Raw genomic sequence first — 49,140 nt, 5'->3', positions numbered from 1 at the left:
TCAAAACCCGCACTCTGGCATATGTTCAATCTTTCGATTGATTACCTATCATTGTTCAGTTTTCAAAGATCTGTTGCCATTCCGAAGTACTTTTTTAAAAGCGCTTCGTCAACTGGCGACTTGATTATAATATCATATTCACATATTCATGTCAACACTTTTTTATAATCTTTTTTTCGTTTTTTATTTCTCAATCATTAAGAGAAACAAAAAACGAAATCATCCAAGCATAAATAATATCTTAATTCTTGGACATTTCTTACAGCCCCGTTCGTGACTGTATTGTTATTATAGTATACTTCACTCATGTAATGCAAGCACTTTTTACCAAACTTTCAAATTTTCACCATTCTCTCACAAACCCGTCATCACCGCCTTGATTTTTAATTTTAAATTGTGTACAATACATTTAACCAATAAATACTGTTATCTAAGAATTTATAACAGCATTATAACCACGTTCTATTCTATATTTCATTTTCTATTTTCATTTCATTTATATATGTGAGGAGTCTTTTAATGAAATTTTCAAAATCTTTATTAACAAAAACCATAACTATGGCTACATTATGCGTAACTATGGCAACAGCCGCATTAGCAGCCCCAGCAGGCAGTTTTGACACATCGGAAATTCATGTAACTGGTTCCGCCTCCCGCTCTGTAGCACCTACATATGCTATTTTATCCTTAGGTATTAACAGTGAAAATACTAATGTCAGTATTGCAAAATCCAACAATGATGCTATCATGAGTAATTTAATCGCCAAATTATCCAGTCTTGGTATTGAAAAAAAAGATATTTATACCTCTAATATATCTATTAATACTATATCTGACTATCAAGAAGGAAAACGTATCAAAACAGGTTATCGTGTATCCAATAACATTACTGTAAAAATTAACGACCTTAACAATATAAGTAAAGCAGTAGATGCAGCTGTAAGCGTAGGCGCTAACGATATCAACAATCTAAGTTTCCAAAATGATCCATCCCAAAAATTAACTGATACCTTAACTACAGAAGCAATTCAAAACGGTCGACACAAAGCCGAAGTTATCGCAGCTGCTCTCGGCCGTACATTAGGACCTGTAAAAACAGTATCCATTAGCACCGCTCAAACAAACCCTATCGATGGTGGATATTACCGTTTGGCAAAATACGCAGCTTCTGACACAGCCCTATCCACATCTACACCAGTAGAAAATGGTTCTTTGATTGTTAATCAAAACGCAGATATGACATACTATTTACAATAATATATATCCAATATATAAAACAACTAAATCTATACAAATAAGAGTAGCTAACGAGTTATGTACTCCCCTGAATATTCAACCTAAAATTAATCATTAGGGATGGTAGTACAGTTCTCATTAGCTACTTTTTAATTACATATTATATATCTATTGTTTATATATTGTCTGGTACGGTACCTACATGAACAGCCACAATACCACCAGTCAACTCATAGTAGGTTGCCGCCTCATAGCCTAAAGACTTCCAGATTTCTAAAATCTCAGATTGATGAGGATAACGACGCAATGATTCTGGCAACCACGCATACGATGAATTGTCCTTACTCAACTTGCCTATAATAGGTAAAATATAAGTAAAGTAAAAATGATAAATCTGTTTAAAACCAATCATGCTTGGTTTGGCCAATTCTAATACCACAACTTTCCCACCAGGTTTCACCACACGTTGCATTTCACGAAGCACTTGTTCAATATCTGGTACATTACGCATAGCAAACCCACTCATAGCCGAATCAAAGGTATTGTCTTCATAAGGCAATGCCATTGCATCACCTTGCACCAAATTAACTTGATCCAGCAACCCCGCCATCTCCATACGAAGATGACCTTGTTCCAACATTTCACGATTAAAATCGAGAGCCTCAACCATTAAGGTTGGTTCTTGACGCAACGCTTCTTTAGTAAACACACAAGTCCCGCAGGCAACGTCCAATACACGTTGATAAGGTCCAATATCCATTTGCTTCACCGCAAATTTACGCCAAAAGTAATCTTGCCCAAAACTCAACACCGTATTCATCAAATCATAATGTTTTGCAATATTTGAAAAAACACCTTGCACAAATTCTTCTTTATCGGCATGAGTTGTAAATTCTTTTGTATTCATAAACTCCACTTTCATCAACTAAATTACATATGCTGAAAGTATATCACATTCCATAAGGATTTTCACAGCATTTAACCATAAAATAGGTTGTCATTATTTTATGTTCGTTGTATAATGACATATGTCCTTTCTAAAAGGAATTTCTTTTTTATTATATAATATATTTATATATATTCAAGTAGTTTAAGTAATGGAGTCAATTATGAATCGATTTATGAAGTCAATCAATCGAGTGAGTCTCATACAACAAATCATTGTCGGACTCATCATCGGTATTATCACCGCCCTATACTTTCCAAGCTTTGCAAAAGAGCTATCCCTATTAGGGGTTTTATTCGTAGGGGCCCTCAAAGGAATCGCACCAGTACTCGTTTTTTTCTTGGTAATCAATGCTGTTAGCAAACACCGGTCTGGTCAAAAAACTGGTATGGCCTCTGTTATTACTCTATATTTATTAGGCACATTTTTATCAGCTGCCTTGGCAGTATTGGTGAGTTGGGCCTTCCCTACTACACTCCACCTAGTAACGGGCGCCGCAGATGCTAAAGCCCCCGAAGGTATTGCAGAGGTTATGATTACACTTTTAAAAAATGTAGTAGATAATCCTGTACATGCGTTAATGAGTGCTAACTACATTGGTATACTTGGTTGGGCGTTACTCTTTGGTGGTGCTTTACGCAAAGCATCGATGACTACAAAAGAAATAATGGAATCTTTAGCTAAAGCAGTAACAACTGTGGTTACCTGGATTATTCGATTCGCTCCACTTGGTATTATGGGACTTGTTGCAGAATCCATTGCTACCAATGGTATTGAAGCATTAGTAGGCTATTTACAGCTCTTAATATTGTTATTAGGATCCATGCTTTTTGTAGCATTAGTCATCAATCCTCTTCTCGTATTCCTTTACATTCGTCGCAATCCATATCCATTAGTATGTAAATGCTTACGTGAATCTGCTATTTACGCATTCTTTACACGTAGTTCTGCTGCTAATATTCCTGTAAACCTCGATTTAGCAAAACGATTAAAACTCAACCCAGATATGTATTCTGTATCTATCCCTTTAGGTGCTACTATTAACATGGGTGGTGCAGCTATCACGATTACAATTATGACATTGGCAGCAGCTAATACATTAAATATCACTATAGATGTACCTACAGCAATTCTCTTATCTATCATCGCCACAATTGGTGCCTGTGGTGCTTCCGGCGTCGCTGGTGGGTCCTTGCTACTTATCCCATTAGCATGTTCCCTATTCGGTATTTCTAATGATATCGCCATGCAAGTAGTAGGTGTTGGTTTTATCATTGGTGTATTGCAAGACTCCACAGAAACAGCATTAAACTCTAGCACAGATATTTTGTTCACTGCTACTGCAGATTATGCCAAACGAGGATATCACGAAGATTGGAACTAAACAACATAGTGTAACTCTAATGTGTATATAATACACCTAAAAAAACGGCGCTTTCTTGGCGTCGTTTTTTTTTTTTAGGTGAAAGCCCAAAACCTCACCACAGAATCAATCTTAATGTCAGGACTATAAATACAAAAGTGCCTCATAACAATAGAGTCCTATCCATATCCGCCACATTATACATTGATTTTTTTCAATGTAATGTTATAATAAGAAATATGATAATAGCTATTAATAATTTTATATAGAAAGGAATTAGCATGAAACAATACGATCTTATAGTAGTTGGTACCGGTGGCGCCAATATCATTGTAGATGCAGCTCAAAAAAAAGGTCTAAAGATTGCACAAATCGAAAAAGGTAAATTCGGCGGTACATGCTTAACTCGCGGTTGTATTCCTACAAAAGTAATGGTTACAGCGGCCAATGCTATACAAGAAATTGAAGAGTTTAAAAAAATCGGCGTTCATACTAGCACACCTACACTTGATTGGGATTTTATGTCTAAGCGAGTATGGGAAAAAATCGACGAAAGCGACGCTATTTTTGAATATTATAACGCATTCGATAATATAGATGTATATCGTGGTGCTGCTACTTTTATCTCCGACAAAGTAATGAAAGTCCATATGAACGATGGCACAGAATCTGAAGAAATTACTGCCCCTATCATCGTACTAGGTACTGGGGGGCACAGCAAAATTCCAAATGTCCCGGGCTTACAAGAAGCAGGATATCTTTCTAGTGAAAGCCTATTCGGCAATAAGTACCCTAAAAAACCATTCAAATCTTTGGCAGTACTTGGCGCAGGTCCTATCGGTGTAGAATTTGCTCACGTATTCGCCTCTGCAGGTACAGAAGTCACTATTATCCAGCATAATGTACGTTTAGTACCAAAAGAAGATAGCGATATGTCCGAACATCTTCTACAAAACTACAATGCTCGCGGTATCAAATCCATCCTCAACCAAGACACAGTAGAAGTGCGCATTGAAAATGGTGAAAAAATTATTGTTACCAAAGATCGTAATACAGGTGAAATCACAGAAACACGGGTAGAAGAAATTCTCGTTGCCGCTGGTATTCGCCCCTCTGTTGAAGAACTACATTTGGAAAATACAGGTATCGAACAATTGCCAGGAGGCTGGATAAAAACAAATGAATTCCTAGAAACCTCTGTAGAAGGTATCTATGCTATGGGCGACGTTAATGGCGAACCAGCATTCCGCCATCGCGCAAATTACGAAGCAGACATCATCGCGCACAATCTATATGTAGCAGAATCTACAGATGATTATCGTTGGGCTCGTTATGACGTTATTCCTATGGTAACTTTCTCCTACCCCGAAATTGGTCACGTTGGTTTAACTGAAGCGGAAGCTGTGAAAGCAGGTTACAATGTAGGAATCGGCAAAAATTATTACTCCTCTACAGCTAAAGGCTTTGCTATGGGGATTTTGTCTGGTGATGTAAATGATGGATTTATCAAAATTGTAGTAGATAAAGACACTAATACAATTCTTGGTGTACACATTATCGGTCCACAAGCATCAATCTTATTCCAGCCATATGTTAACCTTATGAACAGTGGTGATACAATAATTAAAGCAATTAACGAAGAAATCGCTTCAGAAACAACCAAGGCACTACGTGCTAAAGGTTTAATCCGTCACATGGATCCACACTCAGTTATTACTGTAGGCGAAACAATGAGTCCACACCCCTCCCTTATTGAATTAACTATGTGGACACAAGTATTCTATGAAAATCGTTGGTAATACTACAACACAATATAGATAAGTCATATACACTAACAGCCTCTCGGATACATTCCTAGAGGCTGTTAGTGTATAACACTTGCTATCGCATCAAAAAATACAAGCAAAAGTGCCATACTCGTACATTAAGCGAGCATGGCACTTTTGCGAACAAGATATATTATTTTCTATCCATTTCAATATCGCTACCCCAAACAAGGTTTGTACGACGATTGTCAAAACCTTGGTCTGGTGCTGGCGGTAATTTTTTAGATTTACCTGTCGATACATAGGCACCAGTTTCGGCATCTACGGTAACTACAGTTTTCTTACTATTTTGATGCATAGTGACAAAATAATTAATTTTGCCATTATGAGCTTCAATTTTCCATCCCTTCATAACAGCATCAGCGCCTAATTGTTGTTTAGCAACCGCTTCCGCTTGAGACACATCGACAACTTTGTCTTTGTTAAATATTTCTCCAATGACTTGTTTAGGTTTACCACCTTCTGTCATATCAGATTGGTTCCCTGTGATAATATCAACCTTCATTTTATATTCGTGGTATTTACTATAGCCTACAATTTGATAGGCATAAGACAAATCATCAGAATTAAGTTCTACAGAGTGCAATGCTGCATTCGGATATCTATTTTGGAAAATAGTACCAATTTGGCTCATAGTCATTACAAAAGCTTCGCCTGGAGCACGCTGTATAGTTATATCTGTACTCGTTTCAGGTTTTGTTTTACGAGCCTCTGCATTAGTTGTAATGCTAGCTGTAAAAATTCCTGTTGCAACAATACCCGTCAAACAAAGAGAAACTATTTTTTTATTCATTTATAACCTCCTATATAGCTTTTGCTATATTATACATCTTCATAGAAAGATAATCGTCTTTCCACATCTGTCATTAACAATTTGTATAAAGTTGCTATTAAAGGAACGCCTATAAGCATACCTGTAACACCAGCAAGACTACCACCAATAATAACAGCGGCAAAAACCCAAAGCCCTGGTAGACCAACGGAATCACCAACGATTGCAGGATAAATAAAATTGGTTTCTACTTGATGCAATACTTCTACTATAATAATATAAATCAAAGCTTCCATAGGGCTCACAGTAAGCAATATAATACCGCCCATAATAGCACCAATATAAAATCCTAGCATTGGTATTAATGCAGTAAGACCTAATACACACGCAATGGTTGTAGCATAGCTAATATTGAACAACCACAAAGTAATACCTACCATAAGCCCAAGAATAATGGCATCAATAAATTGGCCTACAAAAAAATTACTAAAAGTTTGTATAGCCACGCGACTCACATATGACGCATGTTCAACTATAGCATCCGATGCGTAAGCTTTCAAAATACGCTTAAACTGTCCTAATAACCGCTCTTTATCAAGCAACATATAGATGGCAAAAATAATCCCTAGCATAATATTGAAAGCCCAAGAGAGGATATTTCCCATCGCATCTACTACATAGGCGCCCCCCTTAGTACCTAATTCACGGGAATAGTTAACCACACTTTCACCATTCAATGTATCCATTATAGTTTGGTTATTAGTAATACCCAAGGTACTCGACAATTGATATAGCCACGTTTGAAAGTCTACGTACAGTTGTGGCATAGCTGCTACAATCAATGATAGGGAGTGAATCAATTGTGGCACCGCCATACGAGCGATAAAATAAATAATCAAACTAATTGTTATAAATGATAAGATAAGGCTCAAAGGCCGCCGCATCTTATATTTCCATCCCTTTTTAATAGAAGGCCATAACCATCGTTCATAACGAACTACAAGAATATCTAGAACAAAGGCAATACAACCACCTAATATTAACGGAATAAAGGCGGTTATAAAAGCCATTACCCCATTTGCAATATCCGAGACTCGTAAGGCCAATAAAACCATTAACCCCGCTAGAACTATAGCACCTATAAGGGGTTTGTAATATTTAAATTTTTCCATACTAGTAACTCACTTTGCTAAATACATGGTAAGATTGTACACAATCTAAATGAATGATATATGACGATATATCTAGTACATAAGTACTTCTATTAATTCATTCTCACTAACATATAATCGATCACATAACCTCATGTGCCATTGCATACAGTAGTTATTCTAATAGGATTAGTATAACACAAAAGTCCATCTTATCGCATTACTAACTAACGATAAGATGGACTTTTTTTATGTGTTAATAACTATATTGTTACACACGAGTAGCTATTAGCGGTGAATGTAAACGTCTACACGACGATTTTCAGCTTTGCCTGTGCTTGTAGAGTTAGAAGCAACTGGTTTAGCATCACCATTAGCGATACCAATCAAACGATCAGCAGATACGCCATTGCTTACTAAGAATTGAGCTACATTTTGAATACGACGCTCGGACAATGCTACATTGTATTCAGCATTAGCATCTGTATCAGCATTACCCATCAATTTAACAGCATCATTTGAATATTGGTTAGCTGCGTTCAATGCTGCTTGCAAATTAGGCGCTTGGTCAGCACGAGGAACAGATTGATCGGAATCAAAGTAGATAGATTGTACATAGTAATCTTTCATTTGTACAGGTTGTGGAGCTACTGGACGTTCATATACAGGAGCTGGAGTCACTACAGGAGCTTCTGGTACAACTACTGGTTCAGCTGCTTTTTGTCCACCAAAACGGTAGGATAAACCAACTACAGGACCTTGGAAGGAAACATTATTGTTTTCATCAGCTTTAGTATTAATATAACGGTAACCAGCTTGAATATCTAAATCATCAGTAGCTTTGTAACCTAAACCAGCTTCCCAAGTTGTAGTTTTTTTAGTGCCAATACCAGCTTTACCATATAATTCCACTTTAGAACCGATAGGCGCTTTACCAATAACACCAGCTTGAGCAATATTATTTGTTGTGTCAGTATCATTATTATGAATACGACCCCAACCACCATATACGGCAAAGTTTTTATTCAAAGATTGTACCAAGTTCACTTCATGCATATCACTGTCTAATGTTTTAGAGTTTAAACCATGGTAACCATATTGCAATGCAGTTTTATCAGCTAACGCATATGTTAAACCACCATCAAAATTCCATTTGTGAGAATCTTTGAAGTTATCAGCTTTAACTTCTGTGCTATTAGCACCTAAATCCAATTGAATTTCACCTTTGTTAAATTGAGTTTGTGGAGTTGCACCAGCTACAGATACACCAATAGCAGCAACCGCCAATAATGCTAATAATTTTTTATTCATTATAATACCCTCCTTCGACTTCAAAAATAAACACGAAATCGAAATCTAAAAATAACATGAAAACATTCTACACGACTTTTTGATAAATTTCAATACAAAAATAAATTTTATGCAACAAAATATGACTGTACCAATTCAGCCTATCTACTATGGCTTAATTTTCTTTTGTAGAAAACCATGCACGGTGAAATACCGCTGCAATAGCACCACCCAATAAAGGCGCTACAATAAAGAGCCATACTTGAGACAATGCTTCACCTCCAGTAAACACCGCTGGTGCCAATGCACGAGCTGGGTTAACGGATGTTCCAGTTAAAGGAATACCAATCAAGTGAACCATCGTCAATGTAGCACCAATTACTAGGCCTGCAATAGCAGATGTTTTTTCGCTCGCAGTTACACCGAGGATTACCAATACAAATACAAAAGTTAAGAATGTTTCTACAATAAATGCACCGCTCATTGATAACCCAACAGCACTTAATGCAGCATAACCATCCGCACCATAGCCATGTAAAATTTCAGAACTATTTACAACTGTACTTAACAATCCAGAGCCAGCAAAAGCACCAATAACTTGTGCTATTACATAACCAATGAAATCTTTTACAGACATGCGTCCAGCTAATAACACACCAAGGGACACAGCAGGATTAACGTGGCAACCAGAAATATGCCCAATAGCATATGCACCTGCTACAATAGTTAAACCAAAGGCTAATGCAATGGCCATAACACCAAGGAAACCTGCACCTATCCCCCCAGTAAAACCGCCTGTTACAACAGCAGTACCTGTACCAAAAAACACTAAAATCATAGTGCCTAAAAATTCAGCAATATATTTGTTCATACTACTCCTCTTCCTCTTTCAAAAATAGTTTAAATTTATATTACTCATCTTGTATTCATAATTATAATACTTTTTCCTGTTTCGTCAACAACTTTTTTCTATATAATTTCATTCAATACAATAGTTTGCAAAGATTCTAATTCCCAAGCTTACTACTTCTTCGTGTATAATCTCAAATTATATAATTCTATGTTGCCATTTACCACTCATATAACGTGCATAGGCGCAAACAAATCGTATTGATTGATCAATACATAGCGATAACCACGCCCCTGTAAGACCTAACTCTAAAGTAATACAAAGCACATAAGTCACAATAGGTCTAATAATCGCTACGCTAAGAAGAGAATATTTCATAATATAATATGTATCCCCTGCACCTTTAAGGACGCCTGCATATACCTGTTGCAAGGCTTGTGGAAATGCGGCTACCCCCATAATCCCCAACAAGGATATAGCCATAAGTACGACTTCATTTTCACGGGTATAAAATTGAATGAGCATATCTCCGAAACCTATGAAAATGATAGCACTACTGATTCCCACAAATAGTCCTATACGAGCACCAATCGATGCATAAGCACGAGCTATATCAGGTCGTTTATGTCCAAGACTCTGCCCTGTATGAGAAGCACCAGCAAACCCAAGCCCCATAGCAAAGTAATAGAAAATATCCATCAAATTCATACACACATAATGCGCAGCCAATGGTACAGCGCCTAAAGAGGCAACAATCATAGTGTATGTATACATACCAAACCGTTCAAAAAATTGTTCTCCCAGCGAACTACCTCCTACATGGTACATTATGTGTAATACGGTGCGTTCAAATCGCCATTTTGACGGATGTAATAAAGTCAATCCATCAGTCATAGATTGGCTAATGGTGCGCAATAGTAATAAGGCAATAACAGCAGAACTAATCATGGTAGATACACCTGCGCCCATAACGCCTAATTCAGGGAAGAAACCTATACCATAAATTAAAAAGAAATTCAGTATAGTATTCAATATATTTCCTACCACATTAGCTTTAAAAATGACCTTTGTATTACCATAACCAATGAGGGCGGCCCCCACGACTTGGCTAAAGGACTGGAATAATAAACTAATAACGATAAAACGACCGTACCACACAGCCGTTTCGATATAACTATCTTCAGCGCCGGTAAAACGGAGTATAGACTCCACATTCAGGAAACTTAAGAACAACAAAGGAATATAAATCAAGAAGTTAAGTAATATAGATTGTTTAAGAACAGCATTCATACCATCTATATCACCTTCGCCATGACGCCTAGCAATGATGGCAGTAATCGCTATGGATAAAGCTCTACAAACGAGAAGAATTACCATTTCCGGCTGTCCCATAATCCCTACCGATGCTAATGCAGAAGCCCCCAAAGCACCTACCATAGCAAGATCAATAGCCGTCATCACTTGTAACATGAGTCCTTGCAATGTAGCAGGCCATGCTATTTTTAAATATTTGCTGTACAACTCTCTAGTCGTGCCCACTGGACCTAACCGATCATTCACAGGCAACATAAAATCGACTGAAAACCATCTTTTAAAACGTTCTATCATACATACCTCAAGAACTGACAAATCTATAAGTGTAATGTCCCCAACTCCTAGATATTATATCATAAAACATTATAATAAAACGAATTTTAGTCGACATATCAATATTTATTCACATTTAATTTAGCAATAAATGTGATTGTATCCATGCCATTACACAGATAATAAACATCAATAATAGATATATATTACCTATACATTAGCAATCTGTATCAAATATATATCGATGTTGTAATCTAGCTAAATCTATACGTTGTTGCCATATAGACATATACTCTTTGTACAGATATTGCCCTTCTTCAATAGATATTAAATGAAATCGAATATCATCTCCTACTGGTAATTGACTAAGCCTCGGCAAATCAGGCGTTATAACAGTGCCAATTTTAGTATAACCACCTGTAGTTTGTCGGTCTGCCATGAGTACAATAGGTTGACCATCTGCAGGTACTTGAATAGATCCAAATACAGCGCCATCAGAAATGATATCAGCACCTATTTTGTGAGTAATCGTAGGTCCTTTTAAACGGAATCCCATACGGTCACATCGCTCCGTCAATGTATAAAGACCTGAGCCAAATGCCTCTATTCCATCTTTGGTAAAAGCTTCGCTTTGAGCACCTAACACAACGCGAAATGGATCATGGCAATAGCGTCCACCCCGATTATAAAGAGCTACATTAAACAATCGATGCAATGTATCATCAAATCTGCAAATAGTTACATCAGTAACAGATACACGATGTAAATATACCGTGTCTCCCACTTGCAACGGGCGTCCATAAAATCCTCCGATTTTAGATTTTGTATGAGTTGCTACACTACCATTTACCAGAGGTACATCAATACCACCAGAAAAAGAAATATACATTCGCATACCGCACTGTGCAAATCCACCAGAAATAACATCACCAGCATGACACAAAAAGGGGATATAGCGAGGAACCTTCACATGATTAATAGTTGGCTGCATATCAGCACCGGTAAAAGCCACTATACAATTTCCCCTCAATGTTAATGTAGGTGCTAATACGGTACATTCTAAAGCGCCTTTAGGTTCAAAATTACCTACTAAGGCTTGGCCTAATGCGTAGCTTTCACCATCCATAGGACCCGCTACAGGCATACCAAATTGTTGATATCCAACGCGACCACTATCCTGTACAGTTGTAAACATACCAGGCGCATCCACATGAAATGAAGTACGTTCAAAATTAATAATTGCCACGGATATCACCTACCTTATGTTGTAATACCTCGACTGTATAATCACGTCTATGATTCTCAATATATCTAAATTCATCAGAGGAAATCGGCACATACCGTACATAATCACCAGCATTTACAGTGCTCGGAATATCACGATTCATATCATACATAACGATAGGAGTGCGGCCGATAATTTGCCACCCTCCCGGCGAGTCAGATGGGTATGTACCAGTTTGATTTCCTGCAATGCCTACGGAACCTGCGGGAATCAAAGTACGAGGGGTCGACAATCGCGGAGTCTCTAGGCGCGAATCTAACCCCCCCAAGTAAGTAAAACCAGGAATAAAACCAAGCATATATACAAGATAATCTACGCCACTATGAATAGAAACAACATCGTCTATAGTAAGATGATTATGTTCTGCCACAAATTCGATGTCCATACCATACTCACCACCATAACAAGTAGGTATATGAACTACTGATACAAACTCAGATGAATCGCTTGTGGTAAAGTTTTCACAGGCACGAGTCAAATAAGCACACATTTCGTCATAAGAGTATACTAATGGATTGTATTGAATCAGCAATGCACAATAAGTCGGTACTAATTCAATAATAGCATCATCCTGTTGATTGACTATGTATTCCATAACTTGCCGAATACGGCGATTAATCTCAGGCGCAATGACATTGCCAAACTGCGCAGATATAGCCGCATCACCAACAGGAGAAAAATTGGGAAAGTTCATAGTACACCTCAAATCCAATACACTGAATTCCGATCCATTATGGAAATAATCCATATAATTAACCTAATAATTTTTTTATCCCTTCTAAAGATGTAACACCAATATAGGATGTTACGAGCACTACTACCCAACCTAGGTAGAACAATACAGGACTATGTTTATAATCACCTACAATAGATGTTTTCTTAGTAGCAATGAGCATTACTGCCAATGTTACAGGCAAAATCAATCCATTAACAGAACCGGCTAAAATCAATAATACCGCTGGTTTTCCAAGAAAAATCAAAATCAATGTAGAAAGGAAAATAAAGACCATAATAGTCAATTTTTCATTTCTTGCTACTACTGGTAATAATGTTTTTAAGAACGATACAGATGTATATGCTGCACCAACTACAGAGGTAATGGCGGCACAGAAAAATACGATTCCAAAAATAAGATGCCCCATTTCACCAGCACCTAACAAGAATGCAGATCCAGCTGGGTTTTTAGAATCTAATGTAAATCCCATAGTAACAACGCCTAGAACGGCAAGGAATAATAAAATACGCACTATTGCATCTACAATCATCCCCATAAATGCAGAACGACGTACATCATCTAAATGTTCCTGCCCTGTAATACCTGCATCGATGAGACGATGGCCTCCAGAAAATGTAATATAACCACCTACAGTTCCACCGATGAGGGTGATAGTCGCAAACCAAGGAATAGTATTTGGTACTACTGCATGCGTAATAGCTTGCCCTACAGGAGGTTCCGTGACAATAGCGATATAACCGATAAGGATTAACATAACGGTGCCAAGAATTTTTGCTGTATTATCGAGCACGCCACCCATTTTTTTAGAGGTAAATAATAAAATACCAATAATACCACTAATAGCAGCGCCCCATGTCGTATCAATTCCAAAAACAATATTTAGGCCCATCGATGCGCCACCAATATTGCCAATATTAAATGCTAGCCCACCAAGAGAAATTAAAAATGCCACAACATACCCGAGTCCCGGTAAGACTTTGTTAGAAATATCTTGTCCTCGCATCTTAGATACGGCGATGATAGTCCACACATTGAGCTGTGCAATAATAGAAAAAATAACAGATACCACAATGGCAAAGGCAAAATCTGCTCGTAACTCGCCTGTAAAAGCGGCAGTTTGCAGCATAAATCCGGGACCGATGGATGATGTAGCCATCAAAAATGCCGCGCCTAAGAGAACGGAAAAACTAGCTTTACCTGAAATCGGTTTCATAAGTAATCTCCTTATATATATGGACTAATCATTGGGAATATTGAAAATGGCCAACTGCAATACCAGCCTTTTCTAATCCTTTTCGAATATGCGATGTAAAAGCAATCGCTTCTGGGTTATCACCATGAACACAAACAGAATCTGCCACGATGGGAATCACCTTGCCAGTATTCGTAACTACGTTTTTTTCTGTCACCATTCGTATAACACGCTGCAATGCTTCTTCTGGATCTTTAATGAAAGCTCCCACCTCATTGCGTGGCACCAGGGTTCCTTGCTCTGTATAACCACGATCTGCAAAAACCTCTTGTATAACAGGGATGCCTCGGTTCACTGCTTCTTGAGCAATATAACTACCGCTTAATACCATAGCGCGAATATTAGAATTAACCGCTACCAATCCATCAAGCACCGCATCAGCCAATGCAGGAGTTACACAAACAGTATTATAAAAAGCGCCATGTAATTTCATATGTTGTACTTCTACACCATGATATGCAGCAAAAGCTTGTAAAGCACCTAATTGATATATCATATATGCCTTCGCTTCTTGTGGTGTAATCGTCATTGCACGACGTCCAAATCCCATCAAATCTGGATACCCTGGATGAGCGCCAACAGCAACGCCTTTTTCTTTACATAATGCAATCGTCTTATCCATAATCAAAGGATCGCCTGCATGCCATCCACAAGCTATATTCGCACTAGTCACATAGTCTAATACAGCTGCGTCCATACCTAGTCTATAGGTACCAAAGCTTTCTCCTAAATCACTATTTAAATCGACTCTGTATGACATGTATTTCATCCTTTCTTAACTCAAACTATATTCTATAGAATTTATTATGTAAAAATTATACCGAACTTGTAACCTATCTGACAAGTTCGGTACACATGTATACAAAATTCTTTTTGTCCTTATAAATATAATAACTATATAACACCTATATATTAACAATTGTGATAATGTCTGATTAGTTCTTGCTTATGTTGATTTAAACTCGATGAATCATTATAACACTAATACGGTTTTACACCACAACTGCTCTATCACATCTGCCATATGCTCTGCTTCTGTTATCTCCGATACAGCACAAATCATAGTTGGTTGTTCCGCCCACACAGCAGAAGCATTATGTATCTTGATACCCCCAATAGCTACCGTAGGTAATACACTGTGTTGTGCTGCATAACGTACATAGGCAAGTCCCACAGGATAAACATTCGGTTTTGTTTGGGTTGCATAAATTGGTCCTACACCGATGTAATCGATAGAATCAGCATACCGATTAGCCGCTTCTATATCTTCTATTTTATGCGTAGACCAGCCGATAATCATTTCATTACCTACAATGCGGCGAACCACAGTAGGTGGTAAATCATCTTGACCAATATGCACACCATCAGCTTCTACAGCTATAGCTAAATCCACATAATCATCGATGATTAATAAAGCTCCATACAAATTGGTCAATTGTCGCAATGCTAAGGCTTCGTGATAGCGAATCATCGGTGTTTTATGTTTTTCCCGATATTGAATGATCCGAATGCCTCCTTCTAGCATAGCTTTCACAAGGGTCACTACATCACGGCTACCACCTGTGATTCCGTAAATAGGGCATTCTTCATAAGCTGTTTTTAATTTGCTACGCCTATAATTTTGTTCTGTCATTCCCAGTCACCACCTATTACAAAACATCTTTCCCTAATAATAAGGCTAAGACAATATCCGCCTGTTTATTAGCGGCAATAGCTACCCGCGGCGCATAAGGGCAGTCATCAGTAATACTACTATGTTTATCGCCCACTATATAAAGGTTATCTCCCATTTTTGTAACCCCTAATTCATCTGATTTACCAATACCGGCGATACCAGAAATCATAATACATGGCACAGTAACATCACTTATAGCAGAAAAAAAATCTACCTTACTCTCAACTTTATCAAAGGCCTCTACTAAAATATGTGCATTGCTAAAATGCTGTAACATCGTATCTTTTGTTAAAAAATCGGTATATTTTTCTACCGTAATCTTGGGATTAATATGAGTCAAAATTTCTGTCAATGCATCTACCTTATAGGTACCTACCTGTTGCGGAAAATAAGATTGACGATTTAAATTACTCAATTCCACTGTATCCATATCATCAATGATAAAATGACGAATACCGCTACGAGCTAAACTAATAGCACAATTAGACCCAATGCCACCTGCCCCTAAAATGCCGATAACCGCATGTTGTAATATATCTAATTCTTCAGGAGTGTAAAATTTTTGTATGGATAGTTCAAATTCATTCTGATTATGTTCCATATATTTCTCCACTAATTACGTCATAATAATTGCCAATCTTTAAAAATCGGTTGATACCCTTGTTCTCGAATCATAGCCGCCATAGCTGCTACACTGCGATTATCACTAATATCAAACTGATTTGAATCCTCGCCCCTTGTATGACCCCCTACGGCAGTTGTAACACCAGCAGACATTTTTGTAACCCCTAATTTAACCAAGTGATTACGCATCATAGGTGATTCCCTAGATGATAATGTAATACCGATGCGAGGAAAGGCAATGCGCAAAGCCAATATATATTGCACTAATTCTATATCTCGCAATGGATGCTGTGGTTGGTATCCTACAGCACAAGGACGAATACGAGGTGTAGATACTGCAATTTCCACATCTGAATACTGCTTCATCAAATACCGTGCATGGAGCCCTGTTTTATACGCTTCCAAGCGCCAATCATCAAGTCCCATTAACGCTCCAATATTGACGGTTCTCACCCCGCCTTGGCAGGCGAACTCTGGCGTATCAATGCGTTTTTGAAAATCTCTCTTCGGTCCAAAAGGATGCAGTTGTTCATATAAAATCGGATTATATGTCTCTTGGAACATAGTCATTCCATCAAGATCTGCTTTCACAAGCTGTTCGTATTCATGTACTGTTAACGAGTATACTTCAATGCTAACAGAGCTAAATAAAGGTGCTACGATACGTATAGCATCTTCGATATAAGATACTGGACTATGTTGATAGGACTCACCAGTTAACAATAAAATGTGTTCTAACCCTGTACTTCGAATATTTTGTGCTTCAGCCTCAATGTCAGAAGCATTCAATTTTAATCGATGAATATCGCTATAATGGCTATACCCACAATAAATACAACCATTTTCACAATAATTCGCCATATACATGGGTGTAAACAACTGCATGGTACGACCAAAATGTTGCACTGTACGGCGGTGTGCGCATTGCGCCATATCCTCAATACATGCTTCGCCAGCTGGTGAAAGCAATGCTAAATAATCCCTCATCGAAAGAGATGACTGTGCCAATATCCGTTGTACGTCCTGTACGCTAGTTTGTTCTAGCTGTTGACATAACTCATCATCTCGTATAGATTCTAATTCACTAATAAAAGACATAATCTACCTCAATCTCGCAAAAAACCAGTCAAAGGCGACGATGCCTGCGCCACATGTTGTACAGCACCACATTTTGCCAAAAATGCCTGACGCCCTGCCAACACAGCATGATGAAAGGCCTGTGCCATGAGTATAGGATTATCACTGCTAGCAATAGCTGTATTTACTAGAACTGCATCTGCACCCATCTCCATTGCTTCTGCCGCCTCTGATGGCTTGCCAATACCTGCGTCTACAATAATGGGGATATCGATCTCTTCTATGAGCATTTGAATCATCCCTTTTGTTTCAAGACCTCGATTGCTTCCTATAGGTGCTGCCAGCGGCATAACAGTAGCCGCTCCAGCATCTACGAGACGTTTCGCATCCATCAAATCAGGACTCATATAAGGAAATACAGAAAATCCTTCCTTCGCTAATATATCAGTAGCTTTAATAGTTTCCATATTATCAGGTAACAAATACCGTTGATCACGGATGACTTCTATTTTTATGAGATTCCCACAGCCTAGAACCCGCGCCATACGTGCGATGCGCACCGCTTCTTCTGCCGTACGAGCGCCCGATGTATTCGGCATTAGATGAATATCCTTTGGAATATAATCTAGTATATTTTCACTATGTTCACTACCACCAGCACGGCGCAATGCTACGGTGACTATATCTGTTCGAGACGCTAAGATGGTTTCTTTCATAATCTGATAAGAACCAAATTTACCAGTTCCCACTAATAACCGACTAGAGAAGCATTGATTCCCTACCTGAAATGTATCATCTGAGCAATCTATGCCTCCTATAACATATTCTGTTTCCTTCATGGTTGTATTACTTTGTTTGTCATCAATACCAATCATTTCACCCATGTTAACCACCTCCTACAAAGCATACAATTTCTAGTCTGTCTGCCGCACTAATTTGCGTTGACTCATAGGTATCCATAGGTAAAATAGTACCGTTTAATTCTACCGCTACTCCTGATAAGGGATAATCTAGTTCAACTAATATATCTCGTAATAAACTATGTGACACAGTTCTCTCTTCTCCGTTAATGATAATGAGCATAGTCACTCTCCTTCTTAACAATCACCTTAGATAATATCAATGTAGTCCTCTTCTAATGCTTTATTGATGCTACGCACAGCACAGAATTTACCACACATACTACACGTATCGCTGTGATCCTCCTCTGGAGCTCTGCTTTCACGAATGGAGCGAGCCTTATCAGGATCAATGGCCAGCGCATATTGTGCTTCCCAATCAAGTCGTTGTCGCGCCTCTGCCATAGCATCATCTCGTTGCCGTGCCCCTTCAAGACCTTTAGCGATATCTGCGGCATGAGCAGCAATTTTGAAAGCCATAATGCCTTCTTTTACATCATCAACATTAGGCAAAGCTAAATGTTCCGCCGGTGTTACATAACAAAGGAACGCTGCCCCATGCATACCTGCCACTGCACCACCGATGGCTGCCGTAATATGGTCATACCCAGGAGCTATATCCGTTACAAGTGGTCCTAAAACATAGAATGGAGCATTATCACAGATAGTCTGTTGTATCTCCATATTCGCCTGCACTTGATTGAGCGGTACATGACCAGGACCTTCTACCATAACCTGTACACCCTTGGCTCGAGCGCGACGTACCAATTCACCTAATCGTACTAATTCTTCTATTTGACATACATCCGTCGCATCCGCTAAACAACCAGGACGACATGCATCACCGAGAGATATGGTCACATCGTATTCTGCACAAATATCAAGAATATCATCGAAATATTCGTAGAAAGGATTTTCCTGTTTCGTCATACTCATCCAAGCAAATACGAGACTGCCTCCGCGGCTAACAATATTTAATTTTCGCCCTACCGTTTTAATTTGCTCTATTGTTTTCCGCGTAATGCCGCAGTGTATAGTAATAAAATCAACGCCATCCTCTGCATGAAGTCGAATGGTATCGAGAAAATCTTGAGCTGTTAGAAATGCTAAATCTTTTTTATGATGAATAACACTATCGTAAATTGGCACAGTGCCAATCATAGTAGTGCACTCCTTACCTAATTTACGTCTAAACACACGAGTATCACCATGAGTGGATAAGTCCATAATAGACTCTGCCCCTAAAGCGATGGCATGATTAACCTTCTCCATTTCCACATCGTAATCCATACAATCCTTCGAAGTACCTAGATTAACATTAATCTTTGTGCGTAGCGCCTTGCCAATCCCCTCAGGCTCTATAGACTGATGATGCTTATTGCACGGAATAACCACCTCACCTGTAGCAATGAGTTGTCGTAATCGTTCAACAGATATATTTTCCTTTTGTGCCACCACTTCCATTTGAGGCGTAACCAATCCTTTGCGCGCCGCTTGTAATTGAGTATAAAACATACAATCTCCTTTCAATATAGAGAACCTCTCAATGAGCTGTAAAAATGACCACCACGTAGAGACATGAATTATACTCATAAGGCAAACAAAAAAGGGTATCGATAAAATGATCGATACCCCTTAGGTGTTCAGCGTGCTTCCTACGCGGGCATAACCCCGATCAGGTCTAAAGGTCAGGTGCTACTAGCCCTTTCTCAGCCTATCACATAGGCTCCCTTGCAAAATATAATATGTATTTGTATATAGCATACCACTTAGTAGAAAAATGTTCAAGGGTATAAAAAACGGATAGCTCATCTCGAACTATCCGCTTATATTTTATGGTGATCCAGGAGGGATACGTAAGCGACTTAGTGTGCTAGGAGCAAAGCGACGACGCAAACTTAGTCGATACGATGTTCACCCCGAAGCGCAGCGAAGGGCCCTCCAAATGATAAAAGCACTCTGCCAAAGCAAAGTGCTAATGATGGTGATCCAGGAGGGATTCGAACCCCCGACCCACGGCTTAGAAGGCCGTTGCTCTATCCAACTGAGCTACTGAACCATGTGGATTACCAAAAGTAGTCATATATAGTATATTGTATCCTCTGTAGGACGTCAATATAATTAATTTTTGTAGGTCACCCTAAAAAAGGCAAAAAAAAATGGAGCGGGTGAAGGGAATCGAACCCTCGCGACCAGCTTGGAAGGCTGGGGCTCTACCATTGAGCTACACCCGCAAAATAGATGGTCGGAGCAGCAGGATTCGAACCTGCGACCCCCTGGTCCCAAGCCAGGTGCGCTACCAAACTGCGCTATGCCCCGATATCATCGACATTTGCTATTATAGCAAATACGGTAGTTGATGTCAACCACTACTCTAAGAGATTTTTTACATCTTGTAATGCATCTCTGTAACGAAGATTATTATATCATTAGGATTATATACTGGCAAGCATTTTTTTGCATTTTCATCTAAATTTTAAGATTTATTTTGTGCTAACTATAAATCCCCAAAGTCGTATGTAAAATTCAACGCTTTATTTTACAGCATTAAATACAAAAAAGAGGCTATCCAAAGATAGCCCCTCATATCATATATAGTATCTTATTCTATTAGTAACTATAAGAACCGTCTTCTAATGCACCTGGGTTTTGAGCAATACCAGTTTTAACAGCCACTTCTGCTACTGCTTTTGCTACAGCAGGAGCTACGCGTGGATCAAATACGGTAGGCATAACATTTTCATCGTTCAATTCACTATCTGGAATCAAATTAGCCAATGCATCAGCAGCAGCCAATTTCATTTCGTCAGTGATTTGAGATGCACGAACATCGATAGCACCGCGGAAAACGCCAGGGAATACAGCAACGTTGTTGATTTGGTTTGGTGCATCGGAACGGCCTGTACCGGCAATGCGAACACCAGCAGCTTTCATATCAGCGTATGTAGCTTCTGGATTTGGGTTCGCCATAGCAAATACGATGGCATCATCAGCTAAACTTTCTAAAATATTTTTTGTAAAAGCACCTGCTGCAGATACACCAAGAAGAATATCAGCACCTTTAGCGTTTTCAGCCAAGTCGCCATGTTTTTCTTCTAAACCAAGCATATCAATCAATTCCGCTTGCAAAGAATCAAGGCGTTTGTAATCTTTGTGCAATACGCCAGAAGACACTAATACAGTGATATTACGAGCACCTGCAAGATATAGCAAACGAGCAATATTAGCACCTGCTGCACCAGCACCATTTACTACGATTTTAGCAGTAGCTAAATCTTTTTTTACCAAACGAAGAGCCCCTTTAACACCAGCTAAACAAGCGATAGCTGTGCCGTGTTGATCATCGTGGAATACAGGAATTTCCAATTCTTCTTTCAATCGATTTTCAATGTCATAGCATTTAGGGCTAGAAATATCTTCAAGATTAATACCAGCAAAGTTCTTTTGCAACAATTTGACAGTGTTAATCAAAGTATCCGCATCTTTAGTGTCTACAACTAAAGGAATACAATCAACATTGCCAAATTTCTTGAATAGTAAGGATTTACCTTCCATAACTGGCAATGCTGCAGCAGCGCCGATATCGCCTAAACCAAGTACGCGTGTACCATCGGATACTACTGCAACCATATTAGAACGGCAAGTCAATTCAAAGGACTCTGCTTCATTCTCTTTAATGCGAAGACAAGGCTCTGCTACACCTGGTGTATATGCAACGGATAAGTCATGAGCATCTTGTAATTCATATTTAGTTCCTACTGTGAGGAAACCTTTTAATTCACGTTTTTTCTGTACTGCTTCTTCACGAATGTCCATAATAATTCTCCTTTTTTGGAATGACATCCCATATTAATTCAGTATTAATTACTATCTTTTACTGATTTTATTATACATGATACTCATATCCATTTCAAGATTTTTCGATGTAATATTTCGAAAATGTTAGAATTGGTTATCCTTTCACAGACGGTAAATTACGACCATAGAAAATTTCCATCATTTCTTGTTTCAACTGCTGCTTAATCTGTTTGATTTCTCGTTCACTGAGTTCACTTTCAGTAATACCGAACAAGTAATTATCCAAATCAAATTCCTTAAGCATCATTTTAGTATGGAAAATATTTTCTTGGTATACGTTCACATCAATCATATTATACCGATTACGGGTCTTTGCATTAATATAGTTTTGAATGGAGTTGATGCGGTGATCGATATAGATTTTTTTGCCCGACACATCCCGCGTAAAACCGCGCACATGGTAATCTAAAGTAAGAATGTCGGAATCAAAGTTATTAATCAGATAATTGAGCGCATTTAATGGAGAAATTTCACCACAGGTAGACACTTCAATATCTGCTCGGAATGTACTTATCCCTTTGTGAGGATGACTTTCAGGATAGGTGTGAACCGTCAAATGAGATTTATCGAGATGCATAACAACGTCTTCTTTTTCCACTTCTTCTTCGGAAATCAAAATCGTTACCGATGCACCTTGTGGGTCATAATCTTGTTTTGCTACATTCAAAATATTGGCCCCTATCATATGAGATACTTCTGTTAAAATAGCGGTCAAACGATCTGCATTATACACTTCGTCAATATATTGAATATATTGATGTTTTTCTTCATCTGTACGGGTATAACAAATATCATAAATATTAAAACTCAACGTTTTAGTGAGATTATTAAACCCATATAATTTCATTTTTGGTTTCACTTTAACCGGTGTTTCCATGTAATAACCCTTTCCTTATATAGACTTACTATTATTGGTGAAAGCCATCCCTCACTGTACCAAACTCAGCTATTCCTATTTCCGAAATAGATGGTAGCTTTCACAAAAGGTTCTATTTTAGTTTATTTATAAAATATCTTGCTTATATACAAATTCAACGAAGAAATTCCCCTCATCATAGGTGACAATAGCAAAGGTGCCACCTGATTTATCACGAGGTAACGCAATGCTACCTGGGTTGACGAACAGCGTATCCCCTTGACGATATTCACCATGATGATGACTATGTCCAGCCACGACGAGACGAGCTTCCATAGCCCTGCCGATGTGAATCAATTCTTGTATTCGATTATAATATGATACCTCATGACCATGAGTCATGTAAATATATGTATCTTCTATAGGGATTAACTGTTCTCTAGGCTCCAAAGGTTGCATTCGATCATTATTACCGCGCACCGCATAAACAGGCACATCAGTGTGTTCCTGCATATACCGCGCATCATCACCTACGTCACCAGCATGCAGCCACATGTCAATGTCTTCATGAGCAGTAGCAGCTAATACTAAATCGATATCCTCCAAATAGCCATGCGTGTCGCTAATGATACCGATACGTTTCATCTACCCACCTGCTTTACCAACTCTTGTAACGCCTTACCACGGTGACTAATGGTCTCCTTCGTATCAATGTCCAGTTCTGCCATAGTTTTACCAAATTGAGGTACATAGAAATACGGATCATAGCCAAAACCATTAGTTCCAATCGGCGTATCTTGTATTTCACCATCACAGGCGGCTTCGGCAGTAACACTGGTTCCATCTGGATATACTAATGCTAATGCGCATACATAGTGAGCCGAACGATTATGTTTGCCTTGTAATTGGGCAATCAATTTGTTATTATTCGCTACATCATCACCATGTTCACCAGCATAACGGGCAGAATAGACCCCTGGTGCCCCATTTAAGGCATCCACAACGAGACCAGAATCATCTGCTAAGCAAGGTAACCCTGTTTGTTCACTATAATAGCGTGCTTTTAATAATGCATTTTCCATAAAGGTAGTACCCGTTTCCTCTGGTTCTGGTACTTGGCAAATCTCTTTTACAGGTACGCAAGAAATATTCATATGGGAAAATGCTTGTTCAAATTCTCGTATCTTTCCTGCATTGCCCGTTGCTAACACGATACGTTCCATTATTGTCCTGCTCCTTCTATTGAGGATTCTACAGGATACACCTTGCCTACCTTATCTGCCACAGTACCTAAGGCTACGCGTTGAATGTTCATTAATTCATCCGTAGCAGATTCAGCTAAATCCAATAATTCATTTAACTCAGCTCGCGTAAATGTACCATGTTCACCAGTGCCTTGTACCTCTACAAGATGACCTGCACCAGTGCGGACAACATTCATATCTACTACAGCAGCGCTATCTTCTTCATAACAAAGATCTGTAATAGGGCCATCTGGACCAATACCTACAGAAATGGCAGCACAGAAATCTGTAATAGGGAATGTACCATGTCCACCAAAAGTGTAATCTATTGCATCGACGAGAGCCACAAAGGCACCTGTAATAGATGCAGTACGTGTGCCACCATCAGCTTGGATAACATCACAATCCAATGTAATGGTTCGTTCTCCAAGAGCCTCTAAATCGATAACGGCACGCAAAGCACGACCGATAAGGCGTTGAATTTCTACTGTACGGCCTGTTTGTTTGCCCTTCGCCGCCTCTCGGCTCACACGAGTTTGCGTAGAACGGGGCAATAAAGAATATTCTGCAGTTACCCAACCTTGACCAGTGCCCTTTAACCAGCGAGGTACTTTATCTTCAATACTAGCAGTACAAATTACCTTTGTGTTACCACATTCAATGAGTACCGATCCTTCTGCATAATCCGTAAAATGTCTAGTTATCTTAATAGGTCTTAATTGACCCTTCGTTCTATTATCGCTACGCATAAGCTCCCTCTTTTCTACATACATAGGAACGCCCCTTATCCATAAGGGGCGTTATTATTTATATTATATCATATTGTAAAAGCTTTCGTTGTATTATCTATAGGACTAAAATGTAAGAATTTCCTTTTACAATTACAACTATGGGAGTCGCCAATATATACACATAGATTACATTAACATATTTACTAATCTAGTAGAATTTGTCCCGCCCCTAAAGGGTCTACAATTACATACTTATCAAAGCCACCCATAGATTTGATGCGATGCGCTTCATCCCATGCATCACTCCGTATAGTTTCATCGGCTTGCCACGGAATAAACATAGCATACACCTGTTGCTTGCCATAAGGGCCGTGTAAACTACGAGATTCAATACTATGCCACCCCACCTTATTCGGATAGAGGCGTACCTTTTCTAGTCGATCTTCGCTGATGCCTGTTTCATCATAATAAACAGAATGTTCCTGTTGCCATATATCCCCACAGTCCAGTAAAGTATTAGCTTTCATTTGCTTTCGTTTTGACCATTGCACGCGCCACGATTCAATGACATCATCGATATAATTTGTTACCTGTTTAGACTGAATCACAGGTTTATAATTCGGTTCAATAACACGGCTATAATCGAGGCCTGCCATGGATAAGATGATGCCTGTGTTAACATAAGGCAATGCATCCTGTACGGAATATCCCCCCTCTAAGACGGCAATATCTGCTTGCAATATATCAACAATTTCCGCATATCCTTTGGCAGTAACATTCATATTCGCCAAAGGATCACTAACATGATTATCTTGACCAGCAGAATTGATAACTAAATCAGGTTTAAACTCATCTAAAATAGGCAATACTAACTGACGCAACACCTTTTTTATACCTTCATCCCCCGTATTAGGCGGTAATGGAATATTAATATTACTGCCTATGGCTTGCGGACCACCAAATTCATCCATAAATCCTGTACCAGGATATAAAGTGCGTCCATCTTGGTGAAAAGATATAAATAGTGTATCTGGATCATGATAAAACACCTGCTGCGAACCATCACCATGATGTACATCGGTATCTACAATGGCGATACGTTTTACATTATAATTTTGACGAATATGCTGTATCATAACCGCCTCAATATTAATGGTGCAAAAACCGCGAATGCCGTGCACCATAGACATAGCATGATGCCCAGGCGGACGAACAAGAGCAAACGCTCTATCCACTTCACCTTTGAGTACCGCATCAGCAGCTGCAATAGCACCACCAGCAGATACGCGATGCGCATCGGTAACCCAGGATTGTAAATCAGGAGCACCGACATGAACCCGTTCTATAGTATCCCACGGTGCTACAATTGGATTGTATTCCCGAATATTAGGTAAATCAAGAAGTCCTTCCTCTACGATTTGATCTCTCGTGTATAGTAATCGTTCTTGTCGTTCTGGATGAGTTACAGAAATTTTCCAATCAAAAGCGGGGAAAAACACGAGCCCTAATACCGACCCATGATTTACTTGTTCTCCATAACAGCCCTGCATATGTCCAGACCTAGATAATCCACCATCAGATAAGATACCTGTTCTGACTCTGTAGCTATCTTTATGATTCCACATATTGCGTCACCCCCACTTGTAATTGTGCCTGTACGGTCATGATGCGCTCCACCGACTGCCATCCTTCTACAACAGGAAAGTCCTCTATATTGATAATCTCTATTTGTATCTCATGATTTTCCATACTCTCCCTATGAAAAGCACCATGTATACTCGAATGTATGCCATCCAAAATATTGTGTTCCATAGCAAAGGTAGTCAATATATCCTTAGCTTTCTGCTCTACCGCTTCGATATGACGCAAGGAGCAACCTTGTTCACGAATCCCTAATTCAGGTACTACTAATAAACGTCGTTTTGTATCAACACGTACAGTAATTTCCATCGTTTCCTTTGCCACAGCAGCGCCGATAGCATTCGTTACAGCTGCACCATCAGGAACTTTCACAGGCAATCCTAAATAATCACCAATACTAGGTGCTAAACTAGATGCACTACCGCCAACAACAACAAGTTGACTAGGTAGAAATAGATGTTGATGCACGATGTCATCTACTACATAGATAGGCCGTTTATTTTCTAATGCTACTACCCCATCAATGCCTTTCTTAATATGCTCTAACGCAACATGCAAAATGCGCTCTGCCATTTCCACCACTTCTATAGATATATCCAGATTTTCTATACCTCTGAAAGCAGCAGCCACATCACCATACTGCGCCTTGCCCAATACGATGAGCGCATCCCCCAATGTAGGTTCACTACCGCCCAATGCCATAGACGGCCCCACACGATCTGGTCCCACCGTAATGTGACCATCCACACAACGCACCACCGATTCGCCACCAATACCGATAGAAGTCACTGCAAAAGAGCGTACTGCACTAGGATATTCCCGAATGTAGACACCTCCCTTTGTCATCAATGGAACGCCATTTCTCCACAACGAAATATCCGTTGTAGTGCCACCTATATCGAGAGCCACTGTGTGACCTTCATGAATACTTTGAAATGCATATAATCCCAATACTGTGGCAGCTGGTCCTGTAAATATGGTTTCCACTGGTTTTTGAAGTGCTCCGTCCAAAGACAATGAACCGCCGTCAGCTTTCAAAATATAAATAGGTGCTTCTATACCAATTTGCTGTAATGCATGTATAACGGCACATTTGAACTCTTTCAAAACACCTACTACAGCACTATTAAAATAAGCGCTAATAGTGCGACGCGGAAAATTGAGGGCCCCACTCAATGCAGCGCCTCTTGATACAAAATCATAAGATACATCTAGCAACTCTGCTATTTGTATTTCCTCTAATGGATTGCGGTTAGCAAATTTGGCGGAAACAGCCGCATATCGATGTGTATGACATACACCCTTCAATGCATCTGCATCATATGATTCTACCACGATACCTCTGTGATCCGTATAACCATGTACATATATAGGGTCTACAGGGAACGCATTATCTACATTCATCCCTGGACCGGGTACGATATACAAATCAACAATATCCTCCTTATGCTCTACCACTGTATTCGTTACTACCGTCGTAGATAAAGTAACACGTTCTATAGCTTTTTCATCTATATCCGCCGTAACCTGTTGTAATGCCACTTCAATACCGCACATCAAATTATCCTTTGTAGTTCTTTGTTTAGACCATGTTACGATACGGCCTTCATCGATAATGACAGCATCGGTAAAAGTCCCGCCTACATCAATACCTAATAACACACTATCCCTCCTTTACCAACCTATGCAAAAAGGGCTGTCTTCGCAGCCCTTTCTCTATTACACTGCTCTATACTCAGTGTTAATATATATTACTTCCCTGATGAAACGGAAGCATAATTTTTAATGATTACAATAGGTGTCATTTGGCTATCATTACCAAATGGATTATCAATTAGCAGTTGTGCGATTTTCTGTCCATCAATACCGCGGCTAGTACCTAATACAGCGGAACGTTTCAAATCGTTTACATCCGCTACAACAGCGCCGTAACAACCTGTACGCGACACAATTTTTTCCGCTACTTGGTCAGGATTTTTAGGACCATACACGATGTGTTTATCAAATGGAGGCATAGTTCCCGTTACATCATCTGCCAATGCAGCAGCACGAGAAATAGCATAAAACACGCCAGATTTACGGAATATTTTAGCAATAGCGCCAAGGATGAAAGCACCTAGCACTTTCCATTTACCGTCGATTTCCATAGCCGCTTGCATACCGTACACAGAGCTCATAGATCCATCAGGATGGATAAATCGGTTGATTAAACGAGCTTGCCAAGACAATGTTAATTCTTCGGGACGTGTAAAATGCCCTTGTGTAATAGCCACTACAGATTCAGCAACACATACAATATCTTCGGGACCTATATTATGTCCTCCAAATTCTATGATAGCATCAACGATGTCATCATTATCGGTAAGAATACGTGTTGGTACACATACTAATTCTAATTCTGCCATGTTATGCCTCCTTAATGACCTAATGCAGCTTGAATATCTGCTGGGTTCAAGCGAATACGATCTTTGTTGATATGGTAATCTTCACGACCTACTACTTGGTAGAAAATATCGATATTCATATAAGGAAATTCTTTAAGATCCTCCCGAATATTACCACTTTTACCAATCAATTTCACATATACTCGAATAGTGCCACCTTTTTTAGGTTTTATAATAACTGCTTCAAAATAGCCGTCATGGCGTGGGCGATTATTGTCCATAGCCCATGTTTCTACTTTTACAGCATCAAATTGTTCCTGTGGCAATAGATGTCGGGGAAACAAATCCATAATCGTACCGTTTTGACGTCCTTTATTAACAAAAGGAATGTCACAAAACAAGGTGATAGATTCAAAGTTCATATCTGCTACTTGGAAATTAGTTTTCCGTTTTGGTAACAACACAACTTGTTCATTGCCTTGCTTTAAAACGAACAAGCGAAATAACAAATAGAATACTGCAATAATCACAGCAATAGTGACTAATACATTTAACGTATTATACAACCACATAGGAATTCTCCTTTACAAAGTAATAGACTGAACAGAAAAATCGCTTGGTTCCATAAACTGTAATCCCAATGTACGACCTAAGGATGTATCCTTAGTAAAATATAATGTAATGTTACGATTATGAGGTGTATTGTGCAATTGATTGCTGTCCATGGTACGTTTTACTAAATCACTCGTTTCATAGGCGGGATCAATATATTGAATACGCCCATCCGATAAAGATGTGAGTAGATCAGTAACAAATGGAAAATGCGTACATCCCAACACAACTACATCGATATCTCTTTCTAAAAGAGGCGCTAAATATTCTTTCGCCACATCTCCCACAGCCTCATCATCTACGTGCCCTTGTTCAATGAGGCCCGCCAGTTCTGGACAAGGTTGTTCCCATACAAACACCTCATGGTCTACCTCCATAGCAACATATTTGTGAATATGACTATTTACAGTCGCCACCGTTGCCATAATGCCAATCGTTTTACTGCGACTATTACTAATCGCCGCTTTAACACCTTGGGACACACCGATGACGGGCACATTAACACGGCTACGCACCTCATCGAGGGCCACCACGGTAAATGTATTACAAGCAATAACCATCAATTTAACAGGTACAGATTCCAGAAATTCAGCAATATGACAGGCAATGTCACAAATCTCCTCCGTTGGCCGATTGCCTACAGGATTATTCGCATTATCTCCAACATATACAAAATCTTCGTTTGGAAACTGTTCTTGAAGTACTTTTAATACAGACAGACCTCCAACACCTGAGTCGAACACACCGATAGGCAGTCGTCGTTTATCTTCACCGATCATAGTCCATCACCTCAACAGCAGCAACAAGTGGTTTATAAAATATATCATCTAAACGAACAATCTTTCCTGTAGATTGGCTCATAAATGCATTTTTTGTTTCTCCTGTAGCCAATAAAACACCATCACTAGCACGGCGCATTCGATATCGGAACACCATCTGAGCTCGCGTCATTTTCACTAAATAAGTTTCAATATTGATGATATCATCAAATCGTGCCGGTTCTTTATATTCACAGGATACATTCATAATAGGAAATACGATGTCTTCTTTCATCATAGCCCCTAAAGTAACACCAATATGGCGCAAAAATTCGATACGAGCCATTTCAAACCACCGAAAATGATTGCTATGGTGGGCAATCCCCATCATATCGGTTTCGTAGAAACGAACATTAATACTAGCTATATACATAATTCATCCTTTTTCTATACAATTCAAACTTCATTGTATATCTATTATTATAGGGTGTCAAATAAACAAAGGCAGCTCAATCAATAATTATGATTAAACTGCCTTGATGTACAGCTATATATTGTTATTAGTGTCCAAAGGGAAATAGCTTTTTCGCCTCTTCTTCGTGGGACGTTTTAATATAGCGATTAGCGATTTTAAAAGCAATCCCTAATACAGCTACATCATCTACCCAGCCTAATGCGGCAATCGTATCAGGCACGATATCAATAGGTAACACGAGATACCCTAAGGCACCAGCTATAACAGCCTTTACATATTTTGGTGTATCTTGATCTCGTAGACACAAGAACAAAACCACCGCCCGTTGTACAAAGGCAAGTTTTTTTCCATATCGCGTAGCAAACGCTACAAAGCGAGATTCACTAAAATACTTGCCGTATTTAATAATTTTTAAGGGATTCATAACAAACCTTCTGATTACTTACGAAAATCATCCATTTTCGCTTTTGTCGTTTCCTTTACTGTCTCAACAGCATGTACTGCTGTTGCTTTTGCAGTTTCTACAGCTTGTACAGCAGATGCTTTTGCATTTTCCACTGCCACTTGTGTAGTCGCTTTTGCTACTTCAACACCGCCTTTTGCCAATTCTTTGGCAGTATCTAAAGTATCCTTAGCAGCATCGATTTTTCCTTTTGCCGCATCAGTCACTTTTGCCACTGCCTCTGCAGCGGTATCGTGAAATTCATATTTTGTTTCCTTATTCCATTTATCTACTGCAGGCACTACCTTTGCAGCATATACTTGTTCAAGTTGCTCTTTCGCAAGACCTGTTTCATTGGCAATACCTGCCCAAACATCGCGTTGACCTTGAGTAAACGGAATAGAAGCAGCCGTATCACGAATGATTTCACCAGCCAAAGACTTACCTTGTTCAATAAATTCAGCTACCATTGGTTTATAACGTTCAATATCGGATGGCATGCCATCTTGAATCCAAATATGAGCAATATTACCAATTGCATAAGTCAAACCAATCGCTACCGGCACACGTACAGCTTTCATCGGTACCAATAAGGACACTACAGCAGTTGCCACAGCAGTGCTCAAACCACCTACTAAACCAACTACAGCACCGGATTGTAATTCAACATCATATAAACGAGCAATTCGTGTTACCATGTAAGTTGCATTAGCACACAAAGCTACATTACTAAATTTAGGGGATAGAGCTAACGCAGCAGCGCGACCTGCACCCCAGAAGATAAATTGTTCTACTTGGTAATTTACATCTTGACTACCATCGCTAAGAGGCTCTAGTGTAACGCCATTATATTCTGCCATAATCGTTCTCCTTTTCTGTCGGATTCCACTTGTGAATGTATGTAACGTTTCATTAGTATTATTATACCATTCTCAATGAAGATTTGAAATGAATAATACATATATAGCCCCTAGTATATGGTCCATGTATGATAAATAATCATACATAAATCCCTAGGAGTATCATATTAACGTATCCTAACCTCCTCTGACTCGGCTAAAAGATGTAGCTACCAACTCGTTAATCCACCATCTATAGTCCAAGCTGCACCAGTTACAAATGAAGCCTTGGGACTGATTAAAAAAGCAATGACCTCACCGATTTCATGAGGTTTACCAATACGTCCTAAAGGATAGTGTTGTCCCATTTCTTCTTTTGCTTGTTCCACATCTTGATAAGACTGAGCTATTTGTTTATCCACTAAAGAGGTATCTACATCACCAGGGCATACACAATTAACGCGCACCCCATGAGGAGCCATTTCAAGAGATAATGATTTAGTAAAACTTACTACAGCCCCTTTTGAAGCACCATACACGGAACAGGCCACATTACCTTGTAAACCTGCATCACTAGATACGGTTACAATACTTCCTTTCGTTTTCCGTAAATACGGTAATGCCGCTTGGCAGAGGAATACTGTACCTTTCACATTAGTACCAATCATTTCGTCGAATGCTGCTTCTGTAACATCAGCTAATAATTCTTCTTCGTAGTACCCTGCAGCCGTTACGAGAGCAGAAATACCGCCAAAAAGATTTACCGTTTCATCAACGATACGCTGGCATTCACTAACACTAGATACATCGCCTTTAACGTATCGCACCTTAGAGGAATAACGGCGCAATTTCAACTTCGCCTTTTCCCCCTCTTTTTCATTTCGTCCATTAATGACTACACACCAGCCTTCTTCGAGTAATAGTTTTGCCGTTGCAAACCCAATCCCCGACGTACCGCCACTGATCAATGCCACTTGCACATCTTGTTTATGAGGCATACTCACACCTCCTAGAGAGTTGAAATATAATCTATTACTAATTTAAAAAGCATCACTGTAGTAACTGTCAAAAACACACCGCGCACCAAGGACGATCCTTTTGCGATTGCTAAATGGGAGCCTACATAGGCCCCTAAGATTTGTCCTGCTCCTGCAGCCAAACCATACAATATATTAACGTGCCCCAAAAACAAAAATACTAAAAGGGATGCTAAATTACTTGTAAAATTCAAAATCTTGGCATTTGCTGATGCGTGAAGAAAATCAAATCCAGTAAAGATGAACCCCATAATGAGGAATGTTCCTGTGCCAGGTCCAATGAACCCATCGTAAACACCGATACCAAAAGCAAAACCCATACATATATACAAGGCTTTACCTAATACTTGAGAAGTCCGATTTACCTCGCCCCAGTCTTTTTTGAATACTACAAACAATGTAACTGCCACTAGTAATACAATAATCAAAGGCTTCACATATAATGGAGGCATTGATACAACTGCAATAGTGCCCAGTATAGAACCAATAAAGGTAAAGGGCAATAATTTTCTAACTAAATTGAAATCAACCATGCCGTTCCGTAAAAAGGTAATAGCTGCGCTGCCGGCACCGAAAATACTAGACAACTTATTACTTCCTAACGCCACACTAGGCGGTACATTTGTTAATAACATAGCAGGTACAGAAATAAGCCCACCGCCACCTACAATAGAATCTACGAAACCGGCAAAAGCTCCTGCTATAGCTAGTAAGACGAGAATCAATATATCCGTCGGTAGACCTGTTATCGCCACCATCCATTCCATGACACACCTCCATTGTACAACAAACCGCGGGCCAAAAGGCTACCGCGGTTAGATTCATTATAACTCAGCGCTGCTAAGTCTATCGAGTACTGCTGTATATCCATCAGCGCCATATACAAGGCACCGTTTTACACGACTAATGGTAGCCGTACTCGCCCCAGTATCATCAACGATGCGTTCATAACTTTCACCAGCGCGCAACATTTTAGCCACCTGCAAACGCTGTGCAAGCGCTTTCAATTCATTAACAGTACAAATATCTTCGAAAAATGCGTAACATTCCTCTACAGATTCTAATGTTAATATAGCTTGGAAGAGCTCATCATTTTGAGGATTTCTCAATTTTTCATTGATGCTCATGATGCCTCCTATTTTTTATTCATCGCCTTCGACAATGCATCACCAATCATTTGGATAACTTGAACCATGATGATAAGGATGATGATAGTAGCAATCATAATGTCCCCTTGGAAACGTTGGTAACCATAGCGGATAGCGATATCACCGAGGCCACCGCCACCAATGGCCCCTGCCATAGCAGAATAACCAATGAGATTTACAATGAGTACCGTAACATTATCAATAATGGTTGGCAAAGCCTCTGGCAACAATACTTTACGAATGATTTGAAATGGCGTAGCCCCCATGGATTGAGCGGCCTCAATAACACCAAAGGAAATATCTTTAATAGATGTTTCTACAAGACGCGCCAAGAATGGAATAGCCGCCAATGTCAATGGTACACAAGCTGCCGTAGTACCAATAGAGGTACCTACCACCATACGAGTGAATGGAATGATAGCAACCATTAAAATGATAAATGGAATAGAACGAGTTGCATTAACAATGGCACCCAGTACTTTGTTGACCGTTGCATTTTCTAAAATATGACCTTTAGACGTAACCACTAATACAACACCAAGCGGAATGCCTAAGATCATAGCCATTACCGTAGAAATCACCGTCATTTGTAGTGTATCCAAGGTACCGGTTAATAGTAGCTTAATGATTTGCTCTGACATAACCGATCACCTCGCTTTCAATTGGTAATGTTTTAATATAATCGAGGCCTTCTTGAGCCTTCATAGGATCGCCATTTAAGATGACGATGAGGCGTCCTACACTAGTATTTTGAATGTAGTCAATACCGCCGAACAAAATACTCACATCTAAGTTGAATCGACGTACAAGACCGGCTACTACTGGTTCATCCGTAGCTTGTCCAGTAAATTTCAATTTCACCAATGGCGCTGTACCTGCAATCCAATCTTGATGGAGCTCTAAATGTTCCAACGCTTCTGGTGGCAAATTATCACTCACAACAGAGCTGATAAACTCCTTCGTTGTATGTTCACGAGGTTTTGTAAATACATCAACAGTGGTTCCTTCTTCGAGGATAACACCACCTTCAATCACCGCCACACGATCACAAATTTCCCGAATAACTTGCATTTCATGGGTAATCAACACAATGGTAAGGCCCATTTTGTCATTAATGTCTTTTAACAATTTTAAAATGGATTGTGTCGTTTGTGGATCTAGCGCCGATGTTGCTTCGTCACATAGTAAAACTTTTGGATTTGATGCTAGTGCACGGGCAATACCAACACGTTGCTTTTGACCGCCAGATAATTGGGACGGGTAATTGTTAACGCGATCAGAGAGGCCTACAATTTTAAGAATCGGTGTAATACGCTCTTTAATTTCCTCTTTATTCATACCTTGCAATTCCAATGGAAATGCCACATTATCATATACGGTGCGAGATGACAAAAGATTAAAATGTTGAAAAATCATACCAATATTTTTGCGTGCTTTACGTAAATCACTAGCACTGAGTTTTGTTAAATCTGTACCGTCTACGATAACGGCACCTGATGTAGGTGCTTCTAACATGTTAATACAGCGAATCAATGTAGATTTGCCCGCCCCGGATTGTCCAATAATACCATAAATCTCGCCTCGTTTAATAGACAGATTAATATCCTTTAGCGCTTCTACACGATTAGCCCCTTCGTAGACTTTGCTAATGTGTTCTAATGTAATCAAAATAATTCCTTTCTCTGTGAAAGTCCCTCTAGTATTTCATCATGTACCTAAAAGTACTGCTGCTCAACACAAGCATAATTAATATACTACCTATCAAGGTAAACCTTCTTGCATCAATTTATCGAGACCGTCACGTAAACGTAATGTCACTGTTCCAGGCTTGCCACCAGACACAGGATTTCTATCTAATTTTGTAATAGGAATAACGCCACCAATAGTATCTGTAAAGAATAGTTCGTCTGCATTATCTACAAAATCTCGATCAAATTCTTTTTCAATAAGCGTAATCCCCAAAGATGGTGCTACACGTGTTACAATCATTTGTCGTGTAATGCCCTTTAAAATATAGTTATCTGCTGGATGAGTATATAAAATACCGTCTTTTACAGCAAACACATTAGACGTTGCCCCTTCTGTACAAATGCCATCACGGAACAAAATGGCAGTATAAGCAAATTTCTTTTCCGCCTTCGTTTGCGCTAAAATATTAGGGATTAAATTCGTCGTCTTAATATCCACATGCCCCCAACGCTCATCAGGTAATGCGATAGCTTTCACACCATTACCTAATGTATTTACCTCATTCATATCAAGAGTACGAATAGACATAAGCATTTGCGGTTCCAATTTAGACCGATCATACGCATGATGGCGTGGCGCTACACCACGAGAGATTTGCAAATAAATATATCCCTCTTTAATTTCGCTTTGCTCAATCAAAATCTCGTGCAATTCCGTCAAATCATCAGGTGTCATTTTCACGGGAATATCCATTTCCCGCATAGACCGATAGAGTCGATCTTGATGATAAGACAAAGCAAAACAGCGTCCATTTACGACACGCACCACTTCATATACAGAATCGCCGAACAAATAGCCACGGTCATCGATACTAACAACCTTCGCACCAGGTTCGACAAATTCGCCATTAAAATATGTTAATTCTTGCATAAAAGCACCTCATTTCAATGTCGTTACGGTAACGTATGTATGTATTATAACATAAATTGTTTCAAATTTTCACACTTTACATTGTGAAAGTCTTCAAGAAAACATAGAAAAATCCGCCTTCTCTTCATAACTTAAAGCTATAAAGAGAAAGCGGATAAAAATTCCTTATATACCTCTAACTAGAATATTATATCAAGTCTAATGTACCCTCGCCAATGCTAGAAAGTTTCTGTATCCACCGAATATAATAGTTAACAAAACTCAATTCCCTAGTACATATTGACGGACTTTCTTAGGTAATTGTTTCAGCGCTACCGTCGCCAAATACGACAAACCTACTGCCATCAAATATAGAGTAATAACATTACCTACCGTATACATAAGGTTAAATTTCGTCATAATACCGGTCATAATGAGCAACCAGAAAGGATGCACTAAATAAATGCCATACGATGTATCACCTATTTGTGACCAAAACGCCTCCATCGTATTATTAAGCGGCATAACTTGGAATAGAAACAGTGCAAATAATGTGCCAAAAGCGGTATAAAACACCCCCATAGGACTCATTTGATGAACCGTATAAATAGCTTCTAACACCGTATAATGCCATACATCCATAACATAGTAATAAGCCCCTACCATAGCTAAAGCAGATAATACTGCACATATAGCCAATCCATAGCGATATCGCCACATAAGTGTGCGCACCACATTATATCGCTCTGCGACCACAGCACCACAGAGGAAAATCCACACGTAATGGATAACCCAATAATTAAGGCGCATATCGACTAGGTATTTCAAAACAGGCTCATTAGCCAAATATTGAGTTGCCCAGCTTCCGATACGATAAGATGATACAAAATCGACTAGCAGTTGACCTACAAAAAGTATGACAAGCCATAATACAGATGCTTTCAAAATAAATCGCACCATGCTACGCCATAATGGCATCATGATGTAAAACCACAACAAAATAACCATAAAATAAAGGTGGTACATGCCATTGCCAAATAGCAAATTAATAGCCAACGACAACGGTTGTAAGTTACCAAAGTTATGTGCCATCACCCCTGTATATAAGAGGTAAAACAAAGACCACAATATATACGGGTACAATACGACTTGAATGCGACGTTTCATAAAATCTTTGTAGCTAAACGGATCGTATACCGAAGTATGATAAAACAATCCAAAAGCAGATAAGAAAAAGAAAGCTGGCACCGCAAAGCGCGATAATATTTCTAACACACTGATGAGCTGCAAATTGACAAATGGATTAAGTAACGCGTACGAACCCACATGGATGCCGATAACACCAAGCATACAAAGGCCGCGCATATAGGTAATTTCAGGTAAGAATTCTCGTTTCATAAACTGACTCTCTATTGAAAACGCTTAATTTTGCGGTATTGCCGCTGGTGTTGGTATTAAACGCGGACCTTGAGAGGTAGTAGCAGGTTGTGTAACAGGCATGTCTTGTATCGGTGTAACTGGTTTAATCGGAGTTTGGGTAACTGGTTTAACCGAAGTTGGTGTAGCCGGTGCAACAGGAACTGATACTTCTTGTGAAATCGGTTTACCTACTAATTTTGCCGCCTCAGCAGCCGCTTTCGCCTTAGCCTCTGCTTCTGCTTTCGCTTTTGCTTCTGCTTCTCGTTGCAAACGAATTTCTTTTTGTAACGGCACTACTGGTTTATCATATACTGTAATATCCGTTTCAAACAAACGACCCCATGGGAAAGTAGCCTTTACAGTGCGTGGGTTGATTTTCAAATACGTTTCTGCAAAATCTTGAATACGCTCTGCCAAGTATTCTTCTAATTTATCGTTCAACTCACCGGAATAACGCACATTATCAGTACGGATAGAATCCTGCATACGATAAACATCTTTACGAATATTCGCTTGATATGCCCAATTATCTAAATATTGTTGGGTCAACATGTCTTTGTGCCCATCTGGAGACATGGATTGTAATAACAAACCTTGTGCAATGGCATATCCTACAGTATTGCTTGCTGTATTCCAACCATTATAGGCACCGATTTTATATAGCATATCACGTTTATATAAGGCGCCCATCAATGTATTATCAGAACCGTTATTATAAGCTATATCCGCCACGCTAACAGTAATACCTTGCTCTACCGCTTGTTGAATTCGATCTACAAAAGCATTTGTCGCATTAGATGCCATTGGGAAATTAGCAAACGCTTCGGATTCGCCAGTACTCGTAGACAATGGTGTATTCACTGCTAACAATACAGTCGGTTTACCTTGGGTAGTCAAAATTCCACCAACGGCTTCCACATGCTCTTCAATGGTTTTATCGATGGTTTGATCTTCGTAACCAGGCAATGTTTTACCGCCACCACCAAGTGGATAAATGATAGAAAAACTCGGTTTGTCTACGCTTTCATCAGTGCGCGAACGAGCCATTAACAATAATCCTAGTTGATCCGCACCAGGGAAACTACCGTATTGAGAACGCGGAATCCCCTTAGAATATTTATTTAAATAACGACCTTCTAGCGCTGATTGGGACAATTGAGATGTATCATCATGACCGAGAGCAAAATAAGTAAATACACCATTTCTAGTTTCGTCGATAAGGCCTTTATTAATTTTCATATTCTTTTGACGACGCGCAAACCAATCTTGTAGATACTCGATAGGCACAGATGCTTGTAGGCTAAACAGTTTAGCCGTCTCCTCTTCTGTTAACGCACCAGAATCTAATTTATCTTGTAATGCCGCTATTTGGAAAATAGTAGGCCCATAATCAGCATAGTAAGTCGGCTCTGTACCGCCCCCACTAGCACGAGGAGAACGCATTACCGTACCGAAACCATAAATGCGTGTATTTTTGTGATTCGCTTTCAACGCTTCAATACGTTTCAAACGATTTTCCAATGTGCTAAGTGGTAAATTATGTTTCCGAGAATCAACGAGTCCGCCGTAAATCAATGTGTCTGTACTGAGCACCATAACGTCAGCACGACCTGCATTTTGTTCCACCCAATTCCAAATTTGCTCCGCTTCACCACTATAGGTTTTACCTGAAATCAAATATTGTGGCGGCGTCAACACCGTCATTCCTGCCGCTTTTGCAGTGTCTACAGTATATTGCAAACTAACAGGACGGTCGTCTTGAGGAACATAGAGAACCGTTTCTGCATCAACTTGAATGGAGGTACCAGTAGCGATGGCCGTCACCATGAGGGCTACTTTTAACCATTTCTTAGACATAAACTCTCCTTTAAAAGGCCTCTCACTATTAGGCCATAGTAAATCATGTAAGGGATTCTAAAATTAATCAATAGTATAATTATATCATTTACACATTATTTGGCAAATCTATCGCATAAAACATATTTAAATACTGTGGTATTTACTGTGATAGCACGTACTCTACATCGTCTCATGTAAAATAACTCTCCATAGGACCGCTATCCACTTTAATTCATATTCGATGATGTTCTTTTCTTATACCTTGGGTAAACTCCAATTATATTTAATAGCCAACAATCGAATAATAAGAACGATAATAAAAGCACCATAATTGGCGCCAATCATAAAACCATTGGTAATCAGCAAATAGTATCCTATACCACCAATAATACTCGGCAATGCGTACACATCTTCTTTCAATACCGAAGGGATTCTCTGTGCCAACATATCGCGAATAATGCCACCCCCTACGGCTGTTATAGTACCTAATAGAACGATAAAAATTGGTAATTCTGGATACATAGCATAACCTGCAGCAGCACCTGTAACAGTAAAAGACGCTAAGCCTAATGCATCGGCCAATAGATAACTAAACCTAGTTCGAGGTCCCATAACATGGCGTCTATAACGAGTTCTATAAATAATAAATACCACTATAGTAGCAGCAATAACTACCGTTACATACACAATGTGTCGCAAAGAATTAGGTGGGAAATGCCCTAGCAGTATATCTCGAACGATACCGCCCCCAATGGCAGTGGCTAATGCCAATACAATCATACCAAAAATATCCATTTTACGAGCCACACCAACGAGGGCACCAGATATGGCAAAAGCAATGGTTCCTACCATATCAAATATATACCATAAAATATCCATTATACTCACCTATGACTTTATTACTAAAAATATGATTACCTTACACGTTACATACATCATCAATACAAAATTTTAAGTAGTTCTTTAATTCCGTAAAGAAATTCAGATGACGAACTATAGCGTATATGATAGACTTTATATAAATATTATACATGAGAGGTAAACCATGACAACAGACGAATTTTTTATGCGCCAAGCCATTGAAGAAGGGAAAAAAGCATATGCCTTAGGAGAAATTCCTATCGGTGCAATCCTCGTCCATGAGGGGAAGATTATTTCACGCCATCACAATCGCCGCGAAATGGATCACGATGCAACAGCTCATGCAGAAGTTCTCGTCATCCGAGAAGCGTGCGACACTCTAAAACGTTGGCGGTTGACTGGATGCACCCTGTATGTTACGATAGAACCGTGTCCGATGTGTGCCGGAGCCATAATCAACAGTCGTATTGACCGCGTTGTATATGGTGCTAGCGATTACAAAGGAGGCGCTGTAGAATCTTTGTTCAATGTTCTATCCCATCCAGGATTAAACCATGAACCACAATTACAAGCAGGCATTCTCGCCGATGAATGTAGCCAATTGATGAAAGATTTCTTTAAAGAGCGTCGTAAATCACGGAGGAGTACCCAAGAGGCTGAAGGGTCCGCACTCGAAATGCGGTAGGTCGGGCAACCGGCGCGGGGGTTCAAATCCCTCCTCCTCTGCCATCATCAACAAAACTATTATATCTTATATAATCACCCCACACCTTGTACATATGCAAGGTGTTTTTTATAACAAGGTTATTCATCATGCATAAACAATACCCCTATTTAATCACTGCAGCCCACATGGTAAACGACTCTTGTCAAAGCGTGTTACCTGCATTGTTACCCTTATTCATTTATACTTATGGCCTTTCATTAGAACAAGCAGGTTTCCTCATTTTAGCGAATACCGCCTTATCATCTTTATTACAGCCTTTACTGGGCTATATATCAGATAAACTCAATCAACCACGGCTCATCGCCTTAGGTGTATTATTGTCCGCCTGCAGTACGGGCATGATGGGCATTGTTTCTTCTTATGAAAGCCTCCTTATTTGCGCTACCTTAGCTGGTGTAGGTTCATCTATTTTCCATCCAGAAGGGGCAAAAATTATGAACCGCCTCGGCGGTGGAAAAAAAGGTAAAGCTATGGGGACTTTTGCTATTGGCGGTAGTTCAGGCTTTGCCTTTGGCCCTCTTTTCGCAGGCGCCATTGCATATACCATAGGTCCACAAGGTTTATCAGCTTTCACAATAGTCGGCATTATTATGTGTACCATTCTATTTATATTGATGCCTCGCATCGTAGCCCATGCCAATACCCTAGAACGTTCTATTCATAATACCAATACTGATGAAGCCATAGCGATGCCATTACGAAACTATTGGTCCTATTTCGGCATTTTATTTCTTATCATCCTATCTCAATCCATTAATTTCCGCGTTATTAATGCGTTCATCCCTGTATTTTGGACATCACAATTAGGTGCTAGTCCCGAACAAGGCAGTTTTGCCCTTACCGTCTTCTTCAGCGTAGGGATTTTCATGACTTATATTGGTGGCCTACTAGGCGATAAATATGGTCCTGTAAAAATCATTCGCTTTTCCTTATTGTTGTGGTTGCCTGCTATGTTCGCACTCCCTTACATACCACAAATGCCAGCAGCTCTCATCATAGGATACCTTTTACTCATCATTATCGGTGCTGCCAAGGCACTCAGCTACAGTCCTACTATCGTATTAGGCCAAACATATTTAGCTAAAAGCATTGGCTTTGCTTCCGGCATCACACTAGGCGTAAGCCAAACGATTGGTGGTCTCGTAGCACCTATCGTAGGCCGCCTAGCTGATATATATTCCCTACCATTGGCTATGCTTACATTAGTTCCATTCTTAGCATTAGGGCTTATAGCATCTTTATTCTTAAAGTCACCAAAAGATTTATAGCATATAAATGTATACATAAAAACCACCTTTCCCCGTACGCTTTCGAGTATTAGATTTCTATACATCTAACACTCCACTAGCAACACAGTAAAGGTGGTTTCTTTTTATGTCATGCAAACTATAGTTATCATCCTAGTCAATGACACATATGTATTTCATTCTATTTAGTGTTTTAACATTTCGTTTAAGATAACTATATCTGTTTCTTTCATACCTTGTGCAACAACGCCAATACTTTTAATGGTATCATCCACACTCATAGCTACAAGTCCATCGCCTTTAGCATAGCTTTTGTTCATCTTAGCTTGCTTATAGCCCATAAAAGCACCATCTAAAGAGATAGCGATTTTACCAGCACAAGATGGTTTCGCTCCATCGCAAACAATACCAGATAGACTAACAAGTCCATTAACTAAAGTTTGTTCTATGATATCCTTGCTTTCACCTTTCAAAAAGGCAATACCAGTCACACTAACGATGCCAGCAGACACAACACCACAATAAGCAGACAGTTTACCAATCCCCGATTTCACGTACAGCGTAAGCAAGTTTGCAAAAACAAGAGCCCGATACAGTTCTTCATCACTCTTTTGCAATTCTTCTGCAGCTGTAATAATCGGCATAGATACGGTAAGTCCTTGGTTACCACTACCAGAACAGATAACCACAGGCAATGGACATCCACTCATACGTGCATCGGATCCTGCCGCAGCGCGAGCCTTGCATTTCGTTTCAAAAGACGGATTATCATCATCCACAAGGAGTAGTTGACCAATATTGGCACCATAATCATTATTCAAACCTTCATTAGAAATAGCCGAATTATAAGCGATTTGCTGTTGAATTTGAGGAATGATGCCTGAAACATCCCCCGTTTTCGCAAAAGCATAGATACTCTCAAATGTCATAGGACATGTATCTTGAGATTGCTTAATAAGTGCATCTGCTGCGTAAATAACCTGTCCGTCTAATTCTACATAGGTAATGTGAGTATGGCCCCCTTCGATGCGAACTACTGCCCGCTGTTCATCGCTTTCAGCGGTAATCTCAATATATAGATTATCTACACCTTCCACCAGTTCTACAGAACAGAAATTGACATCAAGCAGATTACCGAGCCATCGGCGGTCTTCATCGGTTGCGGCTTCCAAAACCTCTAATTCTCGTTCTGGATGACCTACAATAGCACCGAGCACAGTAGCAGCTGCCAAACCTTTGCGGCCACCAGAATTAGGAATAACTACAGATTTTACATTTTTAATAATATTTGCGCTACAGCGAGCGTGAATATGATTAGGAAATTCATCTAAAATAGATGCTGCCTTCGCTGCCGCATAAGCTAGAGCAATAGGCTCTGTACAACCAAAAGCGGGCTTCATTTCAGCTTGTAATAAGGAAATATAATCCATGTTAAACTTCCGCAATAATCTCAATTTCTACAGACACACCTAATGGAAGATCTTTTACTGCTACACAAGAACGAGCCGGTTTAGATGTGAAATATTTTGCGTATACTTCGTTGAATGGTTTAAAATCGTTAATGTCCGCCAAGAAACAAGTTGTTTTTACTACTTTGTCAAAACTAGTGCCAGCTTCAGTGAGGACGGCTTCGATATTTTTGCATACTTGTTCAGTTTGCGCTTGAATATCCCCATCTACAACAGTGCCTGTAGCAGGATTCAATGGCACTTGGCCAGATGCGAACAAGAAACCGCCGGCTACTTTAGCTTGGGAATAAGGACCTACTGCTGCTGGAGCTTTGTCTGTGTGAATTGTGTTCATAATATTCTCCTTTTCTTATATGCAAATTGATAACTATCTATGTGCATAGTATATCATATGGCGAAATTTTATTTAATGGATTTATAAAACTCATGTAAAATAGGTTCAAAATATGTACGTTGCACATCAGATGTAATGGCTAAGTACAGTGTAGGATGCGCTGGATTCATGACTACAGCAGCATTAGCATAATAGGGGTTAAATGTACCGCCAGTATTACCAATAATACGACTCGATATAGTGTATGTATTATATGTAGCACCATGTATTTTAGTTAATGGCTTTACATCTTGTACAGTAATTTGAGTAGTATTGTTTAAATCAGAACCGATAGCACGATACATAGCTTGTGATTTTGTTTCTATCTCTTTAGGTAATGATTCAGTTAAATCAAATGTTTTCGCACCTATTGGTAATTGACTATTTACAGCCGTTAGCATAAATTGTTCTGTTATAGGGTCCAAGTCGCCTTTTTCTAACATTTGCATCGCCACAGAAGCCATAGGATCTTTTACATCGTCTAGCTTAATCACCTCCATGGTGGATTTCATATCTAAGGCAAATACGATAGCATCCTTTTCACCTGTCGCATCAGCCCCTTGTAATTGATACAAATCATAGGCTATCCCCATTTGCTCTATAGCTTCTATTGCTTCTTTAGCACCTTGTTGCATCTTATACGATTGATTAGATGGCTTTTTGGCTTCATAGATAACCGCATCATGCAACATAGGTTTAATAGATGTATTAGACAAAGTTACGACCTTAACAGTATTCGGTACGCTAGCCACACCTGCAACGGTATTTATATTTTGTGCAAAACCTGCTGCAGTCACACTACCTACAAGACATACTGTACATACTATAGTTTTCAAGGATTTCATTATTTTTGTGCTCCTTTGTACTCAACAGTTTGATTCATTCTATCTAATTCTGTATTCCAGAAATCATAACTAGTATCTTCGGTAAACAATATTTGTAAAATAAGTCCCTCTTGTGCTGGCACTAAATACCCAATCAAGCTAGTAGGATAGATAAATCCATCATAGCCAAGACTACTGCGAATAACACCTTTACCTGCCATACCATATCGAGTATTTACTGGAGCATATGATATGTGTGTAGCATTAATAGTAATGGGTGCCGTAATACGTTTCAACAGAGTTCCCAATTCTTGTTTTTCTGTTACAGATAAACCAGTACCTTGTTGTAGGGCTTCATCAGTTACATCAGATAAGGCTTTTGGTAACTCTCGATTAATGTCGACTACTTTCGAATGTAATTCTTCGCTAGATAAAGTATAGGGCTTTACGTTTTTAAGGGCCTGTTCAGCTATACTTTTTGAATATTCACTACCAATAGATGAAAAACCATGTTTAAATTGTGCTTTTACCTCTTCAGTACCTTGTTGCAATACCGATTGTTCATAAGCAATGCGCTGTTTTATATATTCTTTGGATACATCTATATTCATTAAATATGCCTTATGATAACCTAAGTGATTTTCACCTTGTAATTGATACAAACTAAAACCATCATAAACATTACCACTATATTTAGTAGGAACCTTATATAAAAATGTCGATACTGAATTCAGTGTATCTACAGCATCTTTATTAGCATCCTTTGCTATTTTATTTTGCTCCGCTGTGCGTTCATTCATTTGAGTTGGCACCTTAACCATTGCCACCGCTTTCACTGTAGCACTAGTATTAGCAGTCTGGTCATACCCCAAATCTACGGTATCAGCATATACTACAGCACCCATACCAACAGTTAAGCAGGTAGCACATGCAAGGGTCATCATTTTTTTATTCCACACTTTCATAATGTCACCTCGTGAAAACAAATCTATTTCTCTTATCATAGGCTTCTATAACAAGACCTAATGTAATACTTAATAACACTAATATTATACTATATTGTTCATTCCCATGATATACTATATTGAGATTATAGAAAGGAGCGCGCATGCTGCGCACATTATGATACAAGAAATTATACCTTTAACGCGACCTCGTACATTAGCTGCCGCCTTAGGGCCTACAATTCTAGGTGCTGCCTTTAGTTATTATGCCTTTGAAGCGCCACACGGTACAGGCCTTGCCATATTTCATACTATCCTTATTTTTATCGCCGTCGTATCTGCCCAAATCATCGCCAATTTATGGAATGAATACAAGGATTTTAAATCCGGTCTCGATGCAGGGCAAAAAATCGGAAACGCTGGCTCTATTACGCGCGGCGCAGTAACACCAGAGCTCATCATCACAATGATTAAAATCCTCATGACGATACCCATCCTTATTGGCATCTATTTGTCCGCTACTATAACGTGGTACTATATCCCAGCAGGTTTCATTTGCATTCTCATCAGCTTTCTCTACTCTGGTGGTCCTAAGCCAATTTCTCGAACCCCCTTTGGTGAAATTGCCTCCGGCATCGCCATGGGTTTTGCCATCGTCCTCATCACTGGCTACGCATGGTCTCGTGAATTATCATGGACTCTATTAATTCCAGCTATTCCAGCCACACTCTTGGTAGGTTCCATTATGCTCACCAACAATATCCGTGATATTCGTAATGATGAAAGCCACGGCCGTCGCACATTACCCATCGTATTAGGACGCAATCATGCTATCGGACTCATGAGTACATCCTATCTATTCAATTTCCTTTGGATTATTGCATGGATCTATGTAGGCGCATTGCCTATTGCATCATTAATCGCTATCTTAGCAGCTATTCCCGCTTTCAAAACCATTGCAACCTTCTATGCTCACACTGATGAATTTAAATTAGATGGTGCCATGAGTACTACTGCAGCCGCTGCTATGTTATATCAATTGCTATGGAGTATAGGTCTCATTATTGGCAAATAATTTACTCCACTCATATCTCCCACTGAAAGATAGTAACAACTTACCAGCCATAGGATCCTAACTATGAACTAAAATTACATATTGATTCTTTTCGTCCATAGCTTTTAGCTATGGATAACAATTACTAATACCTTCTTGCCAAGTAGGACATATTTTAGTAGTATAAGCATAAATAATTTAATCTAGTATTCCTTAAAAGGAGAATGTCTGTATGAACAAATTTTTAGCATTGGCAGCTACTGTAGTACTCGGTGGCGCCTTATTAATCGCTGGTTGCGGTAGCGACAACAATAAAACTGCTACAAGCGATAAACAAGTATTAAAAATTGGTGCTACTGCAGTACCTCACGCTGAGATTTTAGAGCAAGTAAAACCTATCCTTGCTAAAGAAGGTGTAGATTTACAAATTACTGAATTTACTGATTACAATACGCCAAACCTTGCATTAGGGGACAAAGAAATTGATGCCAACTTCTTCCAACATATTCCATACATGGACGAATTTGCCAAAACACATAATCTTCCACTCGTATCTGCTGGTGCAGTTCACTTAGAACCAATGGGCTTATATTCCCGCCAAATCAAAGATTTAAAAGATCTACCTAAAGGCGCTAAAATTGCCATTCCTAATGACCCAACAAACGGTGGTCGAGCTTTGATTTTATTACAAAAAGAAGGTTTGATTACCTTAAAAAATCATGACAACATTTTGTCCACTGTACAAGACATCGCTACTAACCCTAACAACTACCAATTCGTAGAATTAGAAGCAGCTCAAGTACCGCGTTCCCTTGATGATGTAGCATTAGCAGCAATCAATACAAACTACGCATTGAGCGCTGACCTCAACCCAACAAAAGATGCATTAGCTATCGAATCTAATGATTCTCCATATGTTAATATCGTAACCGTTCTCAAAGGCAATGAAAACGATCCACGCATCCAAAAATTAATGGCTGCTCTTCGTAGTGATGAAATCAAAAAATTCATCCAAGAAAAATATAACGGCACTATTGTTCCTGCATTCTAATCAGCAAAATAGGCAAAAGGCTGTTCACCACACTGGTGAACAGCCTTTTTATATGTCTATAATTAGGCTTATAGGACAAAAAGTGTGTGTAAAAACCCTTGTAATACTAGTAAATATCTAGTGTTATAAGGGTTTAATCT

49 protein-coding genes, 4 tRNA genes and 1 riboswitch are annotated in these 49,140 nt (G+C 39.2%); of the genes, 8 read left to right on the top strand and 45 right to left on the bottom strand.

The genetic code is table 11. From position 1 onward, the window contains the following. Positions 1 to 519: 519 nt before the first annotated feature. Positions 520 to 1,257, top strand: a complete 738-nt coding sequence (locus EO120_RS06385; RefSeq protein ID WP_127134653.1) for an SIMPL domain-containing protein — start codon at positions 520 to 522, stop codon at positions 1,255 to 1,257. A 154-nt stretch (positions 1,258 to 1,411) separates the two neighbouring features. Here the strand turns inward: EO120_RS06385 and EO120_RS06380 are convergent, their stop codons facing one another. Beyond that, positions 1,412 to 2,143 carry a ubiquinone/menaquinone biosynthesis methyltransferase gene (locus EO120_RS06380; RefSeq protein ID WP_127134652.1) on the bottom strand — a complete coding sequence of 244 codons (732 nt, stop codon included), beginning with the start codon at positions 2,141 to 2,143 and terminating at the stop codon, positions 1,412 to 1,414. Between the two features lie 202 nt (positions 2,144 to 2,345). On the opposite strand from EO120_RS06380, the gene sstT reads away from it, so the two are divergent. Then, complete coding sequence (gene sstT, locus EO120_RS06375; protein WP_127134651.1) at positions 2,346 to 3,566, top strand: serine/threonine transporter SstT; 1,221 nt, start codon at positions 2,346 to 2,348, stop codon at positions 3,564 to 3,566. A gap of 260 nt (positions 3,567 to 3,826) precedes the next feature. Further along, positions 3,827 to 5,344 (top strand): dihydrolipoyl dehydrogenase family protein, encoded by a 1,518-nt coding sequence (locus EO120_RS06370; protein ID WP_127134650.1) that lies wholly within the window; start codon positions 3,827 to 3,829, stop codon positions 5,342 to 5,344. Between the two features lie 160 nt (positions 5,345 to 5,504). Here EO120_RS06370 and EO120_RS06365 read toward each other — a convergent pair whose 3' ends face one another. From EO120_RS06365 to EO120_RS06170, 40 genes are all read right to left on the bottom strand, one after another. After that, positions 5,505 to 6,164, bottom strand: coding sequence for a PepSY domain-containing protein (locus EO120_RS06365; RefSeq protein WP_127134649.1), 660 nt, complete (start codon positions 6,162 to 6,164; stop codon positions 5,505 to 5,507). Positions 6,165 to 6,193: 29 nt separating this feature from the next. Then, positions 6,194 to 7,315 carry an AI-2E family transporter gene (locus EO120_RS06360; protein WP_127134648.1) on the bottom strand — a complete coding sequence of 374 codons (1,122 nt, stop codon included), beginning with the start codon at positions 7,313 to 7,315 and terminating at the stop codon, positions 6,194 to 6,196. Positions 7,316 to 7,582: 267 nt separating this feature from the next. Then, positions 7,583 to 8,605 (bottom strand): OmpA family protein, encoded by a 1,023-nt coding sequence (locus EO120_RS06355; protein ID WP_127134647.1) that lies wholly within the window; start codon positions 8,603 to 8,605, stop codon positions 7,583 to 7,585. Positions 8,606 to 8,759: 154 nt separating this feature from the next. Further along, positions 8,760 to 9,455 (bottom strand): aquaporin, encoded by a 696-nt coding sequence (locus tag EO120_RS06350; protein ID WP_127134646.1) that lies wholly within the window; start codon positions 9,453 to 9,455, stop codon positions 8,760 to 8,762. 177 nt (positions 9,456 to 9,632) lie between these two features. Beyond that, positions 9,633 to 11,042 (bottom strand): MATE family efflux transporter, encoded by a 1,410-nt coding sequence (locus tag EO120_RS06345; protein WP_127134644.1) that lies wholly within the window; start codon positions 11,040 to 11,042, stop codon positions 9,633 to 9,635. Positions 11,043 to 11,238: 196 nt separating this feature from the next. Then, a complete protein-coding gene (locus EO120_RS06340) occupies positions 11,239 to 12,267 on the bottom strand; it encodes a 5-oxoprolinase subunit C family protein (RefSeq protein WP_127134642.1) in 1,029 nt (342 codons plus the stop codon). After that, positions 12,254 to 13,000: a 5-oxoprolinase subunit PxpB gene (gene pxpB, locus EO120_RS06335; protein ID WP_127134640.1), complete on the bottom strand. Its 747-nt coding sequence runs from the start codon at positions 12,998 to 13,000 to the stop codon at positions 12,254 to 12,256. The genes EO120_RS06340 and pxpB overlap by 14 nt, the downstream gene beginning before the upstream one ends. Positions 13,001 to 13,058: 58 nt before the next feature. Beyond that, positions 13,059 to 14,255, bottom strand: coding sequence for an NRAMP family divalent metal transporter (locus EO120_RS06330; protein WP_127134638.1), 1,197 nt, complete (start codon positions 14,253 to 14,255; stop codon positions 13,059 to 13,061). Between the two features lie 28 nt (positions 14,256 to 14,283). Continuing rightward, positions 14,284 to 15,054, bottom strand: coding sequence for a LamB/YcsF family protein (locus EO120_RS06325; protein ID WP_127134636.1), 771 nt, complete (start codon positions 15,052 to 15,054; stop codon positions 14,284 to 14,286). Positions 15,055 to 15,267: 213 nt separating this feature from the next. Next, on the bottom strand, positions 15,268 to 15,927 hold the full coding sequence (gene thiE / locus EO120_RS06320) for a thiamine phosphate synthase (RefSeq protein ID WP_127134634.1): 660 nt from the start codon (positions 15,925 to 15,927) through the stop codon (positions 15,268 to 15,270). Positions 15,928 to 15,943: 16 nt separating this feature from the next. After that, a complete protein-coding gene (gene thiF / locus EO120_RS06315; RefSeq protein WP_127134632.1) occupies positions 15,944 to 16,570 on the bottom strand; it encodes a sulfur carrier protein ThiS adenylyltransferase ThiF in 627 nt (208 codons plus the stop codon). A 20-nt stretch (positions 16,571 to 16,590) separates the two neighbouring features. Further along, a complete protein-coding gene (thiH, locus tag EO120_RS06310) occupies positions 16,591 to 17,691 on the bottom strand; it encodes a 2-iminoacetate synthase ThiH (RefSeq protein WP_127134631.1) in 1,101 nt (366 codons plus the stop codon). A gap of 8 nt (positions 17,692 to 17,699) precedes the next feature. Next, the gene (locus EO120_RS06305) at positions 17,700 to 18,509 is read right to left on the bottom strand and encodes a thiazole synthase (RefSeq protein WP_127134655.1); all 810 of its coding nucleotides are present in this window, start codon (positions 18,507 to 18,509) and stop codon (positions 17,700 to 17,702) included. A gap of 46 nt (positions 18,510 to 18,555) precedes the next feature. Further along, complete coding sequence (gene thiS / locus EO120_RS06300; RefSeq protein WP_127134630.1) at positions 18,556 to 18,753, bottom strand: sulfur carrier protein ThiS; 198 nt, start codon at positions 18,751 to 18,753, stop codon at positions 18,556 to 18,558. Positions 18,754 to 18,779: 26 nt separating this feature from the next. After that, positions 18,780 to 20,084 carry a phosphomethylpyrimidine synthase ThiC gene (thiC, locus tag EO120_RS06295; RefSeq protein ID WP_127134629.1) on the bottom strand — a complete coding sequence of 435 codons (1,305 nt, stop codon included), beginning with the start codon at positions 20,082 to 20,084 and terminating at the stop codon, positions 18,780 to 18,782. Between the two features lie 120 nt (positions 20,085 to 20,204). Next, positions 20,205 to 20,312, bottom strand: a riboswitch (TPP riboswitch). A 239-nt stretch (positions 20,313 to 20,551) separates the two neighbouring features. Further along, positions 20,552 to 20,628 (bottom strand) — tRNA-Arg (locus EO120_RS06290). A 101-nt stretch (positions 20,629 to 20,729) separates the two neighbouring features. Beyond that, positions 20,730 to 20,803: transfer RNA gene (locus EO120_RS06285), tRNA-Gly, on the bottom strand. A gap of 8 nt (positions 20,804 to 20,811) precedes the next feature. After that, positions 20,812 to 20,888 (bottom strand) — tRNA-Pro (locus EO120_RS06280). Positions 20,889 to 21,179: 291 nt separating this feature from the next. Continuing rightward, positions 21,180 to 22,385 (bottom strand): NAD(P)-dependent malic enzyme, encoded by a 1,206-nt coding sequence (locus EO120_RS06275; protein ID WP_127134628.1) that lies wholly within the window; start codon positions 22,383 to 22,385, stop codon positions 21,180 to 21,182. Positions 22,386 to 22,521: 136 nt separating this feature from the next. Further along, positions 22,522 to 23,304 carry an adenosylmethionine decarboxylase gene (gene speD / locus EO120_RS06270; protein WP_127134627.1) on the bottom strand — a complete coding sequence of 261 codons (783 nt, stop codon included), beginning with the start codon at positions 23,302 to 23,304 and terminating at the stop codon, positions 22,522 to 22,524. A 126-nt stretch (positions 23,305 to 23,430) separates the two neighbouring features. Then, a complete protein-coding gene (locus EO120_RS06265) occupies positions 23,431 to 23,928 on the bottom strand; it encodes a metallophosphoesterase family protein (protein ID WP_127134626.1) in 498 nt (165 codons plus the stop codon). Further along, positions 23,925 to 24,506: an XTP/dITP diphosphatase gene (locus EO120_RS06260; RefSeq protein WP_127134624.1), complete on the bottom strand. Its 582-nt coding sequence runs from the start codon at positions 24,504 to 24,506 to the stop codon at positions 23,925 to 23,927. Before EO120_RS06260 ends, EO120_RS06265 begins: the two co-directional genes overlap by 4 nt. Next, positions 24,506 to 25,276 (bottom strand): ribonuclease PH, encoded by a 771-nt coding sequence (gene rph, locus EO120_RS06255; RefSeq protein ID WP_127134623.1) that lies wholly within the window; start codon positions 25,274 to 25,276, stop codon positions 24,506 to 24,508. The genes EO120_RS06260 and rph overlap by 1 nt, the downstream gene beginning before the upstream one ends. Positions 25,277 to 25,461: 185 nt before the next feature. Next, positions 25,462 to 26,883, bottom strand: coding sequence for a histone deacetylase family protein (locus EO120_RS06250; RefSeq protein WP_127134622.1), 1,422 nt, complete (start codon positions 26,881 to 26,883; stop codon positions 25,462 to 25,464). Continuing rightward, positions 26,870 to 28,561, bottom strand: a complete 1,692-nt coding sequence (locus EO120_RS06245; RefSeq protein ID WP_127134621.1) for a hydantoinase/oxoprolinase family protein — start codon at positions 28,559 to 28,561, stop codon at positions 26,870 to 26,872. Before EO120_RS06245 ends, EO120_RS06250 begins: the two co-directional genes overlap by 14 nt. An 89-nt stretch (positions 28,562 to 28,650) precedes the next feature. Continuing rightward, positions 28,651 to 29,304 (bottom strand): coenzyme F420-0:L-glutamate ligase, encoded by a 654-nt coding sequence (locus tag EO120_RS06240; protein ID WP_127134620.1) that lies wholly within the window; start codon positions 29,302 to 29,304, stop codon positions 28,651 to 28,653. A gap of 11 nt (positions 29,305 to 29,315) precedes the next feature. Beyond that, complete coding sequence (locus EO120_RS06235; protein ID WP_127134619.1) at positions 29,316 to 29,855, bottom strand: hypothetical protein; 540 nt, start codon at positions 29,853 to 29,855, stop codon at positions 29,316 to 29,318. Positions 29,856 to 29,867: 12 nt separating this feature from the next. Next, on the bottom strand, positions 29,868 to 30,674 hold the full coding sequence (murI, locus tag EO120_RS06230) for a glutamate racemase (RefSeq protein WP_127134618.1): 807 nt from the start codon (positions 30,672 to 30,674) through the stop codon (positions 29,868 to 29,870). After that, complete coding sequence (locus tag EO120_RS06225) at positions 30,664 to 31,086, bottom strand: acyl-CoA thioesterase (protein WP_127134617.1); 423 nt, start codon at positions 31,084 to 31,086, stop codon at positions 30,664 to 30,666. The genes murI and EO120_RS06225 overlap by 11 nt, the downstream gene beginning before the upstream one ends. A gap of 127 nt (positions 31,087 to 31,213) precedes the next feature. Further along, a complete protein-coding gene (locus tag EO120_RS06220) occupies positions 31,214 to 31,552 on the bottom strand; it encodes a YkvA family protein (protein ID WP_127134616.1) in 339 nt (112 codons plus the stop codon). Between the two features lie 14 nt (positions 31,553 to 31,566). Continuing rightward, entirely contained in the window at positions 31,567 to 32,430 is an 864-nt protein-coding gene (locus tag EO120_RS06215; RefSeq protein WP_127134615.1) for a hypothetical protein, read from the bottom strand. A 209-nt stretch (positions 32,431 to 32,639) separates the two neighbouring features. Next, on the bottom strand, positions 32,640 to 33,407 hold the full coding sequence (locus EO120_RS06210) for an SDR family NAD(P)-dependent oxidoreductase (RefSeq protein ID WP_127134614.1): 768 nt from the start codon (positions 33,405 to 33,407) through the stop codon (positions 32,640 to 32,642). Positions 33,408 to 33,418: 11 nt separating this feature from the next. Continuing rightward, positions 33,419 to 34,213 carry a TSUP family transporter gene (locus tag EO120_RS06205; protein ID WP_127134613.1) on the bottom strand — a complete coding sequence of 265 codons (795 nt, stop codon included), beginning with the start codon at positions 34,211 to 34,213 and terminating at the stop codon, positions 33,419 to 33,421. Positions 34,214 to 34,270: 57 nt separating this feature from the next. Beyond that, entirely contained in the window at positions 34,271 to 34,573 is a 303-nt protein-coding gene (locus EO120_RS06200) for a YerC/YecD family TrpR-related protein (RefSeq protein ID WP_127134612.1), read from the bottom strand. An 8-nt stretch (positions 34,574 to 34,581) separates the two neighbouring features. Then, entirely contained in the window at positions 34,582 to 35,235 is a 654-nt protein-coding gene (locus EO120_RS06195) for a methionine ABC transporter permease (RefSeq protein WP_127134611.1), read from the bottom strand. Then, the gene (locus EO120_RS06190; RefSeq protein ID WP_127134610.1) at positions 35,216 to 36,262 is read right to left on the bottom strand and encodes a methionine ABC transporter ATP-binding protein; all 1,047 of its coding nucleotides are present in this window, start codon (positions 36,260 to 36,262) and stop codon (positions 35,216 to 35,218) included. The genes EO120_RS06195 and EO120_RS06190 overlap by 20 nt, the downstream gene beginning before the upstream one ends. Before the next feature lie 93 nt (positions 36,263 to 36,355). Further along, a complete protein-coding gene (gene dat / locus EO120_RS06185) occupies positions 36,356 to 37,213 on the bottom strand; it encodes a D-amino-acid transaminase (protein ID WP_127134609.1) in 858 nt (285 codons plus the stop codon). Between the two features lie 261 nt (positions 37,214 to 37,474). Further along, on the bottom strand, positions 37,475 to 38,590 hold the full coding sequence (locus EO120_RS06180; protein WP_127134608.1) for an acyltransferase: 1,116 nt from the start codon (positions 38,588 to 38,590) through the stop codon (positions 37,475 to 37,477). Between the two features lie 24 nt (positions 38,591 to 38,614). Further along, the gene (locus EO120_RS06175; RefSeq protein ID WP_127134607.1) at positions 38,615 to 40,468 is read right to left on the bottom strand and encodes a DUF4127 family protein; all 1,854 of its coding nucleotides are present in this window, start codon (positions 40,466 to 40,468) and stop codon (positions 38,615 to 38,617) included. Between the two features lie 237 nt (positions 40,469 to 40,705). After that, a complete protein-coding gene (locus tag EO120_RS06170) occupies positions 40,706 to 41,329 on the bottom strand; it encodes a trimeric intracellular cation channel family protein (RefSeq protein ID WP_127134606.1) in 624 nt (207 codons plus the stop codon). 166 nt (positions 41,330 to 41,495) lie between these two features. Between EO120_RS06170 and tadA the strand changes: the two genes are divergently transcribed. From tadA to EO120_RS06155, 3 genes are all read left to right on the top strand, one after another. Further along, positions 41,496 to 41,996: a tRNA adenosine(34) deaminase TadA gene (gene tadA / locus EO120_RS06165; protein ID WP_127134654.1), complete on the top strand. Its 501-nt coding sequence runs from the start codon at positions 41,496 to 41,498 to the stop codon at positions 41,994 to 41,996. Further along, positions 41,950 to 42,040 (top strand) — tRNA-Ser (locus EO120_RS06160). The genes tadA and EO120_RS06160 overlap by 47 nt, the downstream gene beginning before the upstream one ends. Positions 42,041 to 42,124: 84 nt before the next feature. Then, complete coding sequence (locus tag EO120_RS06155) at positions 42,125 to 43,306, top strand: MFS transporter (protein WP_127134605.1); 1,182 nt, start codon at positions 42,125 to 42,127, stop codon at positions 43,304 to 43,306. Between the two features lie 164 nt (positions 43,307 to 43,470). On the opposite strand, the gene EO120_RS06150 is transcribed toward EO120_RS06155, so the two are convergent. From EO120_RS06150 to EO120_RS06135, 4 genes are all read right to left on the bottom strand, one after another. Beyond that, positions 43,471 to 44,715, bottom strand: a complete 1,245-nt coding sequence (locus tag EO120_RS06150; RefSeq protein ID WP_127134604.1) for an L-cysteine desulfidase family protein — start codon at positions 44,713 to 44,715, stop codon at positions 43,471 to 43,473. A gap of 1 nt (position 44,716) precedes the next feature. Continuing rightward, the gene (locus tag EO120_RS06145) at positions 44,717 to 45,088 is read right to left on the bottom strand and encodes a RidA family protein (protein WP_127134603.1); all 372 of its coding nucleotides are present in this window, start codon (positions 45,086 to 45,088) and stop codon (positions 44,717 to 44,719) included. A gap of 68 nt (positions 45,089 to 45,156) precedes the next feature. After that, positions 45,157 to 45,972 (bottom strand): hypothetical protein, encoded by an 816-nt coding sequence (locus EO120_RS06140; RefSeq protein WP_127134602.1) that lies wholly within the window; start codon positions 45,970 to 45,972, stop codon positions 45,157 to 45,159. Next, complete coding sequence (locus tag EO120_RS06135; RefSeq protein ID WP_127134601.1) at positions 45,972 to 46,916, bottom strand: hypothetical protein; 945 nt, start codon at positions 46,914 to 46,916, stop codon at positions 45,972 to 45,974. Before EO120_RS06135 ends, EO120_RS06140 begins: the two co-directional genes overlap by 1 nt. Positions 46,917 to 47,073: 157 nt before the next feature. Between EO120_RS06135 and menA the strand changes: the two genes are divergently transcribed. Both menA and EO120_RS06125 read left to right on the top strand, forming a co-directional pair. After that, a complete protein-coding gene (gene menA, locus EO120_RS06130; protein WP_127134600.1) occupies positions 47,074 to 47,970 on the top strand; it encodes a 1,4-dihydroxy-2-naphthoate octaprenyltransferase in 897 nt (298 codons plus the stop codon). A gap of 211 nt (positions 47,971 to 48,181) precedes the next feature. Next, a complete protein-coding gene (locus EO120_RS06125) occupies positions 48,182 to 49,000 on the top strand; it encodes a MetQ/NlpA family ABC transporter substrate-binding protein (protein ID WP_127134599.1) in 819 nt (272 codons plus the stop codon). The last annotated feature ends 140 nt before the right edge of the window (positions 49,001 to 49,140 follow it).

Source organism: Veillonella caviae (genome assembly GCF_003992125.1).
Taxonomy (GTDB): Bacteria; Bacillota; Negativicutes; order Veillonellales; family Veillonellaceae; genus Veillonella; species Veillonella caviae.
The sequence above is the reverse complement of the archived record's forward strand: the minus strand, read 5'-3'. Positions and strand labels throughout refer to the sequence as shown.

Excerpts from the sequence above, each read along its gene's own strand:
- speD (WP_127134627.1), bottom strand. The coding sequence starts at position 23,304 with ATGGAAACACCGGTTAAAGTGAAACCAAAAATGAAATTATATGGGTTT.
- thiS (WP_127134630.1), bottom strand. The coding sequence starts at position 18,753 with ATGCTCATTATCATTAACGGAGAAGAGAGAACTGTGTCACATAGTTTA.
- EO120_RS06365 (WP_127134649.1), bottom strand. The coding sequence starts at position 6,164 with ATGAATAAAAAAATAGTTTCTCTTTGTTTGACGGGTATTGTTGCAACA.
- EO120_RS06140 (WP_127134602.1), bottom strand. The coding sequence starts at position 45,972 with ATGAAATCCTTGAAAACTATAGTATGTACAGTATGTCTTGTAGGTAGT.
- sstT (WP_127134651.1), top strand. The coding sequence starts at position 2,346 with ATGAATCGATTTATGAAGTCAATCAATCGAGTGAGTCTCATACAACAA.
- EO120_RS06325 (WP_127134636.1), bottom strand. The coding sequence starts at position 15,054 with ATGTCATACAGAGTCGATTTAAATAGTGATTTAGGAGAAAGCTTTGGT.
- EO120_RS06155 (WP_127134605.1), top strand. The coding sequence starts at position 42,125 with ATGCATAAACAATACCCCTATTTAATCACTGCAGCCCACATGGTAAAC.
- EO120_RS06235 (WP_127134619.1), bottom strand. The coding sequence starts at position 29,855 with ATGTGGTTGTATAATACGTTAAATGTATTAGTCACTATTGCTGTGATT.
- EO120_RS06220 (WP_127134616.1), bottom strand. The coding sequence starts at position 31,552 with ATGAATCCCTTAAAAATTATTAAATACGGCAAGTATTTTAGTGAATCT.
- EO120_RS06305 (WP_127134655.1), bottom strand. The coding sequence starts at position 18,509 with ATGAAGGAAACAGAATATGTTATAGGAGGCATAGATTGCTCAGATGAT.
- EO120_RS06275 (WP_127134628.1), bottom strand. The coding sequence starts at position 22,385 with ATGGACATTCGTGAAGAAGCAGTACAGAAAAAACGTGAATTAAAAGGT.
- EO120_RS06135 (WP_127134601.1), bottom strand. The coding sequence starts at position 46,916 with ATGAAAGTGTGGAATAAAAAAATGATGACCCTTGCATGTGCTACCTGC.
- EO120_RS06350 (WP_127134646.1), bottom strand. The coding sequence starts at position 9,455 with ATGAACAAATATATTGCTGAATTTTTAGGCACTATGATTTTAGTGTTT.
- rph (WP_127134623.1), bottom strand. The coding sequence starts at position 25,276 with ATGCGTAGCGATAATAGAACGAAGGGTCAATTAAGACCTATTAAGATA.
- EO120_RS06240 (WP_127134620.1), bottom strand. The coding sequence starts at position 29,304 with ATGGCAGAATTAGAATTAGTATGTGTACCAACACGTATTCTTACCGAT.
- EO120_RS06265 (WP_127134626.1), bottom strand. The coding sequence starts at position 23,928 with ATGAAACGTATCGGTATCATTAGCGACACGCATGGCTATTTGGAGGAT.
- EO120_RS06175 (WP_127134607.1), bottom strand. The coding sequence starts at position 40,468 with ATGTCTAAGAAATGGTTAAAAGTAGCCCTCATGGTGACGGCCATCGCT.
- EO120_RS06125 (WP_127134599.1), top strand. The coding sequence starts at position 48,182 with ATGAACAAATTTTTAGCATTGGCAGCTACTGTAGTACTCGGTGGCGCC.
- EO120_RS06180 (WP_127134608.1), bottom strand. The coding sequence starts at position 38,590 with ATGAAACGAGAATTCTTACCTGAAATTACCTATATGCGCGGCCTTTGT.
- thiF (WP_127134632.1), bottom strand. The coding sequence starts at position 16,570 with ATGGAACATAATCAGAATGAATTTGAACTATCCATACAAAAATTTTAC.
- EO120_RS06380 (WP_127134652.1), bottom strand. The coding sequence starts at position 2,143 with ATGAATACAAAAGAATTTACAACTCATGCCGATAAAGAAGAATTTGTG.
- menA (WP_127134600.1), top strand. The coding sequence starts at position 47,074 with ATGATACAAGAAATTATACCTTTAACGCGACCTCGTACATTAGCTGCC.
- EO120_RS06210 (WP_127134614.1), bottom strand. The coding sequence starts at position 33,407 with ATGCCTCATAAACAAGATGTGCAAGTGGCATTGATCAGTGGCGGTACG.
- thiH (WP_127134631.1), bottom strand. The coding sequence starts at position 17,691 with ATGTCTTTTATTAGTGAATTAGAATCTATACGAGATGATGAGTTATGT.
- EO120_RS06250 (WP_127134622.1), bottom strand. The coding sequence starts at position 26,883 with ATGTGGAATCATAAAGATAGCTACAGAGTCAGAACAGGTATCTTATCT.
- EO120_RS06145 (WP_127134603.1), bottom strand. The coding sequence starts at position 45,088 with ATGAACACAATTCACACAGACAAAGCTCCAGCAGCAGTAGGTCCTTAT.
- EO120_RS06150 (WP_127134604.1), bottom strand. The coding sequence starts at position 44,715 with ATGGATTATATTTCCTTATTACAAGCTGAAATGAAGCCCGCTTTTGGT.
- EO120_RS06170 (WP_127134606.1), bottom strand. The coding sequence starts at position 41,329 with ATGGATATTTTATGGTATATATTTGATATGGTAGGAACCATTGCTTTT.
- EO120_RS06260 (WP_127134624.1), bottom strand. The coding sequence starts at position 24,506 with ATGGAACGTATCGTGTTAGCAACGGGCAATGCAGGAAAGATACGAGAA.
- EO120_RS06195 (WP_127134611.1), bottom strand. The coding sequence starts at position 35,235 with ATGTCAGAGCAAATCATTAAGCTACTATTAACCGGTACCTTGGATACA.
- EO120_RS06205 (WP_127134613.1), bottom strand. The coding sequence starts at position 34,213 with ATGGAATGGATGGTGGCGATAACAGGTCTACCGACGGATATATTGATT.
- thiE (WP_127134634.1), bottom strand. The coding sequence starts at position 15,927 with ATGACAGAACAAAATTATAGGCGTAGCAAATTAAAAACAGCTTATGAA.
- EO120_RS06370 (WP_127134650.1), top strand. The coding sequence starts at position 3,827 with ATGAAACAATACGATCTTATAGTAGTTGGTACCGGTGGCGCCAATATC.
- EO120_RS06355 (WP_127134647.1), bottom strand. The coding sequence starts at position 8,605 with ATGAATAAAAAATTATTAGCATTATTGGCGGTTGCTGCTATTGGTGTA.
- EO120_RS06360 (WP_127134648.1), bottom strand. The coding sequence starts at position 7,315 with ATGGAAAAATTTAAATATTACAAACCCCTTATAGGTGCTATAGTTCTA.
- pxpB (WP_127134640.1), bottom strand. The coding sequence starts at position 13,000 with ATGAACTTTCCCAATTTTTCTCCTGTTGGTGATGCGGCTATATCTGCG.
- EO120_RS06225 (WP_127134617.1), bottom strand. The coding sequence starts at position 31,086 with ATGTATATAGCTAGTATTAATGTTCGTTTCTACGAAACCGATATGATG.
- tadA (WP_127134654.1), top strand. The coding sequence starts at position 41,496 with ATGACAACAGACGAATTTTTTATGCGCCAAGCCATTGAAGAAGGGAAA.
- EO120_RS06330 (WP_127134638.1), bottom strand. The coding sequence starts at position 14,255 with ATGAAACCGATTTCAGGTAAAGCTAGTTTTTCCGTTCTCTTAGGCGCG.
- EO120_RS06385 (WP_127134653.1), top strand. The coding sequence starts at position 520 with ATGAAATTTTCAAAATCTTTATTAACAAAAACCATAACTATGGCTACA.
- EO120_RS06200 (WP_127134612.1), bottom strand. The coding sequence starts at position 34,573 with ATGAGCATCAATGAAAAATTGAGAAATCCTCAAAATGATGAGCTCTTC.
- murI (WP_127134618.1), bottom strand. The coding sequence starts at position 30,674 with ATGATCGGTGAAGATAAACGACGACTGCCTATCGGTGTGTTCGACTCA.
- EO120_RS06215 (WP_127134615.1), bottom strand. The coding sequence starts at position 32,430 with ATGGCAGAATATAATGGCGTTACACTAGAGCCTCTTAGCGATGGTAGT.
- thiC (WP_127134629.1), bottom strand. The coding sequence starts at position 20,084 with ATGTTTTATACTCAATTACAAGCGGCGCGCAAAGGATTGGTTACGCCT.
- EO120_RS06345 (WP_127134644.1), bottom strand. The coding sequence starts at position 11,042 with ATGATAGAACGTTTTAAAAGATGGTTTTCAGTCGATTTTATGTTGCCT.
- dat (WP_127134609.1), bottom strand. The coding sequence starts at position 37,213 with ATGCAAGAATTAACATATTTTAATGGCGAATTTGTCGAACCTGGTGCG.